The organism is Anaeromyxobacter sp. SG66 (assembly GCF_022690805.1).
Taxonomy (GTDB): Bacteria; Myxococcota; Myxococcia; order Myxococcales; family Anaeromyxobacteraceae; genus Anaeromyxobacter; species Anaeromyxobacter soli.
On record NZ_JALCZC010000011.1, the window covers coordinates 1 to 55,627 of the forward strand.

General features: G+C 73.8%; 54 protein-coding genes and 2 tRNA genes (1 of these 56 cut by a window edge). 35 read left to right on the forward strand and 21 right to left on the reverse strand.

The features are described 5' to 3' along the window. The 5 genes from MNZ39_RS05390 to MNZ39_RS05410 form a co-directional block, all read left to right on the forward strand. Positions 1-226 (forward strand): tetratricopeptide repeat protein (locus MNZ39_RS05390; RefSeq protein WP_242335670.1); only part of this gene is annotated, 226 nt, incomplete at its 5' end. Then, positions 223-2,088, forward strand: coding sequence for a molecular chaperone DnaK (dnaK, locus tag MNZ39_RS05395; protein ID WP_242335673.1), 1,866 nt, complete (start codon positions 223-225; stop codon positions 2,086-2,088). The genes MNZ39_RS05390 and dnaK, both read left to right, overlap by 4 nt. A gap of 3 nt (positions 2,089-2,091) precedes the next feature. Beyond that, entirely contained in the window at positions 2,092-2,895 is an 804-nt protein-coding gene (locus tag MNZ39_RS05400) for a tetratricopeptide repeat protein (RefSeq protein ID WP_242335676.1), read from the forward strand. Between the two features lie 74 nt (positions 2,896-2,969). Further along, entirely contained in the window at positions 2,970-4,325 is a 1,356-nt protein-coding gene (gene argG, locus MNZ39_RS05405) for an argininosuccinate synthase (protein ID WP_242335679.1), read from the forward strand. Positions 4,326-4,560: 235 nt separating this feature from the next. After that, positions 4,561-4,767: a DUF1059 domain-containing protein gene (locus MNZ39_RS05410; RefSeq protein ID WP_242335682.1), complete on the forward strand. Its 207-nt coding sequence runs from the start codon at positions 4,561-4,563 to the stop codon at positions 4,765-4,767. Positions 4,768-4,835: 68 nt separating this feature from the next. On the opposite strand, the gene MNZ39_RS05415 is transcribed toward MNZ39_RS05410, so the two are convergent. From MNZ39_RS05415 to MNZ39_RS05435, 5 genes are all read right to left on the reverse strand, one after another. Beyond that, positions 4,836-5,315, reverse strand: a complete 480-nt coding sequence (locus MNZ39_RS05415; protein ID WP_242335685.1) for a MaoC family dehydratase N-terminal domain-containing protein — start codon at positions 5,313-5,315, stop codon at positions 4,836-4,838. Between the two features lie 2 nt (positions 5,316-5,317). After that, positions 5,318-5,725: a MaoC family dehydratase gene (locus MNZ39_RS05420; RefSeq protein WP_242335688.1), complete on the reverse strand. Its 408-nt coding sequence runs from the start codon at positions 5,723-5,725 to the stop codon at positions 5,318-5,320. Between the two features lie 132 nt (positions 5,726-5,857). Continuing rightward, a complete protein-coding gene (locus tag MNZ39_RS05425; protein ID WP_242335691.1) occupies positions 5,858-6,979 on the reverse strand; it encodes an SDR family oxidoreductase in 1,122 nt (373 codons plus the stop codon). Between the two features lie 8 nt (positions 6,980-6,987). After that, positions 6,988-7,620 (reverse strand): dephospho-CoA kinase, encoded by a 633-nt coding sequence (gene coaE / locus MNZ39_RS05430; RefSeq protein ID WP_242335695.1) that lies wholly within the window; start codon positions 7,618-7,620, stop codon positions 6,988-6,990. Position 7,621: 1 nt separating this feature from the next. After that, a complete protein-coding gene (locus MNZ39_RS05435) occupies positions 7,622-8,137 on the reverse strand; it encodes a hypothetical protein (protein WP_242335698.1) in 516 nt (171 codons plus the stop codon). Positions 8,138-8,158: 21 nt separating this feature from the next. On the opposite strand from MNZ39_RS05435, the gene MNZ39_RS05440 reads away from it, so the two are divergent. Beyond that, positions 8,159-8,605, forward strand: a complete 447-nt coding sequence (locus MNZ39_RS05440) for a cytochrome c family protein (RefSeq protein ID WP_242335701.1) — start codon at positions 8,159-8,161, stop codon at positions 8,603-8,605. A 1-nt stretch (position 8,606) separates the two neighbouring features. Further along, positions 8,607-9,257 carry a ribosome biogenesis GTP-binding protein YihA/YsxC gene (gene yihA, locus MNZ39_RS05445; protein WP_242335703.1) on the forward strand — a complete coding sequence of 217 codons (651 nt, stop codon included), beginning with the start codon at positions 8,607-8,609 and terminating at the stop codon, positions 9,255-9,257. 29 nt (positions 9,258-9,286) lie between these two features. Here the strand turns inward: yihA and MNZ39_RS05450 are convergent, their stop codons facing one another. From MNZ39_RS05450 to greB, 4 genes are all read right to left on the reverse strand, one after another. After that, positions 9,287-9,631, reverse strand: coding sequence for a YtxH domain-containing protein (locus tag MNZ39_RS05450; protein ID WP_242335706.1), 345 nt, complete (start codon positions 9,629-9,631; stop codon positions 9,287-9,289). 83 nt (positions 9,632-9,714) lie between these two features. After that, positions 9,715-10,488, reverse strand: coding sequence for an endonuclease/exonuclease/phosphatase family protein (locus MNZ39_RS05455; RefSeq protein ID WP_242335709.1), 774 nt, complete (start codon positions 10,486-10,488; stop codon positions 9,715-9,717). A 47-nt stretch (positions 10,489-10,535) separates the two neighbouring features. Beyond that, on the reverse strand, positions 10,536-11,051 hold the full coding sequence (locus MNZ39_RS05460) for a hypothetical protein (RefSeq protein ID WP_242335712.1): 516 nt from the start codon (positions 11,049-11,051) through the stop codon (positions 10,536-10,538). After that, the gene (gene greB / locus MNZ39_RS05465; RefSeq protein ID WP_242335715.1) at positions 11,048-11,539 is read right to left on the reverse strand and encodes a transcription elongation factor GreB; all 492 of its coding nucleotides are present in this window, start codon (positions 11,537-11,539) and stop codon (positions 11,048-11,050) included. The genes MNZ39_RS05460 and greB overlap by 4 nt, the downstream gene beginning before the upstream one ends. 38 nt (positions 11,540-11,577) lie before the next feature. On the opposite strand from greB, the gene metF reads away from it, so the two are divergent. Both metF and MNZ39_RS05475 read left to right on the forward strand, forming a co-directional pair. Further along, positions 11,578-12,480 (forward strand): methylenetetrahydrofolate reductase [NAD(P)H], encoded by a 903-nt coding sequence (gene metF, locus MNZ39_RS05470; protein ID WP_242335718.1) that lies wholly within the window; start codon positions 11,578-11,580, stop codon positions 12,478-12,480. 79 nt (positions 12,481-12,559) lie between these two features. After that, positions 12,560-12,955 (forward strand): low affinity iron permease family protein, encoded by a 396-nt coding sequence (locus tag MNZ39_RS05475; protein ID WP_242335721.1) that lies wholly within the window; start codon positions 12,560-12,562, stop codon positions 12,953-12,955. Positions 12,956-12,996: 41 nt separating this feature from the next. Here the strand turns inward: MNZ39_RS05475 and MNZ39_RS05480 are convergent, their stop codons facing one another. Continuing rightward, entirely contained in the window at positions 12,997-14,790 is a 1,794-nt protein-coding gene (locus MNZ39_RS05480) for a glycoside hydrolase family 15 protein (protein WP_242335724.1), read from the reverse strand. 499 nt (positions 14,791-15,289) lie between these two features. On the opposite strand from MNZ39_RS05480, the gene MNZ39_RS05485 reads away from it, so the two are divergent. The 3 genes from MNZ39_RS05485 to MNZ39_RS05495 all read left to right on the forward strand — a co-directional run bounded on the left by MNZ39_RS05485 (position 15,290) and on the right by MNZ39_RS05495 (position 21,287). Beyond that, a complete protein-coding gene (locus MNZ39_RS05485; RefSeq protein WP_242335727.1) occupies positions 15,290-16,492 on the forward strand; it encodes an efflux RND transporter periplasmic adaptor subunit in 1,203 nt (400 codons plus the stop codon). A gap of 2 nt (positions 16,493-16,494) precedes the next feature. Further along, positions 16,495-20,025: an efflux RND transporter permease subunit gene (locus MNZ39_RS05490; RefSeq protein ID WP_242335895.1), complete on the forward strand. Its 3,531-nt coding sequence runs from the start codon at positions 16,495-16,497 to the stop codon at positions 20,023-20,025. A gap of 131 nt (positions 20,026-20,156) precedes the next feature. Continuing rightward, positions 20,157-21,287, forward strand: coding sequence for a pectin acetylesterase-family hydrolase (locus MNZ39_RS05495; protein WP_242335730.1), 1,131 nt, complete (start codon positions 20,157-20,159; stop codon positions 21,285-21,287). Here the strand turns inward: MNZ39_RS05495 and MNZ39_RS05500 are convergent. Continuing rightward, complete coding sequence (locus MNZ39_RS05500) at positions 21,241-21,702, reverse strand: hypothetical protein (protein WP_242335732.1); 462 nt, start codon at positions 21,700-21,702, stop codon at positions 21,241-21,243. The genes MNZ39_RS05495 and MNZ39_RS05500 overlap by 47 nt on opposite strands. Positions 21,703-21,813: 111 nt before the next feature. Here MNZ39_RS05500 and MNZ39_RS05505 point away from each other — a divergent pair, with 111 nt between their 5' ends. The 3 genes from MNZ39_RS05505 to MNZ39_RS05515 all read left to right on the forward strand — a co-directional run bounded on the left by MNZ39_RS05505 (position 21,814) and on the right by MNZ39_RS05515 (position 26,647). Further along, entirely contained in the window at positions 21,814-24,717 is a 2,904-nt protein-coding gene (locus MNZ39_RS05505) for an ATP-binding protein (protein ID WP_242335735.1), read from the forward strand. Between the two features lie 171 nt (positions 24,718-24,888). Next, positions 24,889-25,470 carry a hypothetical protein gene (locus MNZ39_RS05510; protein ID WP_242335738.1) on the forward strand — a complete coding sequence of 194 codons (582 nt, stop codon included), beginning with the start codon at positions 24,889-24,891 and terminating at the stop codon, positions 25,468-25,470. Between the two features lie 481 nt (positions 25,471-25,951). After that, the gene (locus tag MNZ39_RS05515) at positions 25,952-26,647 is read left to right on the forward strand and encodes a hypothetical protein (protein ID WP_242335741.1); all 696 of its coding nucleotides are present in this window, start codon (positions 25,952-25,954) and stop codon (positions 26,645-26,647) included. 51 nt (positions 26,648-26,698) lie between these two features. Here MNZ39_RS05515 and MNZ39_RS05520 read toward each other — a convergent pair whose 3' ends face one another. Then, entirely contained in the window at positions 26,699-29,035 is a 2,337-nt protein-coding gene (locus tag MNZ39_RS05520; RefSeq protein WP_242335743.1) for a protein kinase, read from the reverse strand. A gap of 210 nt (positions 29,036-29,245) precedes the next feature. Here MNZ39_RS05520 and MNZ39_RS05525 point away from each other — a divergent pair, with 210 nt between their 5' ends. Beyond that, positions 29,246-29,800, forward strand: coding sequence for a sugar O-acetyltransferase (locus MNZ39_RS05525; RefSeq protein ID WP_242335745.1), 555 nt, complete (start codon positions 29,246-29,248; stop codon positions 29,798-29,800). A gap of 65 nt (positions 29,801-29,865) precedes the next feature. Then, positions 29,866-30,252, forward strand: coding sequence for a VOC family protein (locus MNZ39_RS05530; RefSeq protein WP_242335748.1), 387 nt, complete (start codon positions 29,866-29,868; stop codon positions 30,250-30,252). Positions 30,253-30,395: 143 nt separating this feature from the next. Here MNZ39_RS05530 and MNZ39_RS05535 read toward each other — a convergent pair. The 3 genes from MNZ39_RS05535 to cysK form a co-directional block, all read right to left on the reverse strand. Next, positions 30,396-30,468 (reverse strand) — tRNA-Glu (locus tag MNZ39_RS05535). 62 nt (positions 30,469-30,530) lie between these two features. After that, positions 30,531-31,220, reverse strand: coding sequence for a sterol desaturase family protein (locus MNZ39_RS05540; protein ID WP_242335751.1), 690 nt, complete (start codon positions 31,218-31,220; stop codon positions 30,531-30,533). A 148-nt stretch (positions 31,221-31,368) separates the two neighbouring features. Next, a complete protein-coding gene (gene cysK, locus MNZ39_RS05545) occupies positions 31,369-32,301 on the reverse strand; it encodes a cysteine synthase A (protein WP_242335753.1) in 933 nt (310 codons plus the stop codon). 306 nt (positions 32,302-32,607) lie between these two features. Here cysK and MNZ39_RS05550 point away from each other — a divergent pair, with 306 nt between their 5' ends. Genes MNZ39_RS05550 through MNZ39_RS05560 form a run of 3 tightly spaced genes read left to right on the forward strand, consistent with a single transcriptional unit; the run spans position 32,608 to position 34,770 of the window. Further along, complete coding sequence (locus MNZ39_RS05550) at positions 32,608-33,468, forward strand: endonuclease/exonuclease/phosphatase family protein (RefSeq protein ID WP_242335755.1); 861 nt, start codon at positions 32,608-32,610, stop codon at positions 33,466-33,468. 52 nt (positions 33,469-33,520) lie between these two features. Further along, positions 33,521-33,769 carry a hypothetical protein gene (locus tag MNZ39_RS05555; RefSeq protein WP_242335758.1) on the forward strand — a complete coding sequence of 83 codons (249 nt, stop codon included), beginning with the start codon at positions 33,521-33,523 and terminating at the stop codon, positions 33,767-33,769. Then, the gene (locus tag MNZ39_RS05560; protein WP_242335761.1) at positions 33,766-34,770 is read left to right on the forward strand and encodes an SDR family oxidoreductase; all 1,005 of its coding nucleotides are present in this window, start codon (positions 33,766-33,768) and stop codon (positions 34,768-34,770) included. Before MNZ39_RS05555 ends, MNZ39_RS05560 begins: the two co-directional genes overlap by 4 nt. 18 nt (positions 34,771-34,788) lie before the next feature. Here the strand turns inward: MNZ39_RS05560 and MNZ39_RS05565 are convergent, their stop codons facing one another. The 3 genes from MNZ39_RS05565 to MNZ39_RS05575 all read right to left on the reverse strand — a co-directional run bounded on the left by MNZ39_RS05565 (position 34,789) and on the right by MNZ39_RS05575 (position 36,824). Next, positions 34,789-35,592, reverse strand: coding sequence for an alpha/beta fold hydrolase (locus tag MNZ39_RS05565; RefSeq protein ID WP_242335764.1), 804 nt, complete (start codon positions 35,590-35,592; stop codon positions 34,789-34,791). A gap of 214 nt (positions 35,593-35,806) precedes the next feature. Beyond that, on the reverse strand, positions 35,807-36,589 hold the full coding sequence (locus MNZ39_RS05570; RefSeq protein WP_242335767.1) for an AraC family transcriptional regulator: 783 nt from the start codon (positions 36,587-36,589) through the stop codon (positions 35,807-35,809). Positions 36,590-36,751: 162 nt separating this feature from the next. Continuing rightward, positions 36,752-36,824, reverse strand: a tRNA-Lys gene (locus MNZ39_RS05575). A gap of 751 nt (positions 36,825-37,575) precedes the next feature. Between MNZ39_RS05575 and MNZ39_RS05580 the strand changes: the two genes are divergently transcribed. The 7 genes from MNZ39_RS05580 (at position 37,576) to MNZ39_RS05610 (ending at position 45,443) form a co-directional block, all read left to right on the forward strand. Beyond that, positions 37,576-38,352, forward strand: coding sequence for a c-type cytochrome (locus MNZ39_RS05580; protein ID WP_242335770.1), 777 nt, complete (start codon positions 37,576-37,578; stop codon positions 38,350-38,352). Positions 38,353-38,484: 132 nt separating this feature from the next. After that, positions 38,485-38,802, forward strand: coding sequence for a metalloregulator ArsR/SmtB family transcription factor (locus tag MNZ39_RS05585; protein ID WP_242335773.1), 318 nt, complete (start codon positions 38,485-38,487; stop codon positions 38,800-38,802). A 2-nt stretch (positions 38,803-38,804) separates the two neighbouring features. After that, positions 38,805-39,110: a hypothetical protein gene (locus MNZ39_RS05590; protein WP_242335776.1), complete on the forward strand. Its 306-nt coding sequence runs from the start codon at positions 38,805-38,807 to the stop codon at positions 39,108-39,110. 129 nt (positions 39,111-39,239) lie between these two features. After that, positions 39,240-39,506, forward strand: a complete 267-nt coding sequence (locus tag MNZ39_RS05595; RefSeq protein ID WP_242335779.1) for a hypothetical protein — start codon at positions 39,240-39,242, stop codon at positions 39,504-39,506. After that, on the forward strand, positions 39,503-41,056 hold the full coding sequence (locus tag MNZ39_RS05600; protein ID WP_242335782.1) for an efflux RND transporter periplasmic adaptor subunit: 1,554 nt from the start codon (positions 39,503-39,505) through the stop codon (positions 41,054-41,056). Before MNZ39_RS05595 ends, MNZ39_RS05600 begins: the two co-directional genes overlap by 4 nt. Positions 41,057-41,064: 8 nt before the next feature. Beyond that, positions 41,065-44,205, forward strand: a complete 3,141-nt coding sequence (locus MNZ39_RS05605) for an efflux RND transporter permease subunit (RefSeq protein WP_242335785.1) — start codon at positions 41,065-41,067, stop codon at positions 44,203-44,205. Beyond that, positions 44,202-45,443 (forward strand): TolC family protein, encoded by a 1,242-nt coding sequence (locus MNZ39_RS05610; RefSeq protein WP_242335788.1) that lies wholly within the window; start codon positions 44,202-44,204, stop codon positions 45,441-45,443. Before MNZ39_RS05605 ends, MNZ39_RS05610 begins: the two co-directional genes overlap by 4 nt. A 54-nt stretch (positions 45,444-45,497) precedes the next feature. Here the strand turns inward: MNZ39_RS05610 and MNZ39_RS05615 are convergent, their stop codons facing one another. After that, the gene (locus MNZ39_RS05615; RefSeq protein ID WP_242335791.1) at positions 45,498-45,896 is read right to left on the reverse strand and encodes a hypothetical protein; all 399 of its coding nucleotides are present in this window, start codon (positions 45,894-45,896) and stop codon (positions 45,498-45,500) included. A 139-nt stretch (positions 45,897-46,035) separates the two neighbouring features. On the opposite strand from MNZ39_RS05615, the gene MNZ39_RS05620 reads away from it, so the two are divergent. The 4 genes from MNZ39_RS05620 to MNZ39_RS05635 all read left to right on the forward strand — a co-directional run bounded on the left by MNZ39_RS05620 (position 46,036) and on the right by MNZ39_RS05635 (position 50,220). Beyond that, a complete protein-coding gene (locus tag MNZ39_RS05620) occupies positions 46,036-46,956 on the forward strand; it encodes an aminotransferase class IV (protein ID WP_242335794.1) in 921 nt (306 codons plus the stop codon). A gap of 52 nt (positions 46,957-47,008) precedes the next feature. After that, positions 47,009-47,722, forward strand: a complete 714-nt coding sequence (locus MNZ39_RS05625; protein ID WP_242335797.1) for a HEAT repeat domain-containing protein — start codon at positions 47,009-47,011, stop codon at positions 47,720-47,722. 90 nt (positions 47,723-47,812) lie between these two features. Continuing rightward, positions 47,813-48,403, forward strand: coding sequence for a hypothetical protein (locus MNZ39_RS05630; protein WP_242335800.1), 591 nt, complete (start codon positions 47,813-47,815; stop codon positions 48,401-48,403). Beyond that, complete coding sequence (locus MNZ39_RS05635) at positions 48,400-50,220, forward strand: SpoIID/LytB domain-containing protein (RefSeq protein ID WP_242335804.1); 1,821 nt, start codon at positions 48,400-48,402, stop codon at positions 50,218-50,220. The genes MNZ39_RS05630 and MNZ39_RS05635 overlap by 4 nt, the downstream gene beginning before the upstream one ends. 215 nt (positions 50,221-50,435) lie before the next feature. On the opposite strand, the gene MNZ39_RS05645 is transcribed toward MNZ39_RS05635, so the two are convergent. Beyond that, positions 50,436-50,693 carry a hypothetical protein gene (locus tag MNZ39_RS05645; RefSeq protein ID WP_242335809.1) on the reverse strand — a complete coding sequence of 86 codons (258 nt, stop codon included), beginning with the start codon at positions 50,691-50,693 and terminating at the stop codon, positions 50,436-50,438. Between the two features lie 155 nt (positions 50,694-50,848). Here MNZ39_RS05645 and MNZ39_RS05650 point away from each other — a divergent pair, with 155 nt between their 5' ends. Beyond that, entirely contained in the window at positions 50,849-52,315 is a 1,467-nt protein-coding gene (locus tag MNZ39_RS05650; RefSeq protein ID WP_242335811.1) for a sigma-54 dependent transcriptional regulator, read from the forward strand. An 87-nt stretch (positions 52,316-52,402) separates the two neighbouring features. Here the strand turns inward: MNZ39_RS05650 and MNZ39_RS05655 are convergent, their stop codons facing one another. Continuing rightward, positions 52,403-52,666, reverse strand: coding sequence for a hypothetical protein (locus MNZ39_RS05655; RefSeq protein WP_242335814.1), 264 nt, complete (start codon positions 52,664-52,666; stop codon positions 52,403-52,405). 268 nt (positions 52,667-52,934) lie between these two features. Between MNZ39_RS05655 and MNZ39_RS05660 the strand changes: the two genes are divergently transcribed. The 3 genes from MNZ39_RS05660 to MNZ39_RS05670 form a co-directional block, all read left to right on the forward strand. Continuing rightward, positions 52,935-53,516 (forward strand): polysaccharide biosynthesis/export family protein, encoded by a 582-nt coding sequence (locus tag MNZ39_RS05660; RefSeq protein ID WP_242335817.1) that lies wholly within the window; start codon positions 52,935-52,937, stop codon positions 53,514-53,516. A 127-nt stretch (positions 53,517-53,643) separates the two neighbouring features. Next, a complete protein-coding gene (locus MNZ39_RS05665; RefSeq protein ID WP_242335821.1) occupies positions 53,644-54,684 on the forward strand; it encodes a hypothetical protein in 1,041 nt (346 codons plus the stop codon). A 16-nt stretch (positions 54,685-54,700) separates the two neighbouring features. After that, positions 54,701-55,627, forward strand: partial view of a lipopolysaccharide biosynthesis protein gene (locus tag MNZ39_RS05670; protein ID WP_242335823.1) — the 5' portion only. The gene runs 435 nt beyond the window's last position; 927 of the gene's 1,362 nt are visible here — the first part of the coding sequence; its start codon is at positions 54,701-54,703; its stop codon lies off the right edge, out of view.

Sequence of the window (55,627 nt, forward strand, 5' to 3'; positions counted from 1 at the left end):
GGCGCTCGCGGCGGGCGACGTCGCGGCGGCGCGGGCCCTCGCCGACGCCGCGGTGCGCGCCGCGCCGCGGGCCGCGATCGCCCACGAGGCGCTCGGGATGGTGCTCGACGCGCAGGGTGAGCGGAAGGAGGCCCGCCGCGCGCTGGAGCGGGCCCTGGAGCTCGAGCCCGGACGCGCGTCGGCCAGGGCGCGCCTGAAGAGCCTCCGGTGGAGCTTCCTCGGATGAGCGACCTCGATCCCGTCGTCGGCATCGACCTCGGCACCACGAACTCGGTGGTCGCCACTGTCCAGGACGGCGTCCCGCGCGTCATCCCCGGGCGCACCGGACAGCCGCTCACGCCCTCGGTCGTGGCGATCGCGAAGAACGGCAAGCGCCTCGTGGGCGCGCTCGCGAAGCGGCAGGCGATCACGAACCCCGACGGCACGGTGTTCGCCGCGAAGCGGCTCATCGGCCGGCGCTGGGGGTCGCAGGAGGTCGAGGACGCCCGCAAGGTCCTGCCCTACGCGCTCGTGGCGGGCCCGGAGGGGAACGACGTCCGCGTGGAGCTCGGCGGCCGCGGGGTCTCCATCCCGGAGATCTCGGCGCTCGTGCTCGCCGAGCTGAAGGGGGACGCGGAGGCGTTCCTGGGCCGGCCGGTGCGCCGCGCCGTCGTCACCGTCCCCGCCTACTTCAACGACGGGCAGCGCCAGGCCACGAAGGACGCGGGGCGGATCGCCGGGCTCGAGGTGCTGCGGATCGTGAACGAGCCCACGGCCGCGGCGCTCGCCTACGGGTTCGGGAAGCACGTGCAGAGCAAGGTCGTCGTGTTCGACCTCGGCGGCGGCACGTTCGACGTCTCGGTGCTCGACATCGGCAGGAGCGTCTACGACGTCGTCGCCGTCGGCGGCGACACCTACCTCGGCGGCGAGGACTTCGACCGCCGGGTCATGGACTGGCTCACCTTCGGCTTCGCGAAGGAGCACGGCGGGGTGGACCTTCGCCAGGACAAGATGGCGCTGCAGCGGGTCCGCGACGCGGCCGAGCGCGCCAAGTGCGAGCTCTCCTCCACCCAGACCGCCGCGATCCACCTGCCGTTCCTGCTCGGCGGCGGGGAGGGCAAGGGCGCCCTGCACCTCGACCGCCAGCTCTCGCGCGAGGGGCTCGAGGAGCTCACGAAGGACCTCGTCGATCGCTGCATCGCCGTCACCGATCGGACCCTGAAGGACGCCGGCGTCCGCCCGGCCCAGGTCGGCGAGGTGATCCTCGTCGGCGGGATGACCCGCATGCCGCGCGTGCAGCGCGCGGTGCGCGAGTTCTTCGGGCGCGAGCCGTGCAAGGGGGTCCACCCGGACGAGGTGGTCGCGCTCGGCGCGGCGATCCAGGCCCACGCCCTCGCGGCGCCGGCGAAGGGGGACGACGTCCTCCTCCTCGACGTCACGCCCCAGAACCTCGGCCTGCTCGTGGTGGGCGGCTACTTCCAGACGGTCATCCCGCGGAACACCACCGTCCCCACCGCGCAGACCCACCTCTTCACGACGGTGAAGGACGATCAGACCTCCGTGCGCATCGCCGTCCTCCAGGGCGAGAGCGAGCGCGCGATCGAGAACGAGCTCTTGGGCGAGTTCGTCCTCGACGGCATCCCGCCCGCCCGGCGCGGCGAGATCTCGATCGAGGTCACCTTCGAGATCAGCGCGGACGGCATCGTCGGCGTCTCGGCGAAGGACGTCGCCACCGGGCAGCGGCAGTCGATCACGGTCACCGCCACCTCCGGCCTGACCGAGGAGGAGCTGCGGCGGATCCTCGACGAGCAGCTCGACGAGCAGCTCCAGCGCAAGCAGACGACGCGCGAGATCGAGGAGCGGCGGCAGTGGGTCAGCCGGATGGTGAACGAGGTCGAGGCGCTCGTCCCCGCCGCGCGCGACGCGATCGAGCGGACGCGCTTCGGGGGGGACGCGCTGAGGAAGGCCGAGGCCGTGCTCGCGCGGGCGCGGGCGGCGATGCAGGCGCGGGACGGCGACGCCCTCGCCGCGGAGGTGGAGCCCCTCGAGCGCACGCTCGCGCTCTTCCAGGGGCTCGCCGCCGGCGGGCGCACGCCCGGGGGACGGTGAGCGATGGCGACGGTTGCGGAGCTCATCGACCAGGGCGTGAAGGCCTACCTGGCCGGGCGCGTGAAGGACGCGCTGGCCGCGTTCCAGGCGGTCCTGGTGCTCGATCCCGGCAACGCGAAGGCGCGCGGGTACATCGTCCGGATCCACGCCGTGACGCCCGCCTCGACGCCCACCCCGGGCACGTTCCGGGCGGTGACGCCGGTGCCCGGTTCGCGGTACGTGACGCCGCACCCCGTCCCGGCCTCGCCGCGGCCCGAGCGCGGGCAGGAGTTCGCGCCGTCGCCCTGGGACGACGGTCCGGCGGCCGCCGCGACCTACGTGCTCGAGCCGGGAGGCGGCCTGGATCTCGAGGCGGTCTCGGAGAAGTCGGGCCTGCGACCCCTCGTGCCGGAGGGCGCCCCGGGCGCCCCGGGCGGCGCGGACCGGCGGGGCGAGCCGACCGCGTGGCTCGCGGCCGCGAAGGAGCTGTTCGCGCTCGGCGACTTCTCGGGCTCGCTCGAGCTCATCGAGAAGGTCCTGCAGGTCGATCCGGACCACCCGGAGGCGCGCGCGTACCTGGCGGAGAACGAGGCGACGCTCGTCGCGATGTACGAGTCGAAGCTCGGCCCGCGCACGGGCGTGCCGCGCCTCGCCATCCGTCCAGAGGAGGTCCTCTGGCTGAACCTCGATCACCGGGCCGGCTTCCTGCTCGCGCAGGTCGACGGGACGGTGGACTTCGAGGCGCTCTTCGCCCTCTCCGGCCTGCCGCGGCTCGACACGGCCCGGATCCTCGCGCGGCTGCTCGCCGAGGGCGTGATCGCGGTCTAGGAGGCGAGCGAGCGCGCCTCCCGGCGCGGGCCGCGCTGGAACGCGACGGCATTTTCTGCTACGTCGCGGGGACCATGAGCCGCATCTACAAGTCGCTCCCGCCCAAGGGAACCGCCCTCGGAATCGCCTTCAGCGGAGGCCTCGACACCCGCTGCGCCGTCGCCTGGCTGTCGGAGCAGGGCATGGCCGTCCACGCCTACACGGCAGACCTCGCGCAGCCGGACGAGGCGAACCCGGCCGACATCCCGCCCATCGCGCTGCAGCACGGCGCCGTGAAGGCGCGGCTCATCGACTGCCGCGACTCGATGGTGCGGGAGGGGCTCGCCGCCATCCAGTGCGGCGCGTTCCACCTCTCCTCGGGCGGCAAGAAGTACTTCAACACGACCCCCCTCGGCCGCGCGGTGACCACGACCGCCATCGTGCGGGCGATGCGCGAGGACGGCGTGCACGTCTTCGGCGACGGCTCGACGCACAAGGGCAACGACATCCAGCGCTTCTACCGCTACGGGATCCTGGTCGACCCCGACCTCAAGATCTACAAGCCTTGGCTCGACCAGGCCTTCGTGACCGCCTTCGGCGGCCGCAAGGAGATGAGCGAGTACCTCGAGCGCCGGAAGCTCCCCTACAAGATGGGGACGGAGAAGGCCTACTCCACCGACGCCAACGTGCTCGGCGCCACGCACGAGGCGAAGGACCTCGAGCGGCTCGACTCGGGCATGCGGATCGTGAACCCGATCATGGGCGTCGCGCACTGGAAGCCGGAGGTGGCGGTCAAGGCCGAGGAGGTCACCGTCGCCTACGAGAACGGCCAGCCGGTGGAGCTCAACGGCAAGCGCTTCGAGTCGCCCTACGAGCTGTTCCTCGAGGCGAACCGCATCGGCGGGCGCCACGGCCTCGGGATGAGCGACCAGATCGAGAACCGCGTCATCGACGCGAAGAGCCGCGGCATCTACGAGGCGCCCGGCATGGCGCTCCTCCACCTCGCCTACGAGCGGCTCCTCTCCGCGATCCACAACGAGAACACCCTCGATCTCTACTTCACGCTCGGGCGCAGGCTGGGCCGGCTGCTGTACGAGGGCAAGTGGTACGACCCCGAGGCGATGATGCTCCGGGACGCGCTCACGCGCTGGATCGCCCCGGCGGTCACCGGCTCCGTGAAGGTCGAGCTGCGCCGCGGAGACGACTGGACGATCGTCGCCACGAAGGCCGTGTACATGAGCTACGCGCCCGAGAAGCTCTCCATGGAGCGGGTGGAGGAGCCGGCGTTCACGCCGGAGGACCGCATCGGCGCGCTCGAGCTGCAGAACCTGAACGTGGGCGACAACCGCGCGCTCCTCCTGCACCACCTCGACGCGGTGCGCGCGCTCGGGGCGGCGAAGAGCGGGCCGAGCATCTCGGCGCTGCTCGGGGCCGGCGAAGACGACGAGTGACTCGAGGCGCGCCCGGCGCGCGCCGCGCGAGTCGTCACGGAGCCCCCGTCGGCCTCGCCGGCGGGGGCGTCCTGCTTTCGGGCACCGCCCGCCGCGCGCGCCGCCCTGCGCGCGCCGTGGCGGCTGCGCCGCGGGCGTGCGCCCGCTCCACCGCGCGAGCCCGAGTGCGAGGGAACCCGTGCGTCCCCTCGCCGGCGCCGCCGGCCCGCGGTACGTGGCTGCGGGGAGGTGGACCATGAAGGACTTCCATTGCCGGGACGTGGGGATGAGCTGCGACTTCGTGGCGCGCGGGAGCAACGAGCAGGAGATCCTGGATCAGGCCGGTCGTCACGCGCAGCAGGCGCACAACCTGACGGTGACGCCGGAGCTCGCGGACAAGGTGAAGGGGCTCATCCACGACGAGTCGAGCGACGCCCACCAGCGGTCGATGGCGCGGCGCTGAGCGGCAGCGCGTGACGGTGCGTGATTCGCGACCACTCGGTGTCGCGAATCACGCCGTCGCTCGAGCCGTCAATTCCGGACGATCGCCGTCCAGACGCCCTTCACCACCACGCGCCCGTGCTGGTTGCGCGTGGTCGTGGTGACCTCGACGAAGTCGAGGTTGCCGCGCTCCTGGAGGCGGGTGATCTCGCCCTCGGTCTCGAGGACGTCGCCCGGCCGCACCGGCTCGTGGAACTCGAACTCCTGCTCTCCGTGGACGAGCCGGAGGACGTTCACCGCGAGCTCCGGATCCGAGCAGGCCCGCGCGAACGGCTCGATGGCGAACGTGGTCGCGAACGTCGGGGGCGCGACGATCCCGCCGTGCGGGGACGCCTTCGCGGCCTCCTCGTCCCAGGTCCACGGGTGATGAAACCGGTCCGGCGGGCTCGGGAACGCATGGCCGGGGACGCCGCCGCCGGTGGCGGCCACGAAGTCCTTGATCTGCTCGACGCTCACCTGGAACCGGTACGGCCCGTAGCGGCGGCCGAGGTGCTTCCTGTCGACGGGCACGATCACCTCTCCTCGACGCGGCCCTCGGCCACGGCGCTCTTCAGCACGTCCTCACCCCGCTGGTTCCTCGCGGAGAGCTCCAGCTTCACCGCGCTGCCCTCGACGGCCACGCAGCGCCCCTCGATCCGGATGACGTCGCCCACCTGTACGGGCTTCGTGAAGCGGGCGCGCACGCGCACGAGCCGGGCGGGATCGTCCAGGTACCCCACGCACGCGTCGGAGAGCCACGAGAACGTGCACATGCCCTGGAGGATGACGCCGTGGTAGCCGGCGGCGCGGCCGACCTCGGGGTCGATGTGGATCGGGTTGAAGTCGCCCGACGCGCCCGCGTAGTAGACGGGACGGTAAGGATCGACCTCCCGGACGAGCTCGAAGGTGTCGCCCGCGGTGAAGTCCTGGAGGCGTTTCATCCCATCCCTGTAAGGGAGAGCGGACGGCAGCACAAGTCTCCGGCCCCGGCCGGCGCGCCTGACGCCGCGCGTCACGCGACGCTCGCCAGGGCCGAGCCGAGCCGTCGCGAGGTTCACGGCGGCGGCGCCCGGTCACCCGCGCGGATCGAGCGGGTCCTCCACCTCCGCCGCCCGGGCGGCGTCCTCGCGCCGGCGCGCGAAGGCGCCCTGCACGAAGTCCATGAGGCGGTCGAGGTAGCTCGCGATGGGCGGGCAGCGGATGCCGGTGCCCTCGAGCAGGTCGAGCAGGTTGCGCGGGTTGTAGATCGCGAGGTGGTTCACCCGCGCGAGCGCGGGGCGGTGCGGGCGGGAGAGCCGCTCGAGCACGGGGAGCTGGAGGATCGCGTCGAACGCTCGGGACGGGAAGGCGATCGAGGGGAGCCGCTTGCCCGCGCGCGCGGCGATGAGCTCGTACACGCGCCGCGTCGAGAGCGGCGCGGGGTCCACGAGGTGGACGGTCTTGCCCGCCGCGGCGGGGTTCCGGGCGATCGAGAGCGACGCCTCGACGACGAAGTCGATCGGCACGACGTTGAGCGGCGCCGAGCCGGCGCCCGGGAGCGGCAGCGGGACGGCGAGCGGCGACGCCACGAGGAGGATCGCGAGCGCGTACGGGCCCTCGAAGCGGTCGATCTCGCCGGTGCGCGAGTCGCCCACCACGATGCTCGGCCGGTAGATCGTCGCGGGAAGATCGGCCTGAGCGCGGCGCACGAGCAGCTCCGCCTCGTACTTGCTCTCCTCGTAGGCGTCGTGGAAGCGCTGGCCCAGCGCCAGCTCGTCCTCGAGGATGACGCCCTCGCGGTCGCCGGAGACGAGCGCGGTCGAGAAGTGGTTGAGCCGCGCGAGCCGGCGAGCGCGCTGCGCGAGCTCGAGGACGTTGCGGGTGCCCTCGACGTTCACGCGACGGACGTAGCGCGGATCGGCCCCGAGCCAGGAGATGGCGGCGAGGTGCCAGACGTCGGTCACCGCGCCGGCGAGCGCCTTGAACTCGGCGCCGGAGAGGCCGAGGTGCATCTGCTCGACGTCGCCCTCGACGACCTCGGTGTGCCGCGCCCCCAGCGCGGCGAGCTCGGCGCGCGCGGCGGCCGCGTGCTTCGGCTGCACGAGCAGCACGAGCCGGCCGCGGTCGGGCGCCGCCTGGGCGAGCTGGCGCACGAGGCGCTTGCCGATGAAGCCGGGGTAACCGGTGACGAGCTGGACGCGCTCGGAGGAGGGCATCGGCGGGGTCAATAACGTACGGCGGGTGCGTTGGGAAGCTTCCGCCCGAGGCCCCGCCGGAGGTCCGCGAGGAGGCGGTCCGCCTTGGGGCCGAGGTCCTCCTCGTCGGCGTTGTCCACGAGGAAGTCGGCCCGCCTGGCCTTCTCGTCGATGGGGAGCTGCGCCGCGAGGCGCGCGTCCGCCTCGGCGGGGGTGCTCCCGTCCCGCCGCACGACCCGGGCGCGCTGCACGTCGCGCGGCGCCCACACCACGACGACGCTGTCGAGCGCCGCGTCGAGGCCGACCTCGAAGAGGAGCGGCACGTCGTAGAAGGCGAGGTCGTGTCCGAGGCCGGCGAGGCGGGCGGTCTCGGCCACCATCGCCGCGCGGATGGCCGGGTGGGTGATCTCCTCGAGGCGCCGGCGCGCCTCCGGGTCCGAGAAGACGATGGCGCCGAGCGCCCGCCGGTCGAGGGCGCCCCGGGCGTCGAGCACGCCGGGCCCGAAGACGCGCGCGATCTCGGAGAGCGCCGGGGTGCCGGGCTCGACCACCGCGCGCGCGAGGGCGTCCGCGTCGATGACCGGGACGCCCCGGCTGCGCAGGGCCGCCGCGAACGTGCTCTTTCCCGTGGCGATCCCGCCGGTGAGGCCGATGACACGCACGCTAGCGCGCCGCCTGGGTCGCGCCCGGCGCGGCGGCCCCGGCGGCCGGCGCCCCGCCGGCCGAGGGGCCCGAGGCGGCCGGGCGCGCCTTGCCCTGGGAGAAGGTGAGCGCCTCGACGTTTCCGTCCTTCCCGAAGTAGACGGTCACGCCGGCGGCGGGATAGAGCCACACCTTCTGGAAGGTGTCCTCGAGGAACGTGCGCTGCGGCGGCTTCCCGTACGTCCCCTCCACGGTCTCCGCGTCGAGCTGGGCGGTGAGGAAGATCGTGATCTCCTGCACGACGCCGGCGGGATCGACGTGGAACTGCGCCTGGCGCGTCCCCGCGGGCGCGTGCTCGCCGTGGTAGGCGAGGACGGTGCGCGCGCCGCGCTTCGCCCGCGTGACCGGCTCCCCGAAGCGCTCGACCACGTCGCGCTGGGTGCTGGCGCCGGGCTGGATGCCCTGCCAAGGGCGCGCGACCGCGAGCGCCGGCACGAGGGCGACGAGGACCAGCAGAGCAGGGTGGACGGGACGCATGAGACATTATACTCCGTGCCCGTGATCGCCCCCGTCCGTCTCGCCCTCGTGTGCGCCCTCGCGCTGCCCGCCCTCGCCCTCGCCGGCGACCGCGTCGGCCCCGAGACGTGCAAGGCCTGTCACCCCGCCGCGTACGCGCGCTGGCGCGCCGGTCCGCACGCGCGCGCCCGCGAGAGCCTGCCCGAGAAGAGCCGCGAGGACCGGCGGTGCCTGTCCTGCCACGCGCCCGACGCCGCCGACGGGATCTCCGGCGTGAGCTGCGAGGCCTGCCACGGCCCCGGCGAGCTCTACGCCGCGAGCTACGTGATGCGCGATCCGGAGCTCTCCCACGCGCTCGGGCTCGTCGATCCCGGCGAGAAGACCTGCGGCGCGTGCCACACGGAGTCGACCCCGAGCCTCGAGCGCTTCGACGCGAAGCGAAAGATGCCGCTCATCGAGCACTGGGTCGACGAGAGGAAGGGGCGCTGACGTGCCGATCCAGGTCGTCTCCGCGGAGTTCGTGAAGACCGCGACGAAGCAGAAGGAGTGGCCGATGAGCGCCACGCCGGAGCTCGCGTTCGTCGGCCGCTCGAACGTCGGCAAGTCGTCGATGCTGAACGCGCTCACGCGCAAGAAGGGGCTCGCGCGCGTGTCGGCGACGCCCGGCCGCACGCGGGCGCTCCAGTTCTTCGACATCGCCTTCCGGCCCACGCCGGCCGCGCGGCCACGCCACGTGCGCTTCTGCGATCTGCCGGGGTACGGCTACGCCAAGGTGTCGCGCGACGAGCGCGATCGCTGGGCGGCGATGATCGAGGACTACCTCCGCGCCCGCGACGTGCTCCGCGCGGTGGTGCTCATCGTCGACGCGCGCCACGCTCCCTCCGAGAGCGACGTCGACGCCGCGTCGTTCCTGCGCGCCACCGGCCGGCGCGTGCTCGTGGCCGCGACGAAGATGGACAAGCTGCCGAAGACGCGGCGAAGCGCCGCGCTCCGAACGGTCGAGGAGACGCTGCAGCTCGAGCGGGGAGACGCGGTGCCGTTCTCGGCGATCGAGGGCACCGGCACCGACGCGCTCTGGGCGCGCATCGCGAGGTCCGCGTCGGACGAGGGGGCGCCGGCGCCGGCCGGGACCGGCGCGTAGCGCCCCCTCGCACCGAGCGCCCGCGGCGCTCAGTGACCTGCCGACGTCGTGGGCGGAAGCCCCGACTCCACTCCCATCTCGCGCTGGAAGTCCTGGCCCGTCCGGCCGCGGTTCTTCCAGGCCTCGCCGACGAGCTGGCGCATCTCGTCGCCCCGCTTCGGCGCGAACATGAGGCCGAGGCCGGCTCCCACGAGCACCCCCACCGCGAACAGGCCGAGGCCGGTGAAGACGTCGGTCGTCGGGCTGCGCTCCTCGAGCCCGATGCGCTTCAAGAGCGCATCCCGCTCCAGGTACTTCTTCATCAGCTTCCAGTTCATGTTCATGTCCATCGAGTCCCTCCCGCCCGCCTCGGGCGCCGCTCTTAGGCTGCGCACGGTCGTTCTCCCTCACATTCACCCCGGCGGGCGGACCTCCTGCGGCCGCGCCTCGCGCCGCCGCGCGCGGCGGATGGAAGCCCTCACGTGCGGACGGTCGTCACGACGCCTGCTGCCTCGATCGGCCGGAGCTCGGGCGGCCGCCGGGCCGCCGGCGCGAGCTCGAGGTCCACGACGATGGGCAGGTGGTCCGAGGCGCGCCGCGCCACCGGGTCGCGCACGACCGTGCTCCGGACGACGGTGAACGCCGAGTCCACGAAGACGCGATCGAGCCGCAGCAAGGGAAAGCGGGACGGGAAGGTCGGCGCCTCGTCGCCCGACGCGTGGGCGCAGTCGACGAGCTGGCGCCGGAGCCAGCGCGGGACGGCGGAGCGGTTGGAGAGCGAGTTGAAGTCTCCGACCAGGACGAGCGGGTGGGCGAGCGCCGCGTCGCGCAGGATGTCGGCCGAGAGGAGGGCCGCGACCTGGCGGCGGCGCTCCCTCCAGTGCAGGCCGAGGTGGGCTGCGAAGAAGTGGACGCGCAGGCCGGCGATCTCGACGTCCGCGCGCAGGCAGCCGCGCGGCTCGCGGCCGGGGACCGAGAGGTCGTAGGTGCGCGTCGCGTCGATGGGGTGCCGCGAGAGGATCCCGTTCCCGTAGGGATGGCCGTGGAAGCTCCGGGTGGGTCCGAAGGCGCTGTGCATGCCGGTGAGGCGCGCGAGCACCTCCGCGGCGTCCTGCGGCCCGCCCGCCGAGAGCTCGCCGCCCACCTCCTGCAGCCCGACGACGTCGGGGCGCAGCTCGTCGATGACCCGCGCGATGCGCTCGGGATCGCGCCGCCCGTCCGTCCCGCGGAGCGAGTGGACGTTCCAGCTCATCACTCTCACGACCTGAAAGCTAGGACGCCGGCCGCGAGGCCGGGGGATCAGCCGCGGCGGCGCGCCTCGAGCTCGCCCAGGATGCGCTCGAGGCGGCGCTCCTCCGGGCCGACGTCCAGCCCAGCCGCCCTCGCCCCCTCCACCACGGCCAGGCAGAACATGAACAGATCGACGTGCGCGCGGTCCGGCCGCTCGCCCGGATGCTCGAGGAGGAAGTGCGTGAGCCTCGCCTCCGCCCCGGCGAGGTCGCGCAGGCAGACGGCGGCGGGGAGCCCCTCGAGCGGTCCCGTGCTGGAGGTCACCGGCGGGAAGGCGAGCCCCGCGTCCGTGAGGGCGATCTCGGTCCCGCCATCGCGCAGCAGGGCCAGGTAGGCACGCCCGGTCGTCGCGTCCCTCCGCTCCTCGACGGCGGCGAGGGCGGCGTAGTCGAGCGGGAGCGCCTTGCCAGAGAAGACGTCGAGGAGCGACGGGCCCGTCGCGTCGAGGAGGAGGGCGAAGGGGCGCTCGCGGACGTAGCGCTCGACGAGAGCGCGCTGCGCTGCCCGGTCGGTGACGGCGGTCATGATCTCTCCGGGGCGGTCCAGCAGATCTCGACGATCGTCAGCTCCGCCTCGCCGGCGGGGCGCTGCACCACGACCGAGTCGCCCTCGCGCTTGCCGAGGAGCGCCCGGCCGAGCGGCGCGTCCACGCTGATGAGTCCGGCCGGGACGTCGAACTCGTCGGGGCCCACGAGCCGGTACGTCCGCTCGTCGCCGTCCTCCCCCTCCACCGTCACCCAGGCCCCGAAGAACGCGCGCCCGTGCGGGTGGGGCCGCGGCACGATCACCGTGAGCGCGTCCATCCGCTGGGATAGGAAGCGCAGCCGCCGGTCCAGCTCGCGCAGCTTCTTCTTGCCGTAGATGTACTCGGCGTTCTCGCTGCGATCGCCGAGGGCGGCCGCGGCCTCGACCTCCGCCACGATGCGGGGGCGGTCCACGGACCAGATGCGCTCGTGCTCGGCGGCGAGCCGGCGGAAACCTTCGGGCGTGATGTAGCGGGGCGGCTTCGACATGGCGGCGGGACAGGCTTCATTGTAACCTCCGGCGGACCGTGCGGATCAGCGACCTCCTCCGCTTCGCCCGCGAGCGCGGCGAGCCCATCTTCTCGTTCGAGTTCTTCCCGCCGAAGACGGACGACGGAGTCCGCCAGCTCTTCGAGACCGTCGAGGCGCTCCGGCCGCTCGGGCCCGCCTACGTGTCGGTGACCTACGGCGCCGGCGGGTCGACCCGGCAGCGCACGCTCGAGCTCGTGAAGCGGCTCAAGGGCGAGACCGAGGTCGAGGCGATGGCGCACGTCACCTGCGTCGGCGCCTCGCGCGAGGAGCTCGCCGGCGTCCTCGACGAGCTCGCGGACGCGGGGATCCAGAACGTCCTCGCCCTCCGCGGCGATCCCCCGCGCGGGCAGGCGAGCTTCGAGCCGCACCCGGAGGGCTTCCGCTACGCGAGCGAGCTCGTCGCCTTCATCCGCTCGCGCCCGGACCGCTGGCGCTTCTGCGTGGGCGCGGCGGCGTACCCGGAGGGCCACGTCGAGACGCGCGACCTCGCGGCCGATCTCGCGCACCTCAAGATCAAGGTGGAGGCCGGGGCCGACTTCCTCGTCACCCAGCTCTTCTTCGAGAACGCGCACTACGTCCGCTTCGTCGAGCGGGCCCGCGCGGCGGGCATCACCGTGCCGATCGTGCCGGGGATCATGCCGTTCACGAACGTGGACCAGACCGAGCGCTTCACGGCGATGTGCGGCGCGGCCATCCCCCCGCCGCTGCGCGCCGCGATGGAGGTCCGCCGCAGCGATCCGGACTCGGCGCGAGATCTCGGCGTCGCCTACGCCACCCTGCAGTGCGCCGAGCTCCTGCGCCGCGGGGCGCCCGGCATCCACTTCTACACGCTCAACCGCTCCACCTCGACCCGCGCCATCGTGGCCGCGCTGCGGGCGAGCGAGCCATGGAGAGGCTGAGCGCCCGCTGGCCGGCGCCGCGCTGCGCTCGGAGGGCCGGAGGCCCGCCCGGGCCTTGCCCGCGCCTTAGATTCCTGGAGTGAACGGCCGCTTCGCCCGCTTCGCCCTGGCGATCTCGGAGGTGGTGGGGACGCCCCGCGCGTTCCTCCTCGCGCTCGCCCTCGTGGTCGGGTGGGGGGTGACCGGGCCGCTCTTCCACTTCAGCGACAGCTGGCAGCTGGTCATCAACACCGGCACGACGGTCGTGACCTTCCTCATGGTGTTCCTCATCCAGGCGACCCAGAACCGCGAGACGCGCGCGCTGCACCTGAAGCTCGACGAGCTCATCCGCTCGCAGCGGAAGGCGAGGAACATCTTCACCGACCTCGAGCACGCGACGGACGACGAGCTCGCGGAGCTCGAGGCCGAGTTCCGGAAGGTCCGCGCGCGCGCCGAGGCGCGGCAGGCGGCGAAGAGCGCGGGCAACACGCACTGAGGCGAGCGGACGGCGCGGCCCGGCGGTGTCGCCACCCCGTGCTACGTGGAATCGCCCGCCGAGGGAGGGCGCTCGATCTCCAGCGCCGCGAGCACGCGCGCCGAGTTCACGAGCGCCACGTGCGTGAAGGCCTGGGGGAAGTTTCCGAGCAGCCCAGCGGCGGGATCGTATTCCTCCGAGAGGAGGCCGACGTCGTTGCGGAGCGAGAGGAGGCGCTCGAAGAGGGCCCGCGCCTCGCCCACCCGGCCCGTCACGGCGAGCGCGTCGACGAGCCAGAAGCTGGACGGCAGGAAGTACCCTTCTCCCGGTGGGAGCCCATCCACGTCGGCGTCGTCGCGGTACCGGCGCACGAGCCCGTCGTGGACGAGATCGCGCTCGACGGCGCGGACGGTGCCGAGGACACGCCGGTCGTGCGGCGGCAGGAACCCGACGAGCGGCAGGGTGAGCAGGCTCGCGTCCACCTCCGCGGAGCCGTAGGTCTGCGTGAACGTGCCGCGCGCCGCGTCGTATCCCCGGCGGCACACCTCCGCGTGGACGTCGTCCCGCACCCTGCGCCAACGCGCGGCGGGTCCATCGAGCCCGAACCGCTCCACGGCCCGCGCGGCGCGGTCGAACGCCACCCACGCCATCACCTTCGAGTGCGTGAAGTGGCGGCGACCGCCGCGCACCTCCCAGATGCCCTCGTCCGGCAGCTGCCAGCGGGACTCGAGCAGCTCCACGAGCGCCCGCACCACCTCCCAGCCCCGCGCAGCCGGCTCGACGCCGCTCTCCGCCGTCGCGTGCAGGGCGGAGAGCAGCTCGCCGAACACGTCGAGCTGCCGCTGGCCCGCGGCGGCGTTCCCGACGCGGACCGGCGCGGAGCGCGCATGGCCGGGCAGCCAGGGCAGGATGAGCTCGGGCAGCTGCCGCTCGCCGGCGACACCGTAGAGGACCTGGACCTGCTCCGGGGCGCCCGCCACCGCGCGCAGGAGCCAGTCTCGCCACGCGCGCGCCTCGTCCCGGTAGCCGGCGTGCAGCAGCGCGTACAGCGTGAGCGCGGCGTCCCGCACCCAGCAGTACCGGTAGTCCCAGTTCCGCTCGCCGCCGAGCCGCTCCGGAAGCGAGGTGGTCGGTGCCGCCACGATCCCGCCGGTCGGGGCATACGTGAGGGCCTTCAGCGTGACGAGCGATCGCACGACCGCGTCGCGCCAGGGCCCGGCATGCAGGACACGCCCCGACCACGCGGTCCAGTACGCGTCCGTCTCGGCCAGCAGGGCGGCCGGATCCTCCGGGTTCGGCGGGCGCTCGTGCGAAGGAAACCACGCGAGCTCGAGCTCCGCGCTCGCCCCGGCCTCCAGCGCGAACTCGGCCGTCACCGAGCCAGGGCGGACGTGAGGCTCGATGGTGCCGCGGTACGCGAGCGCGTCGGGGCCGCCCACGAGCACGAGCTGGCCGGCTGATCGCCACACCCACGGCAGGATCGCCCCGTAGCCGAACCGCGGCGCGAGCTCCATGCGCATCTCCACGCGCCCGCGGACGCCCTCCACGATCCGGAGCACCCGCGGCGGGCCCCTGCGCGGGGGCATGAAGTCGACGAGGCGCACCGTGCCGTCGGGTGTGTCGAGCTCCGTCTCGAGGACGAGCGAGCCCGGCCGATACCGTCGGCGGACTGCGTGGGCAGGGGCGAGGGGCGCGACGCGCCAGAGGCCGTGTCGCTCGTCTCCCAGCAGAGCTGCGAACACGGCGGGCGAATCGAAGCGCGGCAGGCACGCCCAGTCGATCGAGCCGTCGGATGCGACGAGGGCGGCGGAGTGGGTATCCCCGAGCAGCGCGTGTTCCGAGATCGAGGCAGGCATCATCGTCCTCCCTCGCAACGTGCGTGCCGCTCAGAGAAAGATGTGAAGGCCGATCCCGGCGAACGACACCTCCTCCGAGAAGAACTGCCCGTAGCGCCCAGCGGCGCCGCCTGCCGCCGGGCGCTCCGGGCGACGGGCCGAGCTCGACGCCCGCGCGCAGGCTCACGTCGGCTGCACGCTCGGTGGACCACGAGCAGCGCTCTGGCGCCGCGGCGACCCCTCGCGCCTGCGGCCGAGCGGCGCACGCGCGTGAGGCATTGCGCGCCGGCCGGCGCCGCGCCGGGACGTTCGCGCCGCCCCTGGGCGAGCGGGGTGGGGACCCGGTGTAAACGAATCCGACGGAGATGCCGGTCTTCCTGACACGCTGACGCCCGACGGCAACGGCCGATTGACCGCGCTGCCGCATGACGGCGCCGCCCTCACCGCTTCTCGACCGTTCGTCGCGCTCGCATCGTGCCTCGGGCCGAGCTTTGCAGGGGGTCGCGAAGGGGGACATTCCATGAAGCTCCACCGCATCCGCTCCACGCTCGTCGCGCCAGGCGTCCTCGCAGACCGCGCCGTCCGGCTGCGCGTCTTCCTGACGGTCGTCTCGGTCGGCGCTGCGCTCGCGTGCCGGGAGGCCGAGCCCCCGCCGCGACTCGCTCGCGCAGTCCGCGTCGCCACCGTCGGTGCCCGACCCACCGGGACCCCGTCGCGCTTCGCGGGCGCGCTGGAGCCGGAGACACGGCTCGAGCTGAGCTTCAAGCTCGGGGGCCGCGTGGCGAGGCTTCTGGAGGTGAACGCCGACGAGGGTCGACGTGCCGTGCAGGAGGGAGACGTCGTCCGCAAGGGTGCCGTGCTCGCCACGCTCGACCCGCAGGACCTGCTCATGCAGGCGCGCGCGGCGCAGGCGTCGCTCGCGAACGTCGAGGCGCAGGAGCGCTCGGCCGAGGCGGCGCTCGCGCAGGCCGAGCTCGATGCGCGGCGCGCGCGCTACCTGCTCGAGCACCAGACCATCGCGCGTGCGGAGCTGGATCGCGCGGAGACCGCACTCCGTACGGCCCAGGGAAACCTCGCGGCGGCGCGGGCGCAGCGCCGCTCGCGCGCGGAGGAGGCCGCGCTCGCCGCCGGGAACGTCGAGGACACGCGGCTCGTGAGTCCCGTGGACGGCGTCGTCGCCCGGCGCGGCGTGAACGCCGGCGAGCGCGTCGGACCGGGGCAGCCCGTCTTCACGATCCTCCGCACCGCCGAGATGAGGACCGTCTTCGGCGTGCCCGACGGACGGGTGAACGATCTCGCGCTCGGCGATCGGGTCCCGGTGGAGGTGGACGCGCTGCCGGGGCGCCTCATCGAGGGGAGGATCACCAAGATCTCGCCGGTCCCGGATCCCGGGCTGCGCTCGTACGCGGTCGAGGTGACGATCCCCAACTCCGCGGGCGCGCTCAAGCCGGGGATGGTCGCCACCGCCCGGATCGCGCCGGACGACGCCCGCGAGGCGATCCTCGTCCCGCTCTCCGCGGTCGCGCGAGCGCCCGACGGGAAGGGCTTCGCCGCGTTCGTGCTGCGCGAGGGCGGCCGGCACGTCGCCGCGCGCCGGGTGGAGATCGGCGACCTCCACCAGGACGACGTCGCGATCGTCTCGGGGCTCTCGGGGGGCGAGCGCATCGTGGTGGACGGCGCACAGTTCCTCCACGACGGGCAGCAGGTCGAGGTCGTGCCGTGAACATGCACCCGGCCGGCGGGCGCTTCAACACGGCGCGCTTCTTCGTCGAGCACCCGCACATCGCGTGGGTGGCGCTCGTGGCGACCCTCGCGTGGGGCGCCTGGGCGTACGTCCAGATGCCGCAGCGCAAGGATCCCGAGATCCTCGTGAAGACCGCGACCGTCACCGCCGCGTGGCCCGGAGCGGAGGCCGCCGACGTCGAGCAGCTCGTTGCGCGCCCGCTCGAGCTCCTCGTCGCGCAGGTGCCGCACGTGGACGAGATCGAGTCCATCACGCGCACCGGCACGACCACGCTCTTCGTGACGCTCGAGGACGACGTCGGCAAGCAGGAGCTCGAGGAGGCCTGGAACGATCTGGAGTCGCGCCTTCAGACCCTGCGCGGGCTCCCTGCCGGCGCGCTCCGCCCGTTGCTCAACACGCACTTCGGAGACACCGCGACCGTCCTGTACTCCGTGGCGAGCCCGCCGGTGGACGAGGTGGAGGTCGACGTGCGGGCGGCATCGATCCGGAAGGCGATCGAGGCGCACCGCGCGGGGAAGCCGGACGCCGCCGGGCGCGCGGCCAAGGTCTTCGTGTTCCCGGCGGGCGTGGACGGCCGGACGGTCGCGGCGGCCGCGCGGAAGTACCTCGAGACCGGCGAGCGGATGGGGGCGATCGCGGACGGCGCGGTCCTGGGCGGCGGCGGCTTCGTCGCGATCGACTACTCGCCGCGAGGAGAGGAGCGGATCGCGGCGCTCGACGCGCACTTTCGCCAGGAGGTGATGGGGGGAGAGCTCCCGCACCCCGACATCTGGACGCCGATCCTGGTCCGCGACCCCGCCGCCGTGCGCGCACAGCTCGTGGCGTCCGCCGGCGACAAGTACAGCTATCGCGAGCTCGACGAGTTCACGACGGTCCTCCGCGACGAGCTGGCGCGCCTGCCCGCGGTGGGACGGGTCGAGCGGTACGGGGTCGTCCCGGAGAAGCTGTACCTGCTCTACTCCCAGGAGCGCCTCGCCTCGTTCGACCTCCAGCCGCAGCGAGTCGCCGCGGCGCTCCGGGGGCGGAACGTGATCCTCCCGGGCGGGAGCGTCGCCGCGGGGCGGCAGACGATCTTGCTCGAGCCCTCGGGTGCATTCGAGGACGAGCGCGACGTGCTCGACGCGCCGGTGGCCCGGACGAAGGACGGGCGGACGGTGTACGTCCGGGACGTCGCCGAGGTTCACCGTACGTACGAAACGCCGGTCTCCGACGCGAGCTGGGTCTCCTGGCGCGACGCGCGGGGCGGTTGGCATCGCACGCGCTCGCTGGCGGTCGCGGTCCAGGCGCGGAGCGGCGTGCAGGTGGCGGAGCTCGGTCACGAGCTCGACGCTCGTGTCGAGGAGCTGCGTCACCGGCTCCCGGCGGATCTGCGCGTCGTCAAGACGAGCGACCAGCCCGAGCTCGTGCGCGAGAAGATCGGGGAGTTCTCGCGAAGCCTCGTCGAGGCGGTCGCGATCGTCATCGGGGTGGCGCTCTTGTTCATGGAGCGGCGGAGCGCGCTGCTCGTCGCGGCGAGCGTCCCGCTCGCGCTCGCGATGACCTTCGGGCTCATGCAGCTCCTGGGGATCGACCTCCAGCAGGTCTCGATCGCCTCGCTCATCATCGCGCTCGGCCTCCTGGTGGACGATCCCGTGGTGGCGGCGGACGCGATCAACCGTGAGCTGGCCGCCGGCACGCCGCGGAGGCGAGCCGCGTGGCTGGGCCCGACCCGGCTGGCGAAGGCGATCCTGTTCGCCACGCTCACGAACGTCGTCGCGTTCGCCCCCCTGCTCCTCGTCGAGGGATCGATGGGCGAGTTCATCTACTCGCTCCCCGTGGTCGTCTCGCTCGCGCTCCTCTCGAGCCGGGTCGTGTCGATGACGTTCATGCCGCTCCTCGGCATGTACCTGCTGCGCGGGCAGCGCGGAGTCGAGGCGGGCGGCGCGCGGTCCGCGCGGGTCGCCGCCTGGTATCGCCGCGCGGTCGACGCGATGCTCCGTCGCAAGCGGCGCAGCCTCGTCGCCGCGGCGGTGTTCCTGGGGGTCGGGCTCGCGCCGGCGCTCCTCATCCGAACGCAATTCTTCCCGGAGGAGGACCTGGAGCGCTTCTACGTCGAGGTGCGGCTCCCGGAGGGTTCGGACGTCCGGGCGACGCACGACGTCCTCGAGCGCGCGCGCACGACGATCCTCGCGCGGGAGGGAGAGGCGCTCGAGCAGATCACCTCCTTCGTCGGCGGTGGCGAGCCGCGCTGGTGGGCGAACGTGGGCCCGGAGCCGAAGAACCCGGCCTACGGCGTGCTCATCCTCCAGGCTCGGGACCCGGCGGAGTCCCGGCCGATGCAGGGGCGGATCCAGGAGACGCTCACCCGTTCCGTGCCGGGAGCCCGGTTCGCGGTGTACCGGCTCTCGTCCGGCGCGCCTGCGGTGGTGCCGGTGGAGGTCCGCATGTCCGGCCCCGACATCCAGGTCCTTCGCCGCCTCTCCGAGGCGGCGAAGGGGATCTTCCGGACGCTCCCCGCGAGCGGCGAGGTGAGCGACGACTGGGGAGCGGAGGGCGCCCGGCTCGGCGTCGAGGTGGACGACGCGCGCGCCGGCCGCGCCGGGGTGACGCACGCGGACGTGGCGAGCTCGACCACGACCGCGCTGAGCGGGCAGGCCGTCACGCAGCTCCGCGACGGCGATCGCCTCATCGACATCGTCCTGCGGCTCACTCCGAGCGAGCGCGCCTCGACCTCGAGCGTGCGAGATCTGTACGTCTGGGGCGCCGAGGGAGGACGCGCGGTCCGGCTCGACCAGATCGCAGCCCTCGAGGAGAGCTACGAGCCGCAGAAGATCGTCCGGTACCGGCAGGAGCGGACGATCACGGTGGGCGCGAGTCCGCGCGCGGGCGTGCTCGCGTCGACGCTCCTCGGCGACGCGCGGCCCCGGCTCGAGGCGATGCCGCTGCCGCCGGGGTACCACCTCTCCTACGGAGGTGAGTACGAGCAGCAGACGGAGGCGTTCGCCGGGGTCGCCGTCGCCTTGAAGGTCTCCATCGCGCTCATCTTCCTCGTGCTCGTGTGGCAGTTCGCGAGCGTGTTCAAGCCGCTCGTCGTCTTCGGAGCGCTCCCGTTCGGGATGGTCGGTGCGGTGCTGGGGCTCTGGGCGACGCGGACGAACTTCGGGTTCATGGCGTTCCTGGGCGTCACGAGCCTCATGGGCGTCATCGTGAGCCACATCATCGTGCTGAACGACTTCATCGAGGAGGCGCGGGAGGAGGGTGTGCCCCTCCGGAAGGCCGTGGTGGACGCGGGCCTCGTCCGGCTCCGGCCGGTGCTCACCACCGTCCTCGCGACCGTAGGCGGCCTCATCCCGCTCGCGATCGAGGGCGGGCCCATGTGGCAGCAGCTCGTGTACGTCCTCGTCGCGGGGCTGCTGCTCGCGAGCTTCGTGACCCTCGGCGTCGTGCCCCTGCTGTACGTGGTGCTCGTCGAGGACCTGAAGCTCGTCGCCTGGAAGCCGACGGAGCGGGACGACGCCGCCGCGCACACGTGACGAGGCCTGAAACGCGTGGGGCACCCTTCCGCCGGCTCGCGAGGGCCCGATGCTGCATGTGCGATTCCCGGGCTTGAGCGCTCACCCGCTCCCGGACGAGCATCGCCGCTCTTCGTCTGGGGAGTGCTCGCATGCGCCTTCGCCGCCTCGTACCCGCAGTGCTCGCCGCCGCGCTCGCCGCGTGCGCGCAAAACACGACCCCCATCGAGAAGAAGGGCTACACCGGGAAGCCGCCGCTCGGGCAGGCGATCTCCGAGGCGGAGCTGCCGCTCGAGACCTGGGCCTGGATCCCCTTCGACGACGCCGTGTGCGCCGACGGCTCCACCACGGGCCTCGCCGTGAACCGCGGGAGCGGGTCCGACCTGCTCGTGTTCTTCGACGGCGGGGGCGCCTGCTGGGACTACGCGACCTGCGCCGCCGGGACCGCGGTCGACGACCACTACGGCCAGGCTCAGTGGGACGTCGAGCTGCGGGACTACGTGCCGAGCTCGCTCACGGATCGCGCGAACCTTCCGCCCTCCCTCGCCGGCGCGACGATCGTGTTCGTGCCCTACTGCACGGGCGACGTGCACGGCGGGAGCAACGTGAAGGTGTACGGGAACGCGGTCTTCTCCGAGACCTGGAGGCACGTCGGGCACGCGAACGTGCTCGCGTACCTCGCGCGGCTCGCCCCGACGTTCCCGTCGCCCCGCAAGCTCGTCGTGGCGGGCTCCTCCGCCGGCGGCTTCGGCGCGCTGGTGAGCTACGAGGCGTTCCGCTGGTACTGGCCGGAGGCGCGAGGCTACCTCGTGGACGACTCCGGGCCCGCGCTCGTCAACAACGACGTGCCCGCGGACCTGCGCGACGCGTTCTACGGCTCCTGGCACCTCGGCGAGGCGCTCGACCCCGTCTGCGTCGAGTGCCGCTCGAACCTGTCCGCCGCGTTCAGCGAGCTCTCCTCCTCGCACGCGGGCGACCGGATCGCCTTCCTGTCTCACGTCCGCGACCCGGTCATGGCCACGTTCATGCTCTCGACCCCGGACGCGTTCGAGGCGTCGCTCCGCGAGCTCGAGGCGCTCGTCTTCGCGCCGACCGGCAACGCGCGCGTCTTCTACGACACGGACGGCGGGCAGCTCGACGCCCACATGCTCCTCACGCCCGCGACGCCGTTCGCCGGGGGCTCCTACGTCGCCTCGCACGAGGAGGGCGGGACCACGCTCGCGGCCTGGCTCGAGCTCATGGTCTCGGACGACCCGCGCTGGACGACCGTGATGCCGCCGTGACGGGCGGCGGCCGCAGAGATCGCAGCAGGCCGATCCCCACGGTGAGCGTCGCGTACACGACGAGCGCCGCGCCCGCGTAGAGCAGCGCGCGGAGCGGGGGCGCGTGGGCGAGCCCGAAGAAGCCGGCCGAGACCAGGATCGCGGCGAGAGGGGCGGCGACGCGCGCGCTCCAGGCGACGCCCGGTGAGAGCCGGACCGCGTCGAGCAGGTGCTGCAGCACGAGCGACAGCAGGACGAGCACGCCCGCGTGAGCATGGCCGGCACGGTACAGCGTGAGCTGCAGCGGGGTCAGCTCCGGGCCGGGGACGCCCGCCCCGCCGGCCGTGACGATGCCGAGCACGGCGAGGCCGCCGAACACGATGGTCGGGACGGTGACGAGGGTGGCGCCGATCATCAGCCGGGTCGCGTGTGACATCGCAGGCTCCTCCTCCGTGCGGGCGGTCGGCGGATCGCCCGGCTTTGAGCGGCGTGTGGCCCCGAGAGGTCATGGCACCGAGCGCGCCGCTCCCACAGGCACTGGGCCGATATGACGGAGTCAGTCAACGGTATCGCCTCGCGCTTCAAGGCGGTGCTCGACGCAGCGCCGGACGCGATGGTGATCACGGACCGCGTCGGCCGCATGGTGGTCGTGAACGCCGAGGCCGAGCGGCTCTTCGGCTACCGGAGCGAGGAGCTCCTCGGTGAGCCCGTCGAGATGCTCATGCCCGAGCGCTTCCGGGCGGCGCACCCGCACCACCGGAACGGCTACTTCCGCGACCCGCGCACGCGTCCCATGGGCGCCGTCGGCGGCCTCGAGCTCTTCGGGCTGCGCAAGGACGGCACCGAGTTCCCCGCGGAGATCAGCCTCTCGCCCCTCGAGACCGAGGACGGGATGTACGCGATCACGGCGCTCCGGGACGTCACGGCTCGCAAGAAGGTGGAGTCGTACGTGAAGGGCGTCCTCGAGGCCGCGCCGGACGCGATGGTGGTGACCGACAGGCGCGGCAAGGTGATCCTCGTGAACGCGCAGGCCGAGAAGCTCTTCGGCTACTCGCGCGAGGAGCTGCTCGGCCAGCGCGTGGAGGCGCTCATCCCGGCGCGCTTCCGCGCGGCGCACCCGGCCCACCGCACCGAGTACTTCGCCTCGCCGAGGACCCGTCCGATGGGCGCGGGGCGCCTCGAGCTCTTCGGCCTCACGAAGGACGGGACCGAGTTCCCCGCGGAGATCAGCCTCTCGCCGCTGGAGACCGAGGACGGACCGCTCGCCATCACCGCCATCCGCGACGTCGCGGAGCGCAAGCGCGCGGAGGAGGAGCGGGCGCGCCTGCACGCACGGCTCGAGGCGACGCTCGGCGAGCTGGGCGCCGCCTACGACAAGTCGAAGGAGCTGGAGCGCCAGAAGGCCCGGTTCTTCGCGAACGTGAGCCACGAGCTGCGGACCCCGCTCGCGCTCATCCTCGGCCCCGCCGACGAGCTCCTGGCCGCGGAGCTCCCCTCGGGGACCCGGCGCGACCTCGAGGTCATCGCGCGCAACGCGCGTACGCTCGCGAAGCACGTGAACGACCTGCTCGACGTCTCGAAGCTCGAGGCCGGCAAGATGGCGCTCGAGCTCGCGGACGCGGACGTGGGGCGCCTGGTCCGCCTCGTCGCCGCGCACTTCGAGGCCTTCGCGGCGGAGCGCGGCACGGCCTTCGCCGTCGAAGGCCCCGAGTCGCTCGCAGCCCGCGTCGATCCCGGGAAGCTCCAGCGCGTCCTGTTCAACCTCCTCTCGAACGCCTTCAAGTTCACGCCGGCCGGGGGGCGGATCCGCTGCTCCCTGCGCGCGGTCACGGCCGCGGGCGCGGAGGTCACGCCGGGCTTCGCGCTCGAGGTCGCGGACAGCGGACCGGGCGTGCCGGAGGCGCAGCGGGAGTCGGTCTTCGCCCGCTTCGCGCGCGGGGACGACGAGGCGGCGCGCCGCGTGGGCGGGACCGGGCTCGGCCTCGCCATCGCCAAGGAGTTCGTGGAGCTGCACGGCGGCCGGATCGAGGTGGACGAGGCGCCGGAGGGCGGCGCGCTCTTCACGGTCCACCTGCCCCCGCAGGCCCGCAAGGAGGAGCTCCCCCCGGGCGCCGCGGGCGGGGAGGGCGACTACGGGTCCGGGGTCGTCGAGGAGCTTCGGACCGCCGCGGATCCGCCGGACGAGGTCTCGCGCGGAGGGCTGGACAGGCCGCGCGTGCTCGTCGTGGAGGACAACGCGGAGATGCGCCGCTTCGTCGCCGAGGTGCTCTCCGGCGAGTTCGAGGTCTCGACCGCTCCCGACGGGGAGGCCGGCCTGGTGGAGGCGCTCGCACGGCCGCCGGACGCGGTCGTCACGGACGTGATGATGCCGCGCATGAGCGGCGACGCGCTCGTCCGCGCCATGCGCGAGCGCCGCGAGCTCGACGGCGTCCCGGTGCTCGTGCTCACCGCGAGGGCGGACGACGCGCTCCGCGCCCAGCTCCTCCGGGAAGGCGCGCAGGACTACCTCATGAAGCCGTTCGTGGCCGAGGAGGCGCGGGCCCGGGTCGCGAACCTCGTCTCCGTGAAGCGCGCCCGGGAGGTCCTGCAGCGCGAGCTCGACTCCCAGACGCACGACGTCGTCGCGCTCGCCGGAGCGCTCGCGGCGCGCAAGCGCGAGCTCGAGGCCGCGCTCGAGGTGGCGCGGCGCGCGCAGGAGGACGCGGAGCGGGCGAACGCGGTAAGGACCCACTTCCTCCGCCTCGTCTCCCACGAGCTGCGGACTCCGCTCACGACCCTGCACCTCCAGCTCCAGCGGCTCACCCGCGACGCCGAGCATCCGCTCGAGGAGCACCAGCGCGCGATCCTGCGCCGCGGGGTGTTCGCCGCGACCCGGCTCACCGGGCTCGTCGAGGCGCTCCTGCACCAGGCCCAGCTCGCGAGCGGCCGGCTCGCGGCCGAGGTCGAGGACGTCGATCTCGGGGCGCTGGTCGCGAAGGTCGTGGAGGAGCAGCGCCCGCAGGCGGAGGACAAGGGGATCGAGCTCGTCCTCCGCGCGCCGGATCACGTCCCATGGATCGAGACGGAGCCGCGGTTCCTGCGCCTCATCCTCGCGAACCTCGTCGGGAACGCCATCAAGTTCACCACCGCCGGCGCGGTGGAGGTCGCGATCGAGAGCCGCGGCGACGAGCTCCGCGTGCAGGTGAAGGACTCCGGACCGGGCATCGCGCCGGAGGATCGCTCCCGCCTCTTCGAGCCCTTCGAGCGCAGCGCGCGCGCCGCCGAGCAATACGTCCCGGGGCTCGGTCTCGGCCTCACGGTCGCGCGGGACCTCGGGGCCGCGATCGGCGCGCGCGTGGAGCTGGCGTCCTCCTCCGGGATGGGGAGCACCTTCGTCGTGGCGCTCCCGAGCGGCCAGCCCGCGGCGGCGCGCGGGGCGGTCGCGCGGCGCCGGCCGGAACGCGAGCGGTGAGCGGAGCGCAGGCCGTCGGCCGGCGCCTCGGTCGGTGTGCTCCGGGTGGGTTTCCGCTCCTGGTATAGGGCGATCGCGCGAGGCGCCGTCACGGAGCGGCGCGCCCGAGCTCCTTGCGCATGGGGCGCCTGCTGCCCACGTGAAGTGGTGCGCCTGCGCCCGGATCCGGCCATGGCCTCGCTCGCCAAGATCTCCCGCCCGCGGCTGCCTGCCGTCGTGCCCCGCGCGCGGCTCTTCGCGCGGCTCGACGAGGCGCGAGCGGCGACCTGGATCGCCGGGCCTCCCGGCGCGGGGAAGACGACGCTCGCCGCGAGCTACGTGACGGCCCGCGCGCTGCGCTGCCTCTGGTACCAGCTCGATCCCGGCGACGCCGACCCCGCGACCTTCTTCTACTATCTCGTCCAGGCGTCGCGGCGCGCGACGCCCGGCTCCCGGCGGCCGCTCCCGCTCTTCACCCCTCCGTATCACGGTGGGCTCCAGACCTTCGCGCGCCGCTTCTTCCGCCAGCTCTGGGCCAGCATCAAGGTGCCGTTCGTCTTCGTGCTCGACGGCCTGCACGAGGTGCCGCCTGGTTGCGAGCTCCCCGACCTGCTGCGCGAGGCGCTCCCCGAGCAGTCCGCGGCCGTGAGGCACCTCGTGCAGCTGTTCCGCGAGGCGTCGGCCGCGTCGAACGCGCCCGAGCACACGGCCGCATCGGTGGCGCAGCCGGTGCAGAGGCCGTCGAGGCAGAGCGCGCCCGCGGCGCAGTCGTAATCGGCGAAGCAGCCGCCGGGCTCGACGGGGGCTCGCTGCTGCGGCCACGGGAGAAGCTCCATGGCTGCGGCGGGCCCAGGTGGCTGCGCGGTCTGCGCGCGCCCCCTCGGCGCGCGAGACGTCCGTGATCCGCGCTACACGAGATCACGCTGCGCGGCCTCCGGGCGTTGGTGTGCCGAGGACGCGGTTCCCGAGAACCGACGCGCAGGGCCGGGCGGAGCGTCGGCGGCGGCCCTCCGGTCCCCGCTCGGCCTCCGGCGTTAGGCCCAAGTCCCGCTCGGCGCGGGCACGCGATCGTGTGGAGGGGAGGCGCGGATGTGGATCGCGGCGCGAATAGGGCGCCCGCCCATCTGCCCCCGCGAGCGCCGCTCGCCGGAGCGGCGCCGTCACGTAGAGTCGCCGAAGCAGGAGAACGGAAGCCCTCGCGGTCGACGCGCCGGTATGCGGCGGCCGGTCGTGGGCGGCTACACGGAGCGTCACCATGGCCGACGTCGTTCGATCCGTCACCGTACCGCTCGACCCCTTCGTCTCGTCCGTTCCCGCTGGCGTGAAGGTCCCCGCCCGGATCGACTTCCGGGTCGCCCTCGCGCTCGTCGGCACGGACGCGGGCTTCGTGCTCCTGCACCTCGGCAGGCACTTCGGGTGGCTCCCGGACGATCCCATGCTCTCGCTGTCCCAGGACGGCGGCTACGCGGAGTGGTTCCAGTACGCGAAGGAGCTCTCCGTGCTCCTGCTCCTCGGGATCGCCGGCGTCCGCAAGCGGAGCACGCTCCTCGCCGTCCTGGCGCTGCTCTACCTGTACCTCCTCCTCGACGACTCGCTGCGGATCCACGAGGTCATGGGCTCGGCGGTGGCGGCCTCGGGGCTGCTCCCGGAGAAGCTCGGACAGCCTGCGTGGGCCGCGGCCGTCGGGTCGATGTTCCTCGTACCGCTCGGTCTCGGCTATCTCCGGAGCGACGCGGACACGAGACGCTTCGCGCGCTGGCTCCTCGGGCTCACGGCCCTGCTCGCGGCGTTCGGGGTCGTGGTCGACTTCGCGCTGGCGGGACTCCGCGGCGGCGCGCTGATCGAGGAGATCGGCGAGCTGCTCGTGATGAGCGCCACCGTCACGTTCGTGCTCGGGGTCTTCCCACCCGCCTGTCCCCGCGCGGCGCTTGAGCGGGGACACCTCGGGTAGGCGGGGGAGGGGACCGAGGGGTCGATGGTCCCGGAGGCTCACCCGCACGCCTCAGGCCGCAGGCAGGTTCAGGCGGCGGAGCAGGGCGGGATATCGGGGATCGGATCGCAGGCTGCGCAGGAAGGGGTCGCGGGTGACGAGCACGAGGCCGGCGTCTTGCGACGTCCGGGCCCGCTCGAGCCAGGCGAACGCTCTTTCGTGCTCGCCGCGCCACGCGTGGATCTCGGCGAGCTGGTACGGCATCGAGGACGCGAACCTGGCCTCGAGCGCCTCGAGCGCGACGCGTGAGCGCGAGGCGTGGCCGAGCGCGTGATGTGCGATCGCTGCGATCGTCAGCCCGAACCCCTCGTGCGCCTGCGACGTGTGCGGCGCGAAGACGGCGGTCGCCTGGATGGCGCGACCGCTCAGGACCAGCGCCGCGGACCGCCAGAACGCGGCGTAGGGATTCCCGGGATCGAGCTCGAGCGCCCGCTCCGCGGCCCGCGCGCACTGCTCGACGTCTCCCGTGCCGGCGTACGTCATCGCGAGGTACGTCCAGGCGAGCGCGTCGAGCGGATCGAGCTCGGTCGCCCTCACCAGCGACGCGAGCCCTTCCTCGACCCGGCCGAACGGGACGAGGACCATGCACGCGTGGTCCCGCACCACGCGCGCGTCGCCCCGCCCGAGGGCGACGGCGCGCTCGAGGTCCTCGCGGCCCGCGGCGAAATCCCACCGGAGGAGCATCCGCAGGGTTCCGCGCGTGCTCCACGCCGTCGCGAGCCCCGGATCGAGCGCGACGGCGCGCTCCGCCGCCTCGAGCGCGCGCCCCCGCCACCCGGTCCGGGAGGCCGCGTCGGCCACCAGGTCGGAGGCCCAGAGGAGCGCCTCCGCGAGGTCCCCCCACGCCGGCGCGTAGCCGGGATCGAGCGCGATGACCTTCTCGTAAGCGCTCGTCGCGCCGGCCTGGCCCAGCAGATCGCGTCGCTCGAGCAGCCGGCGCGCGATGAGGTAGGCGTCGTACACCTCCGGGCGCGCGGTGCGATGGGACTCGACCGACGGCGCCTCGCCGCGCGCGAGCCGGACCTCGAGCGCGGCGACGACCGCGCTCGCGATGCCCTCCTGGACCGCGAACACGTCCGTCAGCTCCCGGTCGTACGTCTGCGACCAGAGCGTGAACCCGTCGGACGCGCTCAGGAGCTTAGCGGTGATGCGCGCTCGGTCGCCGGCGCGGCGCACGCTCCCCTCGAGCACGTTCGTGACCCCGAGCTTGCGCCCGATCGTCGCCGCGTCCTCACGCGAGTCGCGGAAGGAGAAGGACGAGGTCCGCCCGGCGACGTGGAGCCCGCGGACCCGCGTGAGCGCGTGCAGGATCTCCTCTGCGACCCCGTCCGAGAAGAATTCCTGGCCGGGATCCGGGCTCATGTTCGCGAACGGCAGCACCGCGATCGATGGCGGGCCGGAGCCGCGGCCGTGCGGCTCGTATCGTGTGTCGCGCCAGGAGGCGGAAGATGGCGTCGGCGCCGCTGCGGGACCGCGCTCGAGCGCGGCGAGCGCGGCGACGACCTCGCCGCCGTCCCGAGGGCGCTCCACCGGATCGGCCGCGAGCATCCGCGTGACGAGCGGAGCGACCGAAGGGGGCTCGGGGACCCTGAGCACGGCGCCCTCGACGTCGCCCTCGCCGTCCCGCGGCGGCGGCTCGCCCCGGAGCATCTGGAACAGGAGGACGCCGAGCGCGAACACGTCGGTGCGCTCGTCCTCCGGGGCGCCCCGCACCTGCTCGGGCGCCATGTGACCAGGGGTTCCGCCCGGCATCGCGCGGTGCGCGAACGCTTGCGCCATCCCGAGATCGAGGACCTTCACGCGCCCGTCGCTGCACAGGAAGACGTTTCCGGGCTTGAGATCGCGGTGGACGACGCCGCTCGCGTGCGCGTGCGCGACCCCTCGGGCGACCTCGAGCGCGATGCGCAGCGCCTCGCGCGGCGGGAGCGGCCCGCGGGCGAGGCGGGCTCCGAGCGTCTCTCCCCGGAGGAGCTCGAGGACCAGGAAAGGGCCCGCCGGTGCGCGCCCGAAATCGAAGAGCGTGACGACGTTCGGGTGCGAGAGGCTCGCCGCGATCGCCGCCTCTCGCAGGAGGGGATCCTCTGCGACGTCGCGCCCAGCCCCGCGGCGGAGCGCCTTGAAGGCGACGCCGCGGCCCAGCTCCCGGTCGCGCGCTTCCCAGACGATCCCGAAGCCGCCGCGTCCGAGCTCGCGAATCAGCTCGAACCTGCCGATGACTGCTCCCGGCCGGAGCTCGGCCTCCCACGCGCCCTCGGGCGCCCGCGCGAGCTCCGCGAGCAAAGCCGAGAGCGCGCCGGGGTCTTGACGCGACGACGGCTCAGCGACGCTGCGCACGCCCTGCTCCGGCATGAGAGACCCTCAACCCAGCCAGCGAGACGATAGCTCCGCGGAGGCTCCAGGGGCGTCCGCCGAACGCGGGAATGCTGCGCAGCTGCCCTGCGATGGCACGCCCGGCGCGGGTCGATGACGGCAAGACGAGGGCACGGGCAGCCGTCCCCCGCCTCGCTCCCAGGCGGGCAACTCGCAGCGCGGACCGACTGACCGGGCTACGACCGCGCGATGACCGAACGAGACAAGATGGCTGCGGGCGAGCTCTACCTGGCCTCGGACCCGGAGCTCGTTCGAGCGCGTTCCCGCGCTCGCCGCCTGATCAAGCATCTGTCCGAGGTGGATGCCGACGATCTGGATGCTCGCAACGCCGTCCTCTCGGACCTGCTCGGCTCGATGGCATCGGGCGTCTACGTCGAGCCGCCGCTGTTCGTGGACTACGGGTTCAACGTGAGCCTCGGAGCGCGTACCTACCTCAACACCGGCTGCATCCTGCTCGACTGCAACCGCATCGACGTCGGTGAGGACGTGCTCATCGGCCCGGCGGTCCAGGTCTACACGGCGACGCACCCCGTCGATCCCGGCGAGCGAGCTCAAGGGCTGGAGCGGGCCCTCGCCGTTCGCATCGAGTCGCGGGTGTGGATCGGAGGCGCAGCGGTGATACTCCCCGGCGTCACGGTGGGTGAGGGCTCGACGATCGGCGCGGGGAGCGTCGTCACGGCAGACGTACCGCCGCGCTGCGTCGCTGCGGGAAACCCTTGCAAGGTGATCCGCCGCCTCGGCTGAGGGGCGTATTCTCCACGGTCCCCGGTGCTGCTTCACGTCTGCGCTGCAAACCGGATGGAGTTCCGATGATCGATCACGTGAGCGTCATCGTCAGCGACTACGCGAAGAGCAAGGCCTTCTACCTGCAGGCGCTCGCGCAGACCGGCCATTCGCGGCTGGTGGAGCTCCCTGCCGCGCGCGATGGCCATGCGCTGACCGCCGGCTTCTGTCATGCCGACGGATCCGATTTCTGGATCAGCCAGGGCGATGCGATCACACCGCCCATCCACATCGCATTTCGCGTGTCCTCGCGCGCAGCGGTGGATGCCTTCCACAAGGCGGCCATCGCAGCAGGCGGCAGGGACAACGGTGCGCCGGGCCTGAGGCCGCACTACCACCCGAACTACTACGGCGCCTATGTGCTCGATCCGGACGGTCACAACATCGAGGCTGTCTGTCACGACGCGCAGTGACGTCGGGCGGGACGCGGCGGTGGCAAGCGATCCGCGGGATGTCGCAACACCCTCGACGCACGTCCCACGAACGACGACTCGGGCAACGGAGGCGCAGAAAGGCGCGTCTCCGTAAACCCGGGTCGGAATCGATGGATGGTGAGTGACCCCACGGGGATTCGAACCCCGGTTGCGGCCTTGAAAGGGCCGAGTCCTGGGCCTCTAGACGATGGGGTCGGGCGGTCTAGTACCCGACAAGGCGGCGTCTGTCAAAGGGTCGGCGCTCGCCGGGCGTCGGTTCAGACGCGACGGGCGGCGGCGGGGTGCGCCGGTGCGCCGCGCGGGCGGTAGACGGTCCCGCGGACGTGGTCCCAGAGCGGGAACGTCACGTTGAAGTTCCAGCGCTGCATGAGGCTCGTCGCGTGGTGCAGCTGGTGGTGGCGGCGCAGGTAGCCGATCGCGCGGGTGCGGCCGATGGGGCTCTCCTCGGGCAGGTGATAGGCGAGGTGGAGCCACTCGTACGAGAGCACGTAAAGGACGACCGTCGCGACCCACAGCGCGGCGAGGTTCGGCTGGCGGAGCCAGAGGAACAGGAGCGCCATCGGCGAGGTGAGGATCGCGATGCCGAACACCGCGTACGCGGGGAGGAGCACGAGCTTCAGCTCCTTCGCGCTGCGGAGCGCCATGTCCTGGCCGACGAACACGGCGTGGTGCTGCGGCGTGTGGCGCGTGTAGAAGACCTCGAGCCAGCGCACGCGCCGGTGCAGGAGCCCGCGGTGCACGTGCCACTCGACGGCGTTGCCGAAGGCGAAGAAGACCGGGACGAGCAGGAGCTGCCAGGCGGTCAGGCCCTCGACGCGCGAGAGGGCGAGGGCAGCGAGCGCGAGGCCGCCGAGGCTCGGCAGCAACAGGTGCAGCGTGGGCGAGTAGGTGCTCGGGATGCGCCCCGTGAACTCGGCGCGGAGCTCCTCGCGCGACGCGTGCGTCATTTGGCGGCCTAGCCTCCGGGCGGCGCAGGAGCGCCCTTCTCCCTGGAAGGTAGGGGGCGGCCGTTCGGCCCGCAACGCGACACGCGGGAAGCGTACCCGGAGCCGGAGCGCGTCGGGGCGGCGGCGCCCCGACGCGGCGCGCAAGGTGTCAGCGGGCGCCTTCCTCGAACAGCCAGGTCGACAGGTAGCGCTCGCCCGTGTCCGGCAGCACCACGACGACGAGCTTGCCGGCATTCTCCGGCCGGCGGGCCACCTCGCGCGCCGCCCAGGCGGCGCCGCCGCAGGAGATTCCGGAGAGGATGCCCTCCTCGCGGCAGAGGCGCCGCGCCATCTCCCCGGCCGGATCGTTCCCGACCGTGATCACCTCGTCGATGAGGTTCACGTTGAGGACCTTCGGCACGAACCCCGGGCCCCAGCCCTGGATCTTGTGCGGCCCGGCCTTGCCGCCGGAGAGCACCGGCGAGTCCGCCGGCTCGGCGGCGACGATGCGGATCCCCGGCTTCCGCGCCTTCAGGACCTCGGCGCAGCCGGTGACCGTGCCGCCCGTGCCCGTGCCGGCCACGAGGATGTCGATGCGGCCGTCGGTGTCGCGCCAGATCTCCTCGGCGGTGGTGCGGCGGTGGATCTCGGGGTTCGCCGGGTTCTCGAACTGCTGCAGGACGAGGTACCGCGGGTCCTCGGCGGCGAGGTCCTCCGCCTTCTTGATGGCGCCCTTCATGCCCTCCGGCCCGGGCGTGAGGACGAGCTTCGCGCCGAGCGCGAGCAGGAGCTTGCGCCGCTCGATGCTCATCGTCTCCGGCATCGTGAGCACGATGGGGATGCCCTTCGCCGCGGCCGCGAAGGCGAGGCCGATGCCGGTGTTGCCGCTCGTGGGCTCGAGGAGGATGGTGTCGGGCTTGATGCGCCCGTCGCGCTCGGCCGCCTCGATCATCGCGACGCCGATCCGGTCCTTCACCGACGAGCACGGGTTGAAGCTCTCGAGCTTGGCGGCGACGTTGGCGCGCGCGCCGTCCATCACCCGGTTGAGCCGCACGAGCGGCGTGTTGCCGATGAGCTTCGTCACGTCGTCCGCGATGCGCATCCCGTGTCCTCTCGCGAGCGGTCCCGGCGCGGGTTTCCGCTATAACGGACGCCATCTTTAAAAGCGGATGCGGGTCCTGTCAAGCAGAGGCTCGCCGGGCGGGCCGACCCGCACCGGGAGAGACGGTCGCCAGGGTGAGCGCGGGCCGGCGGCGGGGCGCGGCATGCGCCTCGCCCGCAACCCGCGCGAGCTCGGTGCCTCCCCGGCCGTCGCGCGCACGGTAAGCCCGCAGCGCGGCCCGAGCCCGACTCCGGCGCCCCGCGAGCGCGGCGCTGTCGGGGCGCCGCGCTTGCACGGGGGCGCCGCATGCGACGCCCTCTGGCCGCGCTCGCCGCGGCGCTCCTCACCGGCTGCCAGCCCCTGCTCGACGTCCCCGCGCGTGCGCCCGAGGCGCGGGCGGTGCGGATCGTCACCTGGAACGTCCACGATCTCTTCGACGCCGAGGACCGCCTCCTGCCGCCCGGCGCGGAGGACGAGGTGCCCTCGCCCGCAGAGGTGGAGGCGAAGCTCGGCGCGCTCGCGGCGGTGCTCGCTCGCCTCGACGCCGACGTGGTGCTGCTGCAGGAGATCGAGAACCTCGCGCTGCTCGAGGCGCTCGCTGCGGGCGCGGGATACGAGGTCGCGCGGCTCGTCGAGGGCAACGACCCGCGGGGCATCGACGTCGCGGCGCTCTCGCGCCGGCCGATCTCGCGCTACGTGAGCCACGCCGGGGAGCGCGACGCGGCGGGCCGCGTGCTCTGGCCGCGCGACTGCGTGGAGGTCCACCTCGCCGCGGGCGCCACGCGGCTCGCGATCGTCATGAGCCACCTCAGCTCGCGCCTCTCGGACGACGGCACCCGTCGCGCGGCCCAGGCGGCGCGCATGCGCGAGATCGCCGACGCGCTCGCCATGGCGGATCCGGACGTGGTCGTGCTCGCCGGCGGCGATCTCAACGACCCGCCCACGGCGCCCGCCCTCGGGCCGCTCGCCGCCGACGGCTCGTACCTCGATCCGCTGCCTGCCGAGGCGACGACCTGGTCCACGGGCGTGGCCGCCGAGCGGCTGGACGCGCTGCTCGTCGCGCGGGGGCACGCGGGCGCGGTCGTGCGCGCGGAGGTGGTGCACGGGACCGACGTCGCCCGCGCGTCCGACCATCAGCCGATCGTGCTGGATCTCCGCCTGCCGTGACATCGCGCGGGCGGCACGGACTCCCCACCTTGAAAGGGAAGGGGGACTTTCGATGGCGGAAGAACGGACACCGAAGGACGAGCTGGGCACCGAGCCGGGGCTCGCGGGCGGGCCGGGACCGAAGCCGCCCGGCTTCGACGATGGGACGCCGCGCATCCTGGGGGACGGCTCGCCGGGTTACCCGCCCGAGGGAGCGCTCGAGCCCCGGGACGAGGAGGTCGAGAACCGGAAGGGTGAGCCGGTGGAGCACCCGCACCATCCCGCCCCCCGGCGCCCGCCGAGGCGCGGGAGCGAGGGGTGAGCCGCAGGTTCGCGGGGAGGGTGGTCGTCGTCACCGGGGCCGCCGCCGGGCTCGGCCGCGCCATCGCGCGGGCGTTCGGCGCGGAGGGCGCGCGGGTGGGGCTGCTCGCGCGCGGGAGCGAGGCGCTCGAGAACGCGGCGGCCGAGATCCGCGCCGCCGGCGGCGAGGCGCTGGTCCTGGTGGCGGACGTGGCGGACGATCGGGCGGTCCAGGCGGCGGCGGACGCCGTGGTCGGCGAGTGGGGCGCGGTCGATCTCTGGGTCAACGACGCGATGGTCAGCGTCTTCTCCCCGGTGATGGAGATGACCGCAGACGAGTACCGGAGAGTCACCGAGGTCACCTACCTCGGCGTCGTCCACGGCACGCGCGCCGCGCTCCGGCACATGCTCCCGCGCGACCGCGGGCACGTGATCCAGATCGGCTCGGCGCTCGCCTACCGGTCCATCCCGCTCCAGAGCGCCTACTGCGCCGCCAAGGCCGCGGCGCGGGGCTTCACCGACGCCCTCCGCTGCGAGCTCCACCACGACCGCTCGCGCGTGAAGCTCTCGATGATCCATCTCCCTGCCGTGAACACCGCGCAGTTCGACCTCGTCCGCACGCGGCTACCCGGGCACCCGAAGCCCGTGCCGCCCATCTACCAGCCCGAGCTCATCGCTCGCGCGGTGCTCCGCGTGGCGCGCCGCCCGGTGCGGGAGCTCTGGCTCGGCTGGCCGACCGCGCGGGCGATCCTCGGCCAGTTCGTCATCCCCGGCCTGCTCGATCGCTACCTCGGGCGGATCGGCTACCGCGCCCAGCAGGCCGACTTCCCGCCGGAGCCGGGTCGGCCCGACGACGTCGACGCGCCCGTCCCGGGCGATCCGGGCGCGCGCGGCGAGTTCGATCGCGAGGCGCACGCGACGAGCCTGTCGATGTGGCTGCAGCTCCGGCGCGGCGCGATCCTCGCCTCGCTGGCGGCCGTCGCCCTCGCAGGGTGGGGCGCCAGACGGCTCGGGGCGCACTGAGGAGGGAGGGGAAGGGTATCAGCTCTCCTTCGAGCCCACCGGCGGCGCGTGCGCCGCGAGGAACCGCGCGACCCGCGCGCGCACGAGATCGCGATGCGTGAAGATGGCGACGTGCTCGCCGCCCTCGATCTCGAGCAGCTCCGCGCCCGGGACCCTTGCCGCGAGCTCCTGGCCTTGCGCGAACGGCGCCGCGCTGTCCCGCGTCCCGTGCACGACCAGGAGAGGGGCCGCGATCCGCTCGAGCGGGAACGACAGGTCGCTGCGCGTGGCGGCGACGTCGAGCTCCGTGCCGGGCATGCGGAGCGCCATCCGATCCATCGTGCTGAGCTGCAGCTCCCTGAGCAGCGGGCCTGCTTCGGGATCGCCGAGCGTCCGCGCGCGCACCGCCGGGTCCCGGATCGACCGGCGCGCGGACGCCTCCGGATCCCGCTCCGCCTTCCGGCGCATCGCGGCGGCGAGCGGGCCGCAGCGCGCGGTCAGCTTCATGACGTACCACGCGAGCGGCAGGCCCTGCTCGACGCGCCGGCAGACGGACGACACGATCACGAGGCCCCAGCAGCGATCGGGGTGGCTGAGCGCGAACTGGAGGGCGGACGGGCCGCCCCCCGAGACGGCCATCACGGCGGCGCGCTCGACGCCGAGCGCGTCGAGCAGGTCGCGGTAGAGATCGGCCTGCTCGGCCAGCGTCCGGCCGGCGGAGAGCGGCGTGCCGAGGTACCCCGGGCGCGAGGGCGCGACGTACCGGAACCCCGGCGCGCCGATCGTCCGCGCGAGGATGAGCCCTTGGTCGTGGCCGCCCATCGCGCCGTGGAGCGATAGCACCGCTGGACCCTCGCCCGAGATGGCGCACTCGACGGGCCCGCGCCGCGTGCTCACCACGCGCGGTGAGCCGTCAGCCGCCGCCGCCCGTCCTGCGTTCGATTCGAGCTCACGTTCCGCGCGCATGGCGTCCTCCCTGGGGTGCGCGCCGTTCGTAGCGCGGCCCGGGCGGCGCCGTCTTGTGGAAATGCGACACGCCGCCCCGGCGATCCGCGCGCTACGGTCTCACGCGGTGGACGACCCGCGTGTCGCTGCGCGCGAGCGTCCGGCTGCGAGCGGCGTCGTCGTCGGCGGGGAGCCGACCCGTCAGCGCCTTGAAGTCATGGACGAGGTGCGGCTGGTCCGCGTAGCCGCACGCATGGGCGAGGTCGGCCAGGTTCCCGTACCCGCCGGCGTGGAGCGCGCCCAGCACGTGGCGGAGGCGGACGAGCCGCGCCACGCGCTTCGGCGTCATCCCGAAGGCGTCCAGGAACAGCCGCTCCAGGCTGCGGACGTGGAGGCCGACGGCGGCGGCGAGCGCGTCCACCCTGACCCGTCCGCCACGGGCCTCGAGGAGGAGCGCGGCCTGCCGGCACCGCTCGTCCTCCACGAGCGGTCGCGCCGCCCGCCGCACGAGCGCCTCGAGCGCGCGCTGCCGCGAGGCGAGGTCCGGCAGCGCGCCGAGCCGTTCGGCGATCACCTCGAGCGGCTCGCCCGCGAGCCGGTCGAGCTCGACGCAGCCGTCGGTGAGCTCCGAGGCGCGGACGTCGGCGAGGCGGGGAGCCTGACCGGCGCGGAAGCGGATCCCGAGGTACTCGGCGCCGGCGGCGCGCTCGATCGTGGCCCGCTCGGTCGCGGGCCCGAGCAGCACCAGCCGGGACCCGGTCTCGGACCGCCGCAAGACGAGGTGCACGCCGGCGTCGGGGAAGAACTCGTGGCGAGTCGTGCCGGGGCCGGCGCCCACGGCGGACCAGCAGAGATCGATCCGTCCGGCGAGGTCCGGGGCAGGCGGCGTGAACACGGCCGCGGGGCGGCCCGGCGCACCCGCTACGCGTACTGCCGGCGCGGGTCGATCGTGGGCTGATCTCGCGTTCCGCACGTCGCGTTCACCACGGAGCGGCGCCGGCGCCCTTCGGTCGGTGCTCGACCAGCTGCCGGCTCTCGCTCAGGTCGCTGCGGCTAATGAGGCGCCTGGGAATCGAACCCAGAACCACCGGCTTAAAAGGCCGATGCTCTGCCAGTTGAGCTAGCGCCTCGAGGCTCCGCACTTCTTAGCTAATCACGCCGGGCGATGCATCGCCCTCCTTCACGTCCGTGGCACGCGGTCGCGCCGGAACCCCGGCCATGATCCGGTGACTCGCCCCCGTGTGTCGCGTCGCTTGATACCACGTGGCCGGCGAGGAACGCTGCACGAGTTGAGCGCCGCGGGAGGCGCTCGTGGAGCAGCGGGACCGGACGAGGCTCGCAGCCGGCGGGTGCGCCCCGTGGACGTCGCTTGCCCGAGTCGCGAGTCGATGAGCGCGCTCTTCTCTGCGGCGGTCATCGGCGTCACGTGACTGGCGCCCCCGCGCAGCCGGCCGCCGCCTGACCGGGATGCGCCCGGCGTGGCGTCCGCTCTCTGAGACCGTGGACGACTCTGGAGAACGCTGCTCGCGCCGTCACCGAGCCGCGTGCCCGGGAATTGCGAGCGCGATGTGTGCACGCGAATGGGCGCCTTCCGCATCGCTTGCGCACCCCTGGTGGGTGGCGCACGTCCCGGATCGCTTGCTGGCGTGGTGAGGCGCGCGTGTTGCTTCACCCCGGCGTTCAACCCCGAGCCACGCGAGCGTCGACATGCGGATCGGAATCCTTGCCTTTGCGAGCGCAGGCCTGCTCGCCGTCATCGCCTGCGGGGGCTCGTCGACGAACCCGAGCAACAGCTCGACGACGGCCGACAGGACGCAGATAGCGGATTACCAGGACCTGACGGCGCGCGTGCAGTCGGCGGCGCTTTCCTATCGCGCGACGATGGGCGCTTCCGCGATGACGGTCACGGGTTGCTCGGCGGCGCACGACGCCTACGACGCGCAGGTGCGTCCGTGGATCTCGCAGATGGTCCAGCTGAGCGGCGCGATGGACGGCTTCATCGGTGCGCACGACGGCGTCGCGTACGTGGACATGAGCTGCGTCGCGAGCGCGATGCTCGCCGAGCTCGACGCGCACCGCCGCGTCGCGTGCACCTTCTCGAGCCTGACCGACGACCAGGCGGAGGCCTTCCGTCACGCGGACGTCATGGCCTCGTACTCCGCGCACGTCTACGCGCGGTGCGGACAGATGATGAGCGGTCTCGACGGCTACGGCTACGGCTGGGGACCGATGGCGAACGGATGCGGCGGGGGCCCCGGCGTCGTCCCCGGCCCGAGCGGCGATCCCGTCGCTCTCGGCGAGCGCATCTTCGACTGGGGGATCGGCGCTGACGGACAGCCGATCGTCCGCAGCGGCGGCTTCGGGATGATGATGATGACCAGGAGCGGCTGCGCAGGCTGTCACGGGTCCGACGGGCATGGCCTCCGCACCATGATGTTCACGACGCCGAACATCACGTACCCGAACCTCACGGACCCGTCCGGCCTGCGCGAGCCCGACGGCACTCGAGGCCCCACGTATACGGACGAGCTCATCCGCCGCGCGGTCGCCGAGGGCGTCGGCGCCGACGGCGAGACGCTCGACCCCCGGATGCCGCGCTGGCAGCTGAGCGGGCAGGATTGGGACGATCTGCTCCTGTTCCTGAAGACGCTGCGCTGACGTCGACTCCACGGCCGCTTGACCGAGCGGAGCCGATTTCGTAGTTTCGAAGTCGTGGAAGTGACTTCCGCCCGACCCCGCCGTGCCCGTCCCCCGCGCCTCGACGCGTCGGGTGAGTGCGCGGTGGTGTGCGTGGACGCGCGCAGGGTCGCCGCGGTTCGCGCCGCAGCCCCGGACGACGCGGCCATCTTGCAGGTCGCCGAGCGGTTCTCGGCGCTCTCCGATCCCACCCGGGTCCGCATCCTGCACGCGCTCTGCCGCGCCGAGCTGTGCGTCTGCGATCTCTCGAAGGTCGCGGGGCGCTCGATGCCCGCCACCTCGCAGCAGCTGCAGCTCCTCCGCAGGCTCGGCCTCGTGAAGTTCCGGATGGACGGCAAGCTCGCGTACTACAGCCTCGCCGACGCGTGGGTCCGGGAAGCGCTCGAGACCGCGCTCGAAAGGACGCGGTGAGCATGCGCCTCCTGCGTGTGCTCGTCCTCGTCGCCGTCGGCGTGTTCACGTCGGGCGTCCCTCAGGTCCTCACGGCCGCGCTGGACGACGACTGCGCGGCGGCGTGCGACGGCGCGCTCGACGGCAAGCACTGTCCGCCAAACTGCGCCCAGGGCATCTGCGCGAACGTGCATGCATCCCTCGCCGTGGTCGGCGCGCCGTGCCCCGGCCCGGCAGCAGCGACGATCGTGCGCAGCGTCGTCGTCGCGCAAGCGTCGCCTCGGCTCCCGATGGTGACGGCCGGCGTGTTTCACCCGCCGAGAGCCTGACGCGCTCCCATCACGGGAGCAGTGTGCCCGCTCGAGCGGGTTTCCCCGTCCTTCGTCCAAAGTCCACGACGCGCCCGCGCGATAGCGCGGTCCGCTCGCCGCGCCCACGGCGCGGAAGGAGAAGAGTCCATGCGCACGATCGTCCTCGCGCTCGGCTTGGTCACCCTGTTCACCCTCGCCGTCCCGGGCCGTGCCGCAGAGGCGGCCGCGCGCGCCGCGACGGACTCCACCGCGGCCAGGTGCGAGCACGGCGTGAAGAAGACGCTCTGCGCGCGGTGCAACCCGAAGCTCGTCCCCGTGTCCAAGGCGAAGGGCGACTGGTGCGGGGAGCACGGCGTGCCCGAGAGCCAGTGCGCCCGGTGCAACCCGAAGCTCGCGAAGGAGGGCGTGAAGTGACCCGGGTCGCCCTGACGGTAGCGCTCGCCGCGGTCGTCGCCGGGGCAGGTTGCACGCGCACGGCGCCGGGCGCGGAGGGACCGCACGGCGGCACCTCGGAGAAGGCGGAGCACGCCGCGAGCGCCGAGGCGCCGAGGCTCTGCGAGCACGGCGTCCCCGCGGACCTGTGCACGAGGTGCAACCCGGACCTCATCCCGGCGTTCAAGGAGATGGGCGACTGGTGCAACGAGCACGGCGTCCCCGAGTCGCAGTGCGTGAAGTGCAACCCAGGGCTCACGTTCGCGGCCGCGAAGACGACGGCGAAGGCCGCGCCGGGCCCTTTGCCCTGGTGCAAGGAGCACGCGGTCCCCGAGGAGATGTGCACGAAGTGCCGGCCGCAGCTCATCGCGAAGTTCATCCAGGCCGGCGACTACTGCCGCGAGCACGGGTATCCCGAGTCCGTGTGCCCGTACTGTCACCCCGAGAAGGTGAAGGCCGCCGGGCACGAGCTCCCCTCGTTTCCGGAGCCGGGGACGAAGATCCGCCTCGCCTCCGCAGAGCTGGAGCGGGAAGCCGGGATCGTGACCACGCGCGTCGTGGAGCGTCCGTTCGCGCCGAGGATCGAGGCGGTCGGCCAGCTCGAGTTCGACCAGAACAAGCTCGCGCGGCTGTCCGCGCGCGGCGAGGCGACCGTCGTCGAGGTGAAGGTCGACGTGGGCGAGGACGTCCGCCGAGGCCAGCCGCTCGTCGTGCTCGCTTCCGGCGCCGTCGGCGGGGCGCAGTCGAGGCTCGCCGCGGCCGAGGCGCGCGCTCGGTCGGCGCGGGCAGCGCTCGCCCGTGAGGAGTCGCTCGTGGGCGACGGGATCAGCTCGCGACGCGACGTGGAGCAGGCGCGCACGGAGCTCGCCGCGGCCGAGGCCGAGCGTGACGCGGCTCGAGCCGAGCTGCGCGCCGCAGGCGCGGGCGCAGCGGGGAGCGGCGGCCGGTACGCGCTCGTCGCCCCGTTCGATGGGACCGTGGTCGCGCGGGCCGCCGTCGCGGGACGGGCGGTCTCGCCGGAGGACTCCCTCGTCGAGATCGCGGACGTCCGCACGCTCTGGGCCGTGCTCGAGGTCCCCGAGGAGCACGCGGGAGCGCTCCGCGCAGGCCAGAAGGTGACGGTTCGCGTCGACGGGTCCGGTGAGGTCCGCGAGGCGCGCGTCGCGCGCGTGCCCGCGTCGGTCGACCCGCGGACGCGAACGGTCCGCGTCCGCGTGGACCTGCCGAACCAGGACCGAGCGCTCCGGGCAGGCGCGTTCGTGCACGGCACCATCGAGGTGGCCGCGCCGCGGGGCGCCCTCCTCGTCCCGCGCGACGCGATCCAGCGGGCGCAGGAGCACGATCTCGTGTTCGTGCGGACCGCGCCGGGCCAGTACGACCCCGTCGCGGTCCGGCTCGGCGCGCGGGTCGGCGGTGACGTGGAGGTCGTCGGCGGCCTCGCGCCCGGCTCGGAGGTCGTCACGACCGGCGCGTTCGTCCTCAAGACCGAGATCCTGAAGGACTCCATCGGCGCTGGCTGCGCCGACGACTAGGAGCGACCGTGCTCACGCGAATCATCGAGTGGTCCCTCGGGCACCGCCGGGCCGTCGTCGGCGCCTGGATCGCGATCGTCGTCGCCGGGGTGCTCTCGTTCCGCGCGCTCCCCATGGACGCCTTCCCGGACACGACGCCCGTGCAGGTGCAGGTGAACACGGTCGCGCCCGCCCTGGCGCCGCTCGAGGTCGAGCGGCAGCTCACGATCCCCGTAGAGCAGGTGCTCGCGGGGCTGCCGAAGGTCGAGGACCTCCGCTCCATCTCGAAGTTCGGGCTCTCGCAGATCACCGTCCAGTTCGAGGACGGCACGGACCTGTGGTTCGCCCGGCAGCAGGTCTCGGAGCGACTCTCCCGGCTCGAGCTCCCCGCGGGCATCGAGAGGCCGGCGCTCGGGCCGGTCGCGACCGGCCTCGGCGAGGTCTTCCACTATCTCGTGAAGGGGAAGGGCAGGTCGCTCGAGGAGATCCGGACCGCGCACGACTGGATCGTGGCGCCCCAGCTCCGGAGCGTCCCCGGGGTGGCCGAGGTGAACGCCTGGGGCGGCAACGAGAAGCAGTGGCACGTCGTCGTCGATCCGCGCCGCTTGCAGAAGTTCGACCTGTCGCTCGGCGACGTCTACGAGGCGCTCGAGAAGAACAACGCGAACGTCGGCGGCGGCGTCCTCGATCGCGGCGGGACGAGCCGCCTCGTGCTGGGCGTCGGCGCGCTCACGGACGGGCGCGACGTCGAAGGCGTGGTCGTCGCCGCGCACGACGGCGTGCCCGTGCGGATCCGCGACGTCGCCCGCGTCGAGGTCGGGCACGAGATCCGCCGCGCGGCCGTCACGGCGGACGGCGAGGGCGAGGCCGTGCTCGGGCTCGGCTTCATGCTCGTCCACGAGAACAGCCACGAGGTCACGAAGGCGCTCGCGGCGCGCCTCGCGGACCTCCAGAAGAGCCTCCCTGCGGGAATCACGGCCGAGCCGGTCTACGAGCGCACCGAGCTCGTGGACCTCGTGCTGCGGACGGTCCGGAACAACCTGCTCGAGGGGGCGCTCCTCGTCGTGGCGGTGCTGTTCGCGTTCCTCGGGAACCTCCGCGCAGGGCTGATCGTGGCGAGCGCCATCCCGCTCTCCCTGCTCTTCGCGTTCACGGGGATGCTGCGGTTCGGCGTCGCCGGGACGCTCATGTCCCTCGGCGCGATCGACTTCGGGCTCGTCGTGGACAGCTCCGTGATCCTGGTCGAGAACGCCGAGCGGCGCCTGGGAATGGAGGGCGGGCGGCGCACGGTCAGCGAGGTCGTGCGCGACGCGGCCGTCGAGGTGCGCAAGCCGACGCTCTTCGGTGAGCTCATCATCGCGCTCGTGTACCTGCCGATCCTCACGCTCGAGGGCGTCGAGGGGAAGCTGTTCCGGCCGATGGCGCTCACCGTCGTGCTCGCGCTGCTCGGCTCCGTCCTCCTGTCGATGACGCTCGCGCCGGTGCTCGCGTCGCTGGCGCTTCGCAGGGGTGCCCACCCGGAGCCGAGGTGGGTGGGATGGCTGAAGCGGACGTACGCGCCGATCCTCGCGTGGACGATGGCGCACTCACGGTGGGTGCTCGGCGGCGCCGCGGCGGTCGTCGCGCTGGCGGCGATCGGCGCGCTCCGGCTCGGGAGCGAGTTCGTGCCGCGCCTGTCGGAGGGGACGATCGTCGTGAACGTCGCGCGCCTCGCCGAGGTCTCGCTCGACGAGTCCGTCCGCATGGGCGAGCGGATCGAGCGGGTGATCCTGGCGAAGTTCCCGGACGAGGCGGAGCGCGTCTGGACGCGCACCGGCACGCCGGAGGTCGCGACGGATCCGATGGGCGTCGAGCTGTCCGACGTGTTCGTGGCGCTCCGCCCGCGGGAGCGCTGGAAGCGCGCGCACACGCAAGCCGAGCTCGTCGAGGCGATGCGAAAGGAGCTCGAGGGACTCCCGGGCGAGCGGCTCGCCTTCACGCAGCCCATCGAGATGCGGCTCAACGAGATGGTCGCCGGCATCCGCAGCGACCTGGGCGTGAAGCTGTTCGGCGACGATCTCGACCTCCTTCGCGCGAAGGCACGCGAGGTCGAGACGGTGCTGCGGGGGATCCCCGGGGCCGCGGACGTGACGGTGGAGCAGGTGACCGGGCAGCCCGTGCTCCAGGTCACCGTGGACCGCGACGCCATCGCCCGGTACGGGATCACCGCCCGCAGCGTGCTCGACGCCACGGAGGCGGTCGGGATCCGCCACGTGGGAGAGATCCGCGAGGGGGACCGCCGCTTCGCGCTCGGCGTCCGCCTCCCGGAGGAGTTCCGGGATCCCGAGGCGCTGGGGGCCGTGCAGGTGCCGGGCCCCGCCGGCGAGCGGATCCCGCTCTCGCGGCTCACGCACGTCGAGGAGCACTCGGGCCCGACGACCATCCAGCGGGAGTGGGGCAAGCGGCGCGTGGTGGTCCAGGCGAACGTGCACGGCCGCGATCTCGGGTCCTTCGTGGCGGCGGCCCGGCAGGCGATCGGCGAGCGGGTGGAGCTGCCCGAGGGCTACTTCGTGCGCTTCGGCGGGCAGTTCACGAACCTCGAGCGCGCCCGCACGCGGCTCCTCGTCGTGGTGCCGATCGCGCTCGCGCTGGTGTTCCTCTTGATCCACGCCTCGAGCGGGCGCCTGCTCGACACGCTCCGCATCTTCAGCGGCGTACCCTTCGCGCTCGTCGGAGGCATCCTGGCGCTGACCGCGCGCGGGCTGCCGTTCTCGATCTCGGCGGCGGTCGGATTCGTGGCGCTGTTCGGCGTCGCGGTGCTGAACGGGCTCGTGCTCGTCTCGCGGGTCCGGCAGCTGCTCGACCGGGGCGTCGCGCTCGTCGAGGCGGTCCGCGAGGCGGCGATCTCCCGGCTTCGGCCGGTGCTCATGACCGCGTCCGTGGCATCGCTCGGGTTCATCCCCATGGCGCTCGCGACGGGACCGGGCGCCGAGGTCCAGCGACCGCTCGCGACGGTCGTGATTGGCGGCGTCCTGTCGTCCACCGCGCTCACGCTGCTCGTGATGCCCGTCCTGTTCACCGCGCTGCGGGCGAAGGGCGACGCGGAGCGCGGTGAGCGAGAGGAGGACCTGGACCCGGAGCGCGAGCCCGAACGATCCGGGCTTCCGGCGGCACGGGAGGGGCGGGCGTGAACGCGAAGATCATCGCCGCCGCGGCGGCCGTCTGCCTGGCGTCGGCGGCAGGGGCGGAACCCCTCACGAGCGAGCGCGCGGTCGCGATCGCGCTGGAGCGGAACCCGGAGCTCGCCGGGCTCGCCGCGGAGGCCCGGGCGGCTCGCGCGCGGCTCGCCGACGCGGAGCTCCCGCTTCGAGCCAACCCGGAGATCTCGGCGGCCGCCGGCCCACGGAGCCGGGGCGACCGGCGCACGACCGACGTCGAGGTCGCAGTCTCGCAGCGCGTCGAGCTCTTCGGTCAGCGCGGCGCGCGGATCGACGTGACGTCGGCGGAGCGGGACGTGTCCGAGGCGCGCCTCGCGGCGCGACGCGTCGGGCTCGCGTCCGAGGTCCGCGCCTCGTTCGCACGCGTGCTCGCGGCCGAGCGGCTGATCGCGCTCGCACGTGAGGACCTCACGGTCGCCCGTGACGCCGTGCACGCGGTCGAGCGGCGTTTCGAGCTCGGCGCGACGACGCAGCTCGAGGTGAACGCGGCACGCGTGGAGGGAGCACGCGCGGCGCGAGCGGTCGCGGTGGCGTCTCGGCGACAAGCGTCCGCGCTGTCCGAGCTGCGGACGCTGCTCGGCAGCGAGCCGGGCACGCCGCTCGAGCTCGCCGGCGCGCTGCCGCGGGCGATCCGCGCCGCCCCCCTCGACACCGAGGGCCTCGTGAACCGGGCGCTGTCCGCCCGGACGGATCTCGTCGCGGCGCGTCGCGAGCTCGCCGCGGCCGAGAGCGAGGTGCGGCTCGCGCGACGCGAGTCGCTTCCCGCTCCGGCGATCGGCGGAAGGTACTCCCGCGAGGAGGGGGCCGACATCGTCCTCGGGACGCTCACGTTCGAGCTGCCGGTCTTCAACCGTAACCAGGGCGGGCGAGGCGTCGCCTCGGCCCGCGTGGCGCGCGCCGAGGCCGAGGTCGCGGCCGCGGAGCGGCGCGTCCGTGAGGAGGTGCGGCTGGCCGTCTCGCGGCTCGAGACCGCCGCGGAGGCCGCTCAGGCGTTCGAGGGCGAGGCCCTCGCCGGCGCCGCGGCGAACGTCACGCTCGCGACGAAGGCTTACGACGCCGGAAAGATCGGGGTCGCCGAGCTGCTGCTCATCCGGCGTGGCGCCGTCGAGGCGAGGCGGGAGCACGTGGAGGCGCTCGCGGAGCTCGCGGAGGCCGAGGCAGAGCTCGCCCGGGCGATGGGATCCGAGGCGCCCTTCGGGGGTGCGGGATGAGGACGCCGACCCGCCGTTGCGCGGAGGGTCGCGGCCTCGCCCAGCGCGCGGAGGTCAGGGCTTGCGCTTCGTGCCGGCGGCCACGGCCATGCGAGCACGGGCTGCCGCGGGAGCGGCAGGGGCGGGTCTAGCGGGGACCCGCGTCACGGGCGCGGCGCGCGGCGCGCAGGCGCGCTCGTCCGCCTCCACCCGCGCGAACCACTGGGCGGCGGTCGCCTTCACGCGGGCCCAGCGGATGTCCTCGGCGCTCGCCATCGGGATCTCGGCAGGCGCGGAGGCCCGGGCGGGCGCGTCGATCACCCGCGCCCCTGCGCGCCGCCGGAACACCTCGCCGTAGAGCGAGGAGTGCGTCCGCGCGCAGAACGGGCACTGGAAGTAGCGGATCTGGCTGGCCGGAGCCGACCAGCTCGTCATCACGACCTTGCAGTGAGTGCACTCGACCGCGGCATCCATCGATTTCCCGGGATATCGCCGGGGGATCCCAGGGTCAAGAATTCGGGCCGGATCCGTAGGGGGCGCCCGCGCGCTCGAGCGACTCGTGCGGTCCACACCCCGGCGCGCCGGGCGCGCGCTTCTCCGCTAGAACAGGGGCATGCGGACGCTCGTGAACCTCGACGGCTCCCTCGTCGCCCCCGCGGAGGCGAGGGTCTCGGTGTTCGACCGCGGCTTCCTGTACGGCGACAGCGTCTACGAGGTGATCCGGACCTACGGCGGCCGCCCGTTCGAGCGCGAGGCCCACCTCGCCCGGCTCGCGCACTCCGCGGCCCGCATCGGGCTCTCGCCGCGCTGGGACGCGCAGCGGACGGCCGCGGAGATCGATCGCACCCTCGCCGCCGCGCGCGGAGCGGACGCGCCGGAGCCGGACGCGGCGCCGTGGAACGCGGGCGAGCGGTACGTCCGCGTGGTGATGACGCGCGGGGCAGGGGAGATCGGGCTCGATCCGGCGCTCGCCGTCGATCCGCTCGCCATCGTGATCGTGCAGCCGCTCGTAGGACCGCCGGCGCGGGCCTACGCGGACGGGATCCCGGCGGCGGTCGTGGGCGTTCGGCGCGCCTCCCCGCAGGCGGTGGACCCCTCGGCGAAGACGGGCGCCCATTTGACGCACGTGCTCGCCGTCCGGGAGGCACGCGCGGCCGGCGCGCTGGAGGCGCTGCTGCTCGACGACGCTGGGTTCGTGACGGAGGGCTCGTCCTCCAACGTCTTCGCGGTGGCCGGGGGCCGGCTGCTCACCCCGCCCATCGCGTCCGGGATCCTCGAGGGCGTGACGCGGGCGGTGGTGCTCCGGCTCGCGCGAGCCGAGGGCGTCCCCGTCGAGGAGGTGCCGCTCCGACCGGAAGATCTGGAGCGCGCGGACGAGCTCTTCATCACCTCCACCGTCCGGGAGATCCTCCCCGTCACACGGCTCGGGGACAGCCCCGTCGGCGCCGGGCGCCCCGGGCCGCTCACCCATCACCTGCACCAGGCCTTCAGGCGACTCGCGGGCGGTCCTGTAGGACTGAGGGTGCGCAGGTAGGCGGCGAAATCGCCCTGGCGGCGGCAGGGCGCGAGCGTACACTCGCGCGCGCATGCCACGGATCGCAGTCTGCGCAGTCCTCCTCGCGCTCACCGCGGTCGCCCGCGCCGACTCCCACGACGACGCCGCCCGCGCGCTCCGCGAGGACGGCTCGGTGAAGGTCCGCGCTCAGGCGGCGATCGTGCTCGGCCAGCGCGGCGAAGCGGAGGCCGTCCCGCTGCTCGCCGCGGCGCTCGCGTCCGACGCCGCGCCCGCCGTCCGCATCGCCGCGGCCGGCGCGCTGGGCAGGGTCGGGGGCGGAGGGGCACGCCGGGCGCTCGAGGCGGCGCGCCGCTCGGACGCGGATCCGGCCGTGCGGGCCGCGGTCGTCCGCGCCCTCGACGTGCTCGGCCTCGCGTTCTCCATCGACGAGCCCGGCGGGAGCGCCGGCGGGCCCGCGGCCCGGGACGCGCTCCGCGCAGCGATCGCGCGGCACCTCGCGGCACACGGCTGGGAGGTCCTCGAACGCGGCGGGATGGTGCTGAAGCCGACGGTGCTGCGGGTCGACGTGGACTCGGACGCCGTGCGGACGATCGTCGCCGTCAAGGCGGCGCTCGTCGCCGTCGACGGCGATGGGCGCATGGCGGCGATGCTCGAGAGCGGCGCACGCCTCTCCGCGGCGGGGGTGATCCCCGAGGCGAAGATCGCCTCCTACGCCGCCCGGGCCCTCGACGCCGCCGCCCGGGCGCTGTGCGAGGATCTCGCGGCGCGGCTCGGGGGGAGGTAAACCGAAGGGATGGAATCCGCGTCCGGCCGGCAGAGTCCCGTCCCGCCGCCCTCACCTGGCGCGGCGCCAGCGCCGGCCGCGCCCGAGCCGGTGGCTCCTCCCGCAGAGCCCCCGCGCCGGCGGTTCCGCAACTACCTCCTCGACGGCGCGCTGCAGCTCCGGCTCGCGAGCTACCTCCTCGCCGTGGCGGTCGCGCTCTCGGCCGGCCTGGGCTGGCTCCTCTGGACGGCGTATCGCGAGACGAGCCGCGTCGTGGCCCTCGGCGATCCGCTCGCCGGCGAGTCCCTCGCGCAGGCGCTCGCGGCGGAGGACCGAGGACGCATCGGCCTCGTGGCCGTCGTGCTCGCCGCCGTGCTGCCGTGCCTCCTCGCGGCTGCGGTGGTGGTGACGCACCGGATCGCCGGCCCCGCGCTCGTCCTGAGCCGCGCCTGCCGCGACGTCGCCGCAGGCCGGCTCGCGCCCGTCCGGCCCCTGCGCGCTCGCGACCTGCTCGTCGATCTCGCGGTGGACGTCGGCGCGATGGTGGACGCCATCCGCGAGCGCGAGGCTCGAGAGCGCGAGGAGCTCGCGCGGGCCGCTGCGCTCCTCCGCGATCCCGGCGCTGCCCCGGAGGCGCGGGCCGCCGCCGCCGCGTCGCTGGAGGCGCTGGCGGCCGAGAAGGACGCGCGGCTCGCGTCGTGAGGAGCCGCGGAGCCCTGGGGTTCGCCGTCGCCGCGCTGCTCGCGTGCGCGATCGGGCGGAACGAGGTGGGAGGCACGGGGAGGGGCGAGCACGTCCCGAGCTCGACCTCGCCGTCGCCGTCCACCTCGACCTCGACCCCGACCCCGACCCCGACCCCGACCCCGACCCCGACCCCGCCTCCGACCCCGACCCCGACCCCGATCGCCATCCCGCCTTCGGCGCCCGCTCCCCTCGCTCCTCCTCCCGCCGCCGATCTCGCCGATCCCCTCGAGCTCCTCTGGGCCCACCGCCTCGCGTTCACGCGAAACGGCGAGCCGCTCGTCACGATCCGGCTGATGGAGGGGCAGCGCGAGATCGCGTTCCGCGCCCGCGCCCCCGGGCGGATCACGCTGCGAGGGGGGACCGTCGTCGAGGTCCCTGCCGGTGCCCGGCTCACGGTCCGCGCGCGCGAGGCGGCGCCCGCGATCGTCGTTCACCACGCCCTGCTCGCGGAGGCGCCGCTCGCGGCGCGTGCCGCGCTCGACGAGGCGCGGCGCACCTGGGCGGCGCGAGGTGTGCCGGTGCGCTCCCGCGTGACCGGCACGGTGTACGGCGTCGGCGGCAGGGTGGTGGACGCGCGCCGCGAGCTCCTCGTCGCCGAGGGAGACGGCTCGCTCGAGGCGGCGCGGGCGACCGGCGCGTCGCTGCGCGAGCGGTTCGGGGAGCAGCCGGCGCTGAGCGCAGAGGTGGTCGCCCGGCCGCGCGGGACGCTCGAGCTCCGCGGCGAGGGCGGCGCGCCGCTCGGCGAGGCGGACGCGGCGCTGTGGCTGGACGTCGCGGGAGACGCCGGGTTCCTCGTCGAGGGCGTCGAGCACGATCGCGGTCCTCGCGGCCGGGCGCGCGAGGACAGGGCCTACGGAGGCCGACTGTTCGTCACGCTGGACGCGCACGGGGGGCTCGCAGCCATCCACGGGGTCCCGCTCGAGGAGCTCCTGCGCGGGCTCGTCCCCAGCGAGATGCCAGCGTCCTCGCCGCTCGAGGCGCTCAAGGCCCAGGCGGTCACCGCCCGCTCGAACGTCCTCGCGCAGCTCGGCGCGCGCCACTCGGCCGACCCGTTCATGCTGTGCGCCGAGGTTCACTGTCAGGCGTACCGCGGCGACGGCGCGCGGACCTCGCGCACGGACGAGGCGGTGCGCACCACGCGCGGGGAGACGCTCTTCGGCGCGGCGGACCAGGCGCTCGTCGACGCCGTGTACTCCGCGACCTGCGGCGGCCACGGGGAGCACAACGAGCTCGTCTGGGGCGGCGCCGCGAGCGCGAGCCTGCGTGGACGGCCCGATCTTCCCGCGGCCCAGGCGGCGAGATGGAAGGAAGGCCTCGCCGACGAGGCGAGGCTCCGCGCGTTCCTCGCCGAGCCCGGAGACGCGTGGTGCCGCCGGCCCTCCACGCCGGGCATCACGCGTTTCCGATGGGAGCGCCGCCTCTCGGCCGCGGAGCTCGACGCGGCGGCCGCGCAGCTCGGGGTCGGTCATGTGCGCGCCATCGCGGTCGGCGCGCGCGGCGTGTCGGGTCGCGCCCGCCGCCTCGCCGTCGAGGGCGAGCGTGGGCGCGTCGAGATCGCCGGTGAGCTCCGCATCCGGCGGCTCCTCGGCGAGCTGCCCTCCGCGATGTTCGTGGTGGAGCCCACCAGCGACGGCGTCGTCCTGCGCGGCGGGGGGTGGGGCCACGGCGCGGGGATGTGCCAGTGGGGCGCGGTGGGGCGTGCGCAGGCCGGCCAGGGGTACCGCGAGATCCTGGGCAGCTACTACTCGGGCGCGGAGCTCGCCCGCCTCTATTGAAGAGCGCCGCGAGGGGTTCCCGCCCGGGAGCGCGCGTCGCCCCTTCCACCGATCACCAGCTGGAGCGCGCGCCGAGATCGTAGACGCGCGAGTAGCCGAGCCCTGCGAGCGCGCGAGCGACCGCGGCGCTCTTCCTCCCCGTCTCGCAGTACACGATCACCGGGAGACCGGGCGGGCCGAGCTCCGCGAGCCGCGCGCCGGGGCTCGGAGCGGCGTCAGGGCCGGCGATCCGCGTCGCCGAGGGTGAGCGTGCGCTTCCTGCGGCGCGGTCGAAGCGCGGCGGCGGCCACGAACGCCGCGCCGAGCGCGAGGACGCCGACGAGCGCCTCGACGAGCGCGACGCGCTCGAGGAGCGTCGCCTCGCCGCCCTGCAGCGCGCGCGCGCCGCGGGCGGAGTCGTACGCCTTCCACAGCATGAACGCGCCTCCCGTCGCGAGCAGGACCGCCCGGAGGAGGAGACGGGAACGGGACATCCGCACGGCCCCGGTATGTCATGGAACGCCTCCACGCGAAAGCGAAGCGAAGCGCTCGCTCGGCCGTCAGCCGCCGCGTTAGGGCCGGTGCCGGGAACACCTGGTCGTTCCATTTTCACACCGGCGGCAAGCACCTCCCCGCCGGCGGAACGACGATGGACAAAGACTGCACCGTACTGGTCATCGAGGACGACGACGACGCCCGCGAGGCGCTCTGCGAGTTCCTCGCGACCGCGGGATATCGCGTGCGCCCCCTTCGCAACGGCGTCGAGGCGCTGGCGGCGATCGCGAACTCCAGCCCCCACGCCGTGCTGCTCGATCTGGTGATCCCCGAGCCCGACGGGTTCGAGGTCCTCCGGCGCATCCGCGAGCGCGACCCGCGCGTCCCGGTGATCGTCATGTCGGCGCTGGCGCAGGCGGAGGACGTCGTCCGTGCGATGAAGCTCGGCGCGAACGACTACCTCCCGAAGCCCTTCGAGGTCTCCGAGCTGAACCTCGTGCTGCGCCGCGCCCTCGACGGACCCGGACGGCGTCCCCCCGACGTCGCCGAGGCGCGCGTCGCAGCGGTCGTGGCCGAGTCGGGCGACGGCGACCTCTTGCCCACCACCCCGCTCTCCGGCCCGATGGAGCGCGTCTGGTCGCTGGTGAACCGGATCGCCGACACGGACGTGCCGGTGCTGCTCATCGGCGAGAGCGGCGTCGGCAAGGACGTGATCGCTCGGCGGATCCACGCGACCAGCCACCGCGCGGGCCGCCCCTTCGTGAAGATCAACTGCGCGGCCCTTCCGGGAGAGCTCCTCGAGAGCGAGCTCTTCGGACACGAGAAGGGGGCGTTCACGGGAGCGCACGCGGAGAAGCCCGGCAAGTTCGAGCTGGCTCACCGGGGGACGATCTTCCTCGACGAGATCGGCGAGATGGATCCGCGGCTGCAGGCGAAGCTGCTGCAGGTCCTCCAGGACGAGGAGTTCTACCGGGTGGGCGGCAAGCGCCCGGTGCGCGTGGACGCCCGCGTCGTGGTCGCGACGAACCGCAACCTCGAGGCGGCCATCCGGCAGGGCACGTTCCGGGAGGACCTCTTCTACCGGCTGAACGTCGTCACGATCCGGGTCCCGCCCCTCCGCGAGCGGCGCGAGGAGATCGGTCCCCTCGTGCGGCACTTCGTCGACAAGTACCGGCAGCGCTACCGGGGCGGGCTCGAGGAGATCCCGGCCGAGGTGATGGAGCGCTTCCACGCCTACGACTGGCCCGGGAACGTCCGGGAGCTCGAGAACCTCGTGCGACGGCTCGTCGTCCTGCGCGATCCCGCGATGGTCCTGGGTGAGCTGGGCGGCTCGCCGCCGGCGCTCGTCGCCGCGGGGGCCCATCCGCCGGCAGCGCCCGGGGTCAACGGCGTCCACCGCCCGGGCGAGGGCCCGGCGCTCCCGGAGGATGCGCCGCTCAAGGACGTGGCCCGGCGGGCCGCGCGCATCGCGGAGCGCGAGGCGATCCTCCGCGCGCTCATGCGGACCGGCTGGAACAAGCGGAAGGCCGCGAAGCGCCTGCAGGTCAGCTACAAGGCGCTGCTCTACAAGATCAAGGACTGCGGGATCGTCGACCCGCGAGACGCGGCGACGATCGAGTGAGAAAGCAGCGCGGCGCGGCCCCGCGAGGAGCCGCGCCGCGCCCTGGTCCCCCCCCGGAGATCCGATGCGCCCCTCCCGCCGGAAAGCTCAGGCCGCAGCCTGCTTGGGGGCGAGCTCGCCGCGCGAGCGGCGCTCGCGGAAGCCGGTGCGCGCGCTCACGTACAGGAACGCGATCCCGAGCGCGAGCAGCACGATCGGCTCGACCCATGCCGATTCCGGAAACAGTCCAACGACCGAAGTGCCGACCCCGAACAGGCCCAGCGTCCACGCCGCCGCCCTCAGCATGCCTTCCCGCCCTCCATACCGGCGCCGACTGCCGGTCCATCCTGCCGCGTCCAGGGAGAACGTCATCCCGCCTCGTCGCCGCGGCAACGCAGGCACGTCCGTTCCCACGCGAGGGAAAAAAGTTCCTCAGCGTCGCACCGGAACCCGCTCTCGGCGGCAGCCGCTCGCTCGCGCGTCGCGTTCGTGGCCGCACGCCGGATCGCGTGGACGACGTGCGCTGGAGGAGCGGCGACGCGTGGCGTGGAGTTCGCTCGGGGTGCACGACGCGTCGTGGCACGAGGTGTGCTCGATGCGAGGGAGTCGTTTCGGGACGGGGAGTCCCGGGAGGAATTGGATGGCGTTCTCGAAGAGGGCAGTGGTGGCCGGCATTCTCCTCGCCGCGACGGGGTGCGCTTCGTCGGGGGCCTCGCAGCGGCCGGATCCCCGGCCCGAAGTGGGCGAGTACCGCATCGGGCGCGAGGACGTGCTCGAGGTCGTCGTCTGGCACGAGCCAGAGCTGACGCGGGTCGTGCCCGTCCGGCCGGACGGCAAGATTTCGCTTCCGCTCGCGGGGGAGATGGACGCGGCAGGCAAGACGCCGGGGGAGCTGCAGCAGGGCCTCACGAAGGCGCTCGGCCCGTACATCAAGGACGCGGCCGTGGCCGTGCTGGTCCGGGAGATCAACGGACCGCGGGTGTACGTGCTCGGCGAGGTGACGCGCCCTGGCGGGTTCCCGCTGCGCGGTCCCATGTCGGTGGTGCAGGCGATCGCGCTCGCCGGCGGGCGCACCGAGTTCGCCCGCGGCGAGGTGAGCTGGCTCCGCCAGGGAGCGAACGGGAAGACCGATCGAGTGAAGCTCTCGTTCGACGAGCTGGTGAAGGGGGAGGCGGAGGGTGCGCTCTGGCTCAGGGGCGGCGACGTCCTCTACGTGCCGTAGCGGGACGGTGCCGACCATGAGAGGGCCGAGGAAGAGGTGGGCGATGGGAGCGCCGGGGCGCTTCGGGAGGGCGGCGCTCTGCGCTGTGTCTCTCTGCGCTGCGGCGCGGGCGGCGGCGAGCACGGTCGTGGATCCCATCGCCCGCCTCACCCTCGAGGGCGGCTACGACTCGAACGTGCTCTACGACGGCTCGGGCAGCGACCGCGTCGGCCGGGTGTCCCCGGACGTGGGGCTCCGCTTCCGCGATCACACCTGGGAGCTCCGCACGCTCTACGGCGTGGACTTCCTCACGTACGAGCGCATGCAGCCCGGAGGGAGCTGGAACCACCGCGGGTCGCTCGTGCTCGACGCGCGAACCACGCGGCGCCTCACGCTCCACGCGGACTTCCGGGGCGCGTACGCGTTCGACCCGGTGGGGCTCGCGCAGATGGGCGTCTTCCGCACGGGGCGCGACTCCGCGCTCATCCTCCACGGCCGGGGCAGGGCCGAGTACCGCGCCTCCGAGCGCGTGGACGTGGCCGCCCTGCTCACGGAGGACACGGTCCGCTTCGACGACCGCACGGGCGGCGCGATGCACCAGCCCGGCGTGGAGGCGCTGTACCGGTACGGCCGGCGCCTCTCGTTCGGGGCCGGCTACCTGGCCTCGCTGTTCCAGGGCTTCGAGCGGGACGCCACCGACTGGGCCTTCGCGCACGCGCTCAGGGCGCGCGCGCGGTACGAGCTCAGCCGGCAGCTGACCGTGAACGGCTCCGCGGGGCCCGCCCTGTGGCTGAAGAGCGGAAATGCGGTCGTCGTCCCCGAGGGCAGCGTCGAGCTCGTCGGCGTCTCCCGCGACTGGGAGGGGCGTGCGCAGCTCGCCCACGGGCTGGGCCTCGGCAACACCGCGAGCCCTGGCCTCGTCGACTCGGTCGAGCTCGGGCTCGCGCGCAGGTTCGCGCGGCGCTTCGAGCTGCGCGGTGACGGCGGCATCTGGCGCTCCGGCCGGGCCCCGAGCGGCGGGGACGCGGTGACCGGCTACGTGACCTACGGCGAGGCGGCACTCCTCGTCGGGGGAGGGGTGCGCTTGGCGCTGGCAGCGACACATTTCGCGCGGCTCGACGATTCGTCGGCCGCGCTGCGGCGAACGACGTTCGGACTCCGGCTCGGCTGGACCCTGCCGGAACGGTGACGAAGAGGAAGGACGAATGGAACGGACCTACACCCTGCAGGATCTCCTCGCGGCGCTGCGGCGTCGCCGGCTCCTCGCGCTGGTCGTCGCAGGCGCGGTGCTCGTCGTCGGGGTTGCGCTCGCGCTCGGCGTCCCCTCGGAGTACTCCGCCCAATCGGTGGTCCAGATCGAGCCGCGGCGGCTGGGGCTCGACTTCTTCCCGGCCCAGAACGGCACGCCGTTCGAGGATCGGATGCGGACCATCAAGCACGGCATCCTGGCCCGCCCGGTGCTCGAGCGGGTGATCAAGGAGACCGACTTCTTCCCCGACCTCCGCGACGACATGGACGAGGCGCTCCGCAAGATGCGGCGGAACGTGGAGGTCCGGCTCGAGGGCGAGGTCCCCGCCGGCGCGCCCGCGCTGCTCTTCGTGGTCGAGGTGCGCGGCAGGGATCCGGAGAAGGTCGCCCGGGCCGCGGAGCTCCTGCCGAAGTACTACGGCGAGCTCACGCGTCAGGTCCTCGAGGCCCAGGCGCGCAGCCTCCGCGAGACCCTCGATCGCCAGGTCGACGACATGGGCAAGGAGCTCTCGGCGCAGGAGAAGAAGCTCCTCGCCTTCAAGGTGGACCACACCGCCGAGCTGCCCGAGCTGCTCGAGGACAACGCCCGCGCGGTCGGGCGCGCGCAGAGCCAGATCGAGATGCGGCTCGGCGCGATCGCCGACGCGCAGCGGCGCCGCGGCGACGTGCTCTCGTCCATCCCGGAGGGCCCGAGCGGTCCGGGTCTCGCCGAGGCCGGCCTCGACGCCGCGCTGCGGCGCCTCAACGCGGCCGAGGCGGCCTACGGACCGGATCACCCCGACGTGAAGCGCGCTCGGCGCGAGTTCCAGGAGGCGCTCTCCCAGCGCGACGGCGCGTTCGAGAAGTTCCAGAAGGAGCGCGTGCAGGCTCACCTCGCGCGCATC

Coding starts and splice junctions, on each gene's coding strand:
- dnaK (WP_242335673.1), top strand. CDS start 223: ATGAGCGACCTCGATCCCGTCGTCGGCATCGACCTCGGCACCACGAAC.
- MNZ39_RS05400 (WP_242335676.1), top strand. CDS start 2,092: ATGGCGACGGTTGCGGAGCTCATCGACCAGGGCGTGAAGGCCTACCTG.
- argG (WP_242335679.1), top strand. CDS start 2,970: ATGAGCCGCATCTACAAGTCGCTCCCGCCCAAGGGAACCGCCCTCGGA.
- MNZ39_RS05410 (WP_242335682.1), top strand. CDS start 4,561: ATGAAGGACTTCCATTGCCGGGACGTGGGGATGAGCTGCGACTTCGTG.
- MNZ39_RS05420 (WP_242335688.1), bottom strand. CDS start 5,725: ATGAAACGCCTCCAGGACTTCACCGCGGGCGACACCTTCGAGCTCGTC.
- MNZ39_RS05425 (WP_242335691.1), bottom strand. CDS start 6,979: ATGCCCTCCTCCGAGCGCGTCCAGCTCGTCACCGGTTACCCCGGCTTC.
- MNZ39_RS05435 (WP_242335698.1), bottom strand. CDS start 8,137: ATGCGTCCCGTCCACCCTGCTCTGCTGGTCCTCGTCGCCCTCGTGCCG.
- MNZ39_RS05455 (WP_242335709.1), bottom strand. CDS start 10,488: ATGAGCTGGAACGTCCACTCGCTCCGCGGGACGGACGGGCGGCGCGAT.
- MNZ39_RS05460 (WP_242335712.1), bottom strand. CDS start 11,051: ATGACCGCCGTCACCGACCGGGCAGCGCAGCGCGCTCTCGTCGAGCGC.
- greB (WP_242335715.1), bottom strand. CDS start 11,539: ATGTCGAAGCCGCCCCGCTACATCACGCCCGAAGGTTTCCGCCGGCTC.
- MNZ39_RS05480 (WP_242335724.1), bottom strand. CDS start 14,790: ATGCCTGCCTCGATCTCGGAACACGCGCTGCTCGGGGATACCCACTCC.
- MNZ39_RS05485 (WP_242335727.1), top strand. CDS start 15,290: ATGAAGCTCCACCGCATCCGCTCCACGCTCGTCGCGCCAGGCGTCCTC.
- MNZ39_RS05490 (WP_242335895.1), top strand. CDS start 16,495: ATGCACCCGGCCGGCGGGCGCTTCAACACGGCGCGCTTCTTCGTCGAG.
- MNZ39_RS05495 (WP_242335730.1), top strand. CDS start 20,157: ATGCGCCTTCGCCGCCTCGTACCCGCAGTGCTCGCCGCCGCGCTCGCC.
- MNZ39_RS05500 (WP_242335732.1), bottom strand. CDS start 21,702: ATGTCACACGCGACCCGGCTGATGATCGGCGCCACCCTCGTCACCGTC.
- MNZ39_RS05505 (WP_242335735.1), top strand. CDS start 21,814: ATGACGGAGTCAGTCAACGGTATCGCCTCGCGCTTCAAGGCGGTGCTC.
- MNZ39_RS05510 (WP_242335738.1), top strand. CDS start 24,889: ATGGCCTCGCTCGCCAAGATCTCCCGCCCGCGGCTGCCTGCCGTCGTG.
- MNZ39_RS05515 (WP_242335741.1), top strand. CDS start 25,952: ATGGCCGACGTCGTTCGATCCGTCACCGTACCGCTCGACCCCTTCGTC.
- MNZ39_RS05520 (WP_242335743.1), bottom strand. CDS start 29,035: ATGCCGGAGCAGGGCGTGCGCAGCGTCGCTGAGCCGTCGTCGCGTCAA.
- MNZ39_RS05525 (WP_242335745.1), top strand. CDS start 29,246: ATGACCGAACGAGACAAGATGGCTGCGGGCGAGCTCTACCTGGCCTCG.
- MNZ39_RS05530 (WP_242335748.1), top strand. CDS start 29,866: ATGATCGATCACGTGAGCGTCATCGTCAGCGACTACGCGAAGAGCAAG.
- MNZ39_RS05540 (WP_242335751.1), bottom strand. CDS start 31,220: ATGACGCACGCGTCGCGCGAGGAGCTCCGCGCCGAGTTCACGGGGCGC.
- cysK (WP_242335753.1), bottom strand. CDS start 32,301: ATGCGCATCGCGGACGACGTGACGAAGCTCATCGGCAACACGCCGCTC.
- MNZ39_RS05550 (WP_242335755.1), top strand. CDS start 32,608: ATGCGACGCCCTCTGGCCGCGCTCGCCGCGGCGCTCCTCACCGGCTGC.
- MNZ39_RS05555 (WP_242335758.1), top strand. CDS start 33,521: ATGGCGGAAGAACGGACACCGAAGGACGAGCTGGGCACCGAGCCGGGG.
- MNZ39_RS05580 (WP_242335770.1), top strand. CDS start 37,576: ATGGGCGCTTCCGCGATGACGGTCACGGGTTGCTCGGCGGCGCACGAC.
- MNZ39_RS05590 (WP_242335776.1), top strand. CDS start 38,805: ATGCGCCTCCTGCGTGTGCTCGTCCTCGTCGCCGTCGGCGTGTTCACG.
- MNZ39_RS05595 (WP_242335779.1), top strand. CDS start 39,240: ATGCGCACGATCGTCCTCGCGCTCGGCTTGGTCACCCTGTTCACCCTC.
- MNZ39_RS05615 (WP_242335791.1), bottom strand. CDS start 45,896: ATGGATGCCGCGGTCGAGTGCACTCACTGCAAGGTCGTGATGACGAGC.
- MNZ39_RS05620 (WP_242335794.1), top strand. CDS start 46,036: ATGCGGACGCTCGTGAACCTCGACGGCTCCCTCGTCGCCCCCGCGGAG.
- MNZ39_RS05625 (WP_242335797.1), top strand. CDS start 47,009: ATGCCACGGATCGCAGTCTGCGCAGTCCTCCTCGCGCTCACCGCGGTC.
- MNZ39_RS05645 (WP_242335809.1), bottom strand. CDS start 50,693: ATGTCCCGTTCCCGTCTCCTCCTCCGGGCGGTCCTGCTCGCGACGGGA.
- MNZ39_RS05650 (WP_242335811.1), top strand. CDS start 50,849: ATGGACAAAGACTGCACCGTACTGGTCATCGAGGACGACGACGACGCC.
- MNZ39_RS05655 (WP_242335814.1), bottom strand. CDS start 52,666: ATGACGTTCTCCCTGGACGCGGCAGGATGGACCGGCAGTCGGCGCCGG.
- MNZ39_RS05660 (WP_242335817.1), top strand. CDS start 52,935: ATGGCGTTCTCGAAGAGGGCAGTGGTGGCCGGCATTCTCCTCGCCGCG.